The following is a 52,947-nucleotide window of genomic DNA, read 5'->3' as shown; positions in this document are numbered from 1 at the left end:
ACTCGCAAAAACGGCTCATGCCATAGCGACTCAAGCCCTGCTCGGCGATCCCGCGAATTTCCAGCCAGGTGGCATTGATGTTTTCCCACATGTCGGCGGTGATTCGCCCACGCACCGCATGGGCACTGGCCCGCGCCGAACCGAGGCAACTGTAGATGCTCGCCGGGTTCTCCGCGTCCAGGGCAAAGAAATGCAGCAACCGTTCGGCATGCAAGTCACCGTGGCGCTCCAGGTAATCGTCCAGGGTCCCGGTGATCAGCAGCGGCATGGCGAGTTCGTGCAGACCGTCGCCGCGACCATCCTGTGGCATCAGCGACAGCGAATAACTGATGTCGAGCATCCGTGCGAGGTTTTCCGCTCGCTCCAGGTAACGCGACATCCAATACAGATCCGAGGCAGTTCTACTTAACATGGCAAGCTTCCTTCAATCCTCGACCACCCAGGTGTCCTTGGTGCCGCCGCCCTGGGAGGAATTCACCACCAGGGAGCCTTCACGCAGGGCAACACGGGTCAAACCGCCGGGCACAACCCGGGTTTCACGGCCAGACAAAACAAACGGCCGCAGGTCGATGTGGCGTGGAGCAATGCCGTTTTCGACAAAAGTCGGGCAAGTCGACAGCGACAACGTCGGTTGCGCGATATACGCGTGGGGCTTGGCTTTGATCCGTTCGCGGAACGACTCGATTTCCGCCGCCGTCGCCGCCGGCCCCACCAGCATTCCGTAACCGCCGGAGCCCTGGGTTTCCTTGACCACCAGATCCGGAAGATTGGCCAGCACGTGGGAAAGTTCAGAAGGATTGCGGCACTGGAACGTCGGCACGTTCTTCAGGATCGGTTCTTCATCCAGGTAAAAACGGATCATGTCGGTGACAAACGGATACACCGATTTGTCATCCGCGACCCCGGTGCCGATGGCATTCGCCAGCACCACATTGCCGGAGCGATAGGACGACAGCAGCCCCGGCACACCGAGCATCGAATCGGGGTTGAACGCCAGTGGATCGAGGAACGCATCGTCGAGGCGCCGGTAGATCACATCGACAGCTTTCGGCCCGTCGGTGGTGCGCATGAAGACTTTGTCGTCACGCACGAACAGGTCCGCGCCTTCCACCAGTTCGACGCCCATTTCCCGAGCGAGAAAGGCATGCTCGAAAAACGCGCTGTTGAAGCGCCCGGGCGTCAGCACCACCACGCTCGGGTTATCGATCGGGCTGGAGCTTTTCAGGGTGTCGAGCAACAGGTTCGGGTAGTGGTCGATGGGCGCAATGCGTTGTGCGGCGAACAACTCGGGGAACAGTCGCATCATCATCTTGCGGTCTTCGAGCATGTAACTCACGCCGCTCGGTGTGCGCAGGTTGTCTTCGAGCACGTAGTACGTGCCGTCGCCATCGCGCACCAGATCGACACCGGAGATGTGGGAATAAATGTCCCGGTGCAGGTCCAGGCCCTGCATCGCCAACTGGTATTGCTCGTTAGCCAGCACTTGCTCGGCCGGAATGATGCCGGCCTTGATGATGCGCTGCTCGTGGTAGAGGTCGGCGAGGAACATGTTCAACGCCTTGACCCGCTGGATGCAGCCGCGTTCGACGATCCGCCATTCGCTGGCAGGGATGCTGCGCGGAATAGTGTCGAAGGGGATCAGGCGCTCGGTGCCCTGCTCGTCCCCGTAGAGCGTGAAGGTAATCCCGGCACGATGAAATAACAGATCGGCCTCGCGTCGCCGTTGGGCCAGCAGCTCGTCAGGCGTGTCGGCCAGCCAACGGGCAAACTCCCGATAATGCGGGCGGACCTGGCCGCCGGCATCGTACATCTCATCAAAATAGGTGCGGATCATGCCGTACTCCTTGTCACCCGGACATCTAGGCATCGCAAGGCCCGTGCCATCGGCATAAACGCTTTGATATCAATCAGTTGGATAACCGACGCAAATACACCGCACCAATCCTGTGCGGCAAACGCCCCAAGCTGATCGCCCCCGCTTCATTGCGAAGCAATGTTGTTGCCTATTACCAGCATAGTCAGAGTTGATTTCACTGCCCGGGGATCAATGCGGATAATCCGCGCATTCGTTGCAAAACCTCTCGAACTTCCCTTTGGCCGCCTGTTTAGGCGGTTTTTTTTGGTTTTTTGAAATGTTGTGAATCAAAAAGCGAAGATCAAAAGATCGCAGCCTTCGGCAGCGCCTACAGGAGAACGCATTCCAACGTAGGAGATGCCGAAGGCTGCGATCTTTTGATTTTGATCTTCACAAACCCACAAACGAAAACGGCCAACCCGAAGGTCAGCCGTTACTGAGTGTTGTCGCTGTTCATGATGTTATGCGAGTAGCCCTCGTACCTCCTGCTTGACGCCCCATCCTTCGATGATCCCGCCCAGCGGCTCGACCACCGCCTCGAAGTCCTGCTCAAAGTCGCCGATGCCGTCGTAGGTGGCGTACATCACTTTGCTCAATTCCAGATGCCACGCGCCGTCGTCGCGCACGCTGATCTGTGCGTTCATGGATTCACCACGGTAATGCCCTGCCGCCCTGCGTGCCCGTTCCTCGTCCGGGAAAATCGCGTAGAACTCGATGGGATGAAATCGTGAAAAGTCGAAACCGCCTTCTTTCATGCGGCGCAGCACGCTGCTGCTGATGTCTTCTTGATAGGCTGTGCTCATGAAACGTCCCCCTCAAATTGATGGATAGACTTTCCGTATTCCCGGCACCCGCAACCGAATGGTGAAGGCGATGCGACAACCATGTTGTCGGTGGGAAGCAAGCATGTAGCTGACAAGACCAGACCTTAGCGATCCTTTCGCTGATCTCGCTTGCAGAGTAGCCCCAAGTCAGAGCAGCTGCCAAGGTCTGGATGTGAATGAGACAGGTGAGGTTCAGACAGGCGTAATGCCGAGGATTTGAATGCTGTTCTGGGTCTTGAGACTTTTAACGCTGGCATCAGCGGTTCGCCCCTCCAGATCATTGAGATCCAGTTCGGCAGCGACAGGAAGGAGCCGGGCCTTGATGAGTTTGGCGGCGTGCTCGTTGTCCGGGCATTCCTCGCACTCGAAGACTTCATCGACCGTTTCACCGTGATCATCCACGAAAGTGATTTTCCACTTTTGCATCAGTGCCTCCTCGATCAAACCCGCAAATGGGCTTACATCTATCTGGACTTTTGCACTGACTGATCGTTCAAACGGATTGCATCGTTTGACGCGACGCAACCCCCTGTAGGAGCTGCCGCAGGCTGCGATCTTTTGATCTGGATGTTGAAGATCTAAAGATCGCAGCCTGCGGCAGCTCCTACAGGGTATGTGTACGACGCTTTAGTCGTTGCTTGGCTTGTTGATCGCTTGCAGCACGTATTGCGGCATGGCGAACGCGCCGATGTGGATTTCCGGGTTGTAGTAACGGGTGATGATGCCGCTGCCGGCGAAGCGCTGTTGCAAGGTCTCGCGGGACAGCTTGCGATAAGCGGTGTTGGTCGCGCCCCAGGCGAAGGTCATCGCGCCGCCGATGTAGGTCGGCACGGCTGCCTGGTAGAAGTGCCAATCCGGGAACAGGCTGCGCAGGCGTCCGGCGGTGGTCTGCACTTCGCCCAGTTGCATGAACGGCGTGCCGTTCTGGGTCACCAGAATGCCGCCTTCGTTCAGGCAGCGGCGGCAGGCCTGGTAGAAGTTTTCCGAGAACAGCACTTCACCCGGCCCGATCGGGTCGGTGGAGTCGGAAATGATCACGTCGAATTTTTCAGTGGTGGTGGCCACGAAGCGCATGCCGTCGTCGATCACCAGGTTCAGGCGTGGGTCGTCGTAGGCGCCCTTGGAGTGGTTCGGCAGGAACTCTTTGCACATGTCGACCACGGTGCCGTCGATCTCGACCATGGTGATGTGCTCGATGCTGCGGTGCTTGGCCACTTCACGCAGCATGCCGCCGTCGCCACCGCCGATGATCAGTACGCGCTTGGCGGAGCCATGGGCGAGGATCGGCACGTGGGTGAGCATTTCGTGGTAGATGAATTCGTCGGCTTCGGTGGTCTGGATCACACCGTCCAGCGCCATCACCCGGCCCATGCGCGGGTTTTCGAAAATCACCAGGTGCTGGTGCTCGGTGCGCACTTCGTGCAGCAGTTTTTCCATGCGAAAACGCTGGCCGTAGCCTTCGTAGAGGGTTTCCAGGTATTCGCTGGTTTTGGTGGTGGTCATGGGAAGTGCTCCGATGAATGCGGTGGCAACGGACGGTTACCCGCCCATGATGGCCAATCGAATGCCTCGATTGCCCGGGAAAGGCGCGCATTCTACGTCGCGAAACATGACAGGTCGAACCTTCTGACTCACCTGCCTTTGTAGGAGCGAGACTTGCCCGCGAAGGCGGTGTGTCAGTCAACATCGATGCTGAATGAGCTGACGCCTTCGCGGGCAAGCCTCGCTCCTACAGAGGAGCGAGCTTGTCTGTCAGATGCGCACGTTACCCCGTGGCCCGGCGATCGCCCAGATGATCAGGCCCAGTACCGGCAGCAGCAGGATCAGCAGCACCCAGATGATTTTCATCCCGACTTCAGCGCCACTTTTCAGCACGTTGATGATGGCCCAGATGTCCAGGGCAAGAATGATCAGGCCAACCAAACCGTTAAACGTGGAACCCATGGTGTCGCTCCCAAGATAGTGGCATGCAGTCTTAGGATAGCCGGCCCTTGCGAGGGTTCCGTTTTATTGCATCAAACGTGGATCGCCACTTTCAGGGCTTCCAGGGACGGCGCGGCAGCGATTCCGACTTGGGCGCACAGTTCGAGTACCCGTGGCACGTCGTTGCCGTAGACCAGCACCACTTGCAGTTCGTCGTCGAGCAACTGGCTGAAGTTCAGCAGCGTGTAGCCGCCGTGTTCCTTGTTCATGCTGCTCATCTGCACCTGAATGCGGTTCAGTGCGGTCAGGGCTTCGGTCTTGGCCAGTTGCTTGGGCTTGATGTTGAAATCCACCCCCGGGCCGAACGAGGCGACGATCTGCGCGAACAAATCCATGTAGGTATCGGCCTGGAACAGTACGGTCTCCGGCAGGCTGCCGACCACGACCCACTCGCCCAATGCCATCGGGAAAGTGTCGTCGTAGTTGATGTCTGGATTGGCCGCCAGAAAAGCCTCGGGATCGGCGTAAGCCTGGGTCGCTTCGTCAGCGATTTTCAGGATTTCGTCATCGCCCATGCACCCGGAGCTGATTTTGCTGATGAGTTCGACGAGTGCGGTTTTCATGGGGTAGATCCTGTAGCGAGGGAATTTTGAGGGCGCGAAGGATAGCGCAGGTTAGCGCCAAAACGAAAAGATCGCAGCCTTCGGCAGCTCCTACGGGGGTGTACACCATCCAATGTAGAAGCTGCCGAAGGCTGCGATCTTTCAGGTCATTCAGCCAATCAGCTTCTCAAGCTGAGCAGTGGTATCAACGGCGCCCATGGTCTTGGCCGCATCCAGCGCCGAAACGCCGTTGGCGTCCTTGGCTTTCGGGTCGGCGCCTTTGCTGATCAGGTAGTCGACGATTTCCACACGGTTGAACATCGCCGCCATCATCAGCGCCGTACGACCGTCGAACGAAGAACCTTCCACTTGCGCCCCGCCCTCGACCAACGCCGTGACCACTGCCAGGTCACCTTTGAACGCGGCACCGGCAATCGGGCTCTGGCCGTTGTCGTTGCGGATTTCCGGGTCGGCCTTGTGTTCCAGCAGCACTTTCACCGTCTCCACATGGCCGTGGTAGGCGGCGAGCATCAGCAACGTGTCGCCCTTGTGGTTACGCAGATTCGGCGGCAGGCCTTTGGTCAGCAGCGCCGCCATCATGGCCGCATCGCCCTCGCGCGCTTTGTTGAACACCTGTTCGGCGAATTCAGCAGCTTCTTCGGGCGTCATCTGGCGGCTTTGGTCTGACATCGGGGACTCCATCTTCGGTTAATCGCAAAGCCGACAGTTTCCCGAGCGCCCCTGCGCCTGTCACCCCTTTTTTCTCAAGCACGGCCATAGCCAGATTCAATAGCGGTACTTGCCCCCGTGAATATCCGCCAGTACCTGCTCGGTGACTTGCACGTAGGTCTGGGTGCCCGGCAGCCAGGCGTAGATCGGGTCTTCCCCGGTTTTACCCGGGTCGAAGGCTTCATCCTTGAGCCGGGTCTTCTGGTATTTGAAGGTCCCGGTGGTCTCCATTTTCACCTTCACTCGCAGGAATAAAGGCACGGCGTAGGCCGGCATTTGCTGGCGGGCAAAGCTCAGCAGTTCGCTGAAATCCAGGGTCGCCAGGGACTCGGCCGGCGTAATCGCCGCCATCCCCGCTCGGCCGTTGGTGTTGCAGATTTCCACGCCGTAGGCCACCGCCTCGGAAATGTTCGGGTGCTGCAACAGAATGTTCTCGACCTCGGTGGTCGAGACGTTCTCGCCCTTCCAGCGGTAGGTGTCGCCCAAGCGATCGACAAACTGCGCGTGGCCGAAACCGATATTGCGCAGCAGATCACCGGTATTGAAGTAACGGTCACCCTTTTTGAACACGTCATGCAGCACGACTTTCTCGGTCTTCTGCGGATCGGTGTAGCCATCCAGCGGGGCCTTGTCGTCGATTTTCGCCAGCAACAAGCCCTGCTCGCCCTTGGCCACCCGGCTCATCAAACCCTTGGCGTTGCGAATCGGCGCGCCGCTGTCGTGGTCATACGCCACCAACTCCCAGGACATCAGGGAAAAACCGATGGTGTTGTCGAAGTTGAGGATGTTGGTAAAGCCGATATTGCCGTCGCTGGCCGCATACAGCTCGCAAATATGCTGCACCGCAAATCGCGTCTTGAACTCGCCCCACGCGCCGGGGCGCAGGCCGTTGCCGATCATCTTGGTGACGCCGTGCCGGTTGTCGTCGGCACTGGGCGGTTGATCGACCAGGTAGCGACACAATTCGCCGACATACCCGAGGGTGGTTGCCTGGTATTTGCGCACGTCGTTCCAGAACTGACTGGCGCTGAACTTGCGGCGGATGGCAAACCCCGAGGCGCCGCTGATGGCCGAGCCCCAGCACACGCAAAGTCCGGTGGCGTGGTAGAGCGGCAAGGTGCAATAGACGACGTCCTGGGGCTGCATGTTCAGGGCGATCAAGCCGAAACTGGCGGAGCTGCGCATCCAGCGCCCGTGTTTGAACACGCCAGCCTTGGGCAACCCGGTGGTGCCGGAGGTGTAGATATAGAAACAGGTGTCGTCGAAAAACACCTGCTGGCTGCTGGCCGGGTTATCGCTGGAGGCGTCGGCACTGGCCGTCATCAGGTTGACGAAGCCGTCGGGCGCAATGCCCGGATCGCTGCTGGTGTCACGGTCGGCGACGAACCAGGTGCGCGCGGCATCGATGGCAACCCGCTCGCGCACCGCCGAATACACCGGAACCAACTCTTCGCCGACAATGACCGCCACCGGCGCCACCAGGTTCAGGCTATGGGCCAGGGTGTCGCGGGTTTGCGAGGTATTGAGCAACGCGCTGATGGCGCCGACCTTGGCCACCGCCAGTATCGTCACCAGCAGTTCCGGGCGGTTCTCGATGAACACTGCCACCACATCGCCCTTGCCGACCCCTTGATCGATCAGGTGATGGGCGATGCGATTGGCCCATTGATTGACCTGTCGATACGTCAGCGCCACCTCGTTTTGCAGCAACGCCAAGCCTTCGGGATTGCGCAAAGTGGCTTGCTCGAAGCTCCAGCCGAGGCCACACGGTTGGGTCGGGTCCTTGACGTTGGCGACTTTCAGGCCCTTCACCACGCGGGGAATGGCTTTGGCGATGCTAGGCAGTTTGCGGAGCATCATGCCCCAGGTAATCGTGTCGCTCATGGTGGCTCCCGTTCGGTCTTCTTATTGTCGGGTGGCGTTGATTGAGCCCGAAAATACGTCAGCCGTTCCGGCGCTGTACACGCGGTTTTTGCAATGTTTTGTATCCGCAATCGCCACCCGGGCAAACGCGAACCCTGGCCGCGGGATTCGTTCCATCGAATCGTGGGCAACCACGCAAAATGCAGGATGCACGATGGCCATTCATGCAGATTGCACGAAAGCAAAAAATCACTAAATAAATAACTTATTGATTTATAACGATTTTTTAAAAAACAGATGCTGGCACAATCGCTGCAACTACCTCTCCATGCTTGCTAATCAAGTGCTAACGGAGCGGATAGACATGAGCCTGATCCAAGAAAAATTTACCTCGCTGTTCTCCAACTTCGACGTGACCACCCAGGCACGCCCTGACGGCGGCATCCTGCTGACACTGCGCAGCGCCGAAGGCAAAGTCTTTAAACGCTCGATTTCCTATCAGCAATTGCATGCTGGCGATCAGTTGTCATGGGTGATCAGCGCCATTCGCCGCGACCTCGCCGAACAGGCCAGCGAACTGCCACAGATCTCCATGCTGCAAAGTCAGCAACGGTTTGCCTTGCCGACCTATCACTCGGCGTAAATCGTTAAAGGCGTTAAACAAACAGGCCGTGGGAGCTTTCGCTTCACGGCCTGAGTTGTTTCTGGAGTCACACAATTCCCTGTAGGAGCGAAGCTTGCTCGCGAAGGCGTCGGATCAGCCAACATCAATATCGCCTGACACGCCGCCTTCGCGAGCAAGCTTTGCTCCTACGGGTTATGTGTTGACGGTTAGAAAGTGGTGGGATCGATTCGCGCAAAGCTGTCGACGGTTACGTGCCCCGCCAATTCGCCACCCTCTCTGGCCAGCCCGCAGGTCGCCATTCCAGCGGTGCGTGAGGCGTCCAGTTCTTCGACGATGTCGGACAGGAACAGAATCTGCGCCGCTTCCAGCCCAATCCCCTGGGTGATGCGCGCGTAGGATTGCGCTTCGCGCTTCGGCCCTGAAGTGGTGTCGAAATAACCGCTGAACAGCGGCGACAAATCCCCCGCGTCCGAGCAGCCGAAAATCAGCTTTTGTGCCTGGATCGAGCCCGAGGAATACACAAACAGTTGATAACCGTCCTGATGCCAGCGCTTGAGCGCTTCAACGGCGTCCGTGTAAACGTGGCCCTTCAACTGCCCGGCCTGATAACCCTGCTCCCAGACCATGCCCTGCAACGCCTTGAGCGGCGTGGCCTTGCGGTCTTCGGCGATCCAGCTCAACAGGATGGCGATAACGCACTCAACGTCCGCATCAGGTTCATTGCTGTCCCGGCGTACGGCATCCAGTTGCTCGGCAACATCCCCCCGCGCGGCGTGCTGGCGCACAAAGTCCGGCAGGTGTTTGGCGGCATAAGGGAACAACACGTCGAACACAAAACTCACCGCGCTGGTGGTGCCTTCGATGTCGGTGAGAATCGCTTTGATCGGCATTAACTCAGTCCTCAAGACGCGGGAAGCGGCTGGCAATGTCTTCGCCGGTGAACTTGGCGACCCAGCCGTCCGGGTTATTGAACAGACGGATCGCCACGAAATGCGGATGCTCGCCCATGTCGAACCAGTGCGGCGTACCGGCCGGCACGGAGATCAGGTCGTTTTTCTCGCAGAGCACGGCGTAGACGTAATCGTCGATGTGCAGGGTAAACAGCCCACGGCCGGCAACGAAAAATCGTACTTCGTCTTCGCCATGCCGATGTTCATCGAGGAACTTGGCCCGCAGTTCGGCCTTTTGCGGGTGATCGCTGTTCAGGCTGATCACATCGACGGTGATGTAACCGCGCTCGGTCATCAGCTTGTCGATTTGTTCCTGATAGGCCGCGATCACTTCTTCCTGGCTGGCGCCGGGCTGGATTTTCGCGGCGGCTTGCCAACGGTCGAAACGCACGCCCTGCTCGGCCAGAGTCGAAGCGATGTCTTCGAAGTTAGTCAAAACCTTGTTCGGTATTTCAGGGCTGGAGATGTGATAAACGGACAGGCTGCTCATGGGGCAATTCCTCGGTATCGGCCCTGCCGTCCGGTTCTTGCAGACCGGTCGGGCACGGCATTTCATCAGGTAAATGGGCTACTTCTGGTGAAGTCAGCCTTGGCGGTTCACGACGCTGCGGGTCTTCAACTCGCACTCGAACAAAAACTCAAAGGCCTCGATCTGCCGCAGCGCGTCGCTCATGCGCGCGCCCCACGTATAGAGGCCGTGGCCACGAATCAGGTAGCCGACGCAATCGGGATGGGCGTCGAGCCAAGGCTGCACCTTGGCGGCCAGGCGCGCAATGTCCTGATCGTTGTCGAAAATCGGCACTCGCACTCGGGACTCGTGGGTCGAGACGCCACTGAAGGCCTTTTGCAATTCGTAGTCTTCGAACTCGATGAAGTCTTGGGGCGTCAGACGCGACAGCACCGTGGCGTTCACCGAATGGGTGTGCAGTACCGCGCCGATCTCGGGGCGCCAGCTATAGAGCTGGGTATGCAGCAAGGTTTCGGCGGACGGCTTTTTGTCCGCTTCCAGGCTGTTGCCCGACAGGTCAGTGGCCAGCACATCGTCATGGCCCAACTGACCTTTGTGCTTGCCGGACACGGTCAGCAGTGCGGTGGTCGGCGACAGGCGTGTCGAATAATTGCTGCTGGTGGCCGGCGACCAGCCGCGACCATACAGAAAACGCCCGGCGTCGATGATTTCCTGGGCGAGGTGTTCTCGGGTAAGGCTCATGGCCGGTCCTCTTGCATACGTGTGGCAATGATAACGGCAGCCGCGAAGGCTGCGAGGCTGGCAATACTAAAGGTCAATGTGGCACCAAGGGCATTCCAGCTGTAGCCGGAATACAACGCGCCGAGTGCGCCGCCGGTGCCGGCCAGTGCCGCGTATAACGCCTGGCCCTGCCCCTGCTGACGCGCACCGAAACTACGTTGCACGAACTGGATGGCAGCCGCGTGAAAGCTCCCGAAGGTTGCCGCGTGCAACACTTGGGCGAACAGCAATACCCACAAGAATTCAGCGAAGGACCCTAGCAGCAACCAGCGCAGGGCCGCCAGCAGGAAACTCGCCATCAGCACCCGGCGCACCGAAAAGCGCGCCAGAATCTTGCTCATGCCCAGGAACATCAGGACTTCGGCGACCACGCCCACCGCCCAGAGCATGCCGATCACGCCACGGCTGTAACCGAGTCGTTCGAGGTGCAGGGTCAGAAAGGTGTAATACGGGCCGTGGCTCATCTGCATCAGCGCCACGCAAGCATAGAACGCCAACACACCGGGGCTGCGCAGTTGCTTGAGGAAGCCCTCCCCCGTCACTCGTTCACTCTGGACCGGTTGCGCGTTGGGCACCCACAAACTGCTGACGACGATCCCGGCCATGATCAGCGCCAGCGCCACCGGGTACACATCCAGGCTCAGCCATTCGAACACCCGGCCGAGCGCGACCACGGTGATGATGAAACCGATGGAGCCCCACAAACGGATCTGACTGTAGCGGGAGGTCTGGCCTTTCAAGTGCGCCAGGGTGATGACTTCGAACTGCGGCAACACCGCATGCCAGAAGAACGCGTGCAGTGCCATGACCATCGCCAGCCAGGCGTAGGTTTTGCTGACGAAAATCAGCGAGAACGTCAGCAGCGTGCAAACCGCCCCGAAGCGCACGATGGCCAGGCGTCGGCCGGTGTAGTCGCCGAGCCAGCCCCAGATATTCGGCGCCACGCAGCGCATCAGCATCGGGATCGCCACCAGTTCGCCAATGCGCGCGCTGGAAAAGCCCAAGTGATCGAAGTACAGCGCCAGGAATGGCGCTGTCGATCCGAGCAAGGCGAAATAGAACAGGTAGAAACTGGAAAGCCGCCAGTACGGGAGCACCGCCAAGGTCCTCAGACCCCGGCGACCGAGAGGTCAGCCATTAAAGCTGACCCAACACCGGCGTGCTCACCCGCACATCGGCGTTCTGCCCACGGTGACGCAGCAAGTGATCCATCAGCACGATGGCCATCATCGCTTCGGCAATCGGCGTGGCGCGGATGCCGACGCACGGATCGTGACGGCCCTTGGTGATCACATCCACCGGGTTGCCGTGCACGTCGATGGAGCGGCCCGGCGTGGTGATGCTCGACGTTGGTTTGAGCGCGAGGTGCGCAACGATCGGCTGACCCGAGGAGATCCCGCCGAGAATGCCGCCGGCGTTGTTGCTGAGGAAACCTTCCGGGGTCATTTCATCGCGGTGCTCGGTGCCACGCTGGGCGACGCTGGCGAAACCGGCGCCGATTTCAACGCCTTTGACCGCGTTGATGCTCATCAGCGCGTGGGCCAGTTCGGCGTCGAGACGGTCGAAGATCGGCTCGCCGAGGCCCGGCATCACGCCTTCGGCGACCACGGTGATCTTGGCGCCGACGGAATCCTGGTCGCGGCGCAACTGGTCCATATAGGCTTCCAGTTCCGGCACTTTGTCCGGGTCAGGGCTGAAGAACGCGTTGTCTTCCACCGAATCCCAGGTCTTGAACGGGATTTCAATCGGGCCGAGCTGGCTCATGTAGCCACGAATGACGATGCCCTGAGTCGCCAGGTACTTCTTGGCAATTGCGCCAGCCGCCACACGCATCGCGGTTTCCCGCGCCGAACTGCGACCGCCGCCGCGATAATCGCGCTCGCCGTATTTGTGGTGGTAGGTGTAATCGGCGTGGGCCGGGCGGAACAGATCCTTGATCGCCGAGTAGTCCTTGGACTTCTGGTCGGTGTTGCGGATCAGCAGGCCAATGGCGCAACCGGTGGTGCGGCCTTCGAACACGCCACTGAGGATTTCGACTTCGTCGGCTTCCTGGCGCTGGGTGGTGTGGCGGCTGGTGCCGGGTTTGCGGCGGTCAAGGTCACGCTGCAGATCCTCCAGGGAAATCTCCAGACCCGGCGGGCAGCCGTCGACAATGGCGACCAACGCCGGACCATGGCTTTCGCCAGCGGTGGTGACAGTGAACAGCTTGCCGTAGGTATTGCCGGACATGCGGGACGCTCCGTGAAATCGAACCTGAATACGTAATGCGCGCCAGTATACGCAGGCTACCCAAGTAGTTCATCCTCGAACCTTATGGGTGCCCGCGAGTCCAACCGGCATCTTGTTCATGATGGCGTGATGATGCTGCGAGTTTTAGCCTTGAGTCTTACCCTCTTTACCGGCTTCGTTCAGGCCACTGTCCTACAACGACCGATCACTTTGGATACCGGCACCGGAGAGCTTTTCGGCTCACTGCTGCTGCCTAAATCCGACACGCCGGTGCCGGTTGTCCTGATTATTTCAGGCTCCGGTCCTACGGATCGCGACGGAAACAACCCCGACGGCGGACGCAACGACAGCCTGAAACGGCTGGCCTGGGTACTGGCCAAACACAACATCGCCAGCGTGCGCTACGACAAGCGCGGCGTGGCGGCGAGCCTGGCCGCGACGCCGGACGAGCGCAATCTGTCGGTGGAAGCCTATGTGGCCGACGCCGAGGCCTGGGGCCGCCAGCTCAAGACCGATCCGCGCTTTGGCCCACTGATTTTGCTCGGGCACAGCGAAGGCGCGTTGATCGCGACGCTGGCGGCCCCGAGTGTCGATGCGGCGGCGGTGATTTCCATGTCCGGCAGCGCCCGGCCGGTGGATGAGGTCCTGCGCCAGCAACTGAGCAATCGCCTGCCACCGCCGCTGATGCTGCGAAGCAATGAATTGCTCGACAGCCTCAAGGCCGGCCATGTCGACGACAACGTGCCACCGCAGTTGCAGGTCATTTTCCGTCCGAGCGTGCAGCCGTACCTGATTTCGCTGTTTCGCCAGGACCCGGCCGCCGCCTTCGCCAAGTTGAAGATGCCGGCCTTGATCATCCAGGGCAGTCACGACATTCAAGTCGGCGTCGGCGATGCCAAGGCACTGAAAGCCGCCAAACCGGACGCCACCCTGGCGGTGATCGAAGGCATGAACCACGTGATGCGCATCGTACCCACCGACGTGAAACGGCAATTGGCGTCCTACAAGGACCCGAATTTGCCGTTGGCCGCCGAACTCGGCACGCGAATCATCGAATTTATTGACGGACTTCGCACCCGTTGAATGCCATTACCCTCCAGTCCTGAAAAAAACGGCCGATAAGCCTTTGTCGCCAGCGCTATGACTGGCGACAAGTAGCGCTTGGACAGGATCTCGCCGTTATGACTGATACCCAGACTTCACCCGACACCGCCGCTGAAAAAGACACACCGCCAGTGGTCGAGCTGCCGTGGGCGGACGTCCACGTCGAGCACCACAAGATGCTCCGCCTCGCGCCCTTGCAAACCGATCGCAACACCGGTGGGCGGCCGTTGCGTTTTGTCGAGTTCGGTTACGCCGAGCGCAACGACAAACAGCACAGCCTGATGCGCATGACCATTTCGCTGCCTGGCCAGCGGGTGCGCAAGGAACAGAATCATCTGGACGTTTGGGTCGATCACGACACCAGACGCGTGCATTTCGGCCCGGCCAGCGGTTTGCAGATCGAACCGATGAACCGTGGCATCGGGCGTTATCTGGCCGCGCAAGGTATCAACTGGGCGAAAAAGCGCTGGCCCGCTTATACCGTCGACGGCAGCGACCTGAACAACAAGGATGCGCTGAACGAAGACACACGCCTGCGTCGCGATCACTTTTTGCGGGTCCACGGTTTTGATGTGGTGTACGCCGATGCCCAGCATTTGAAGGGCAGCGTTAAAGAGGTGCAGGTCGGCGACTTGCTGGGCGACTGGAATACCGAAAAGCTGCAGCAAGTGGAAATACTGGAAGCCGCGCAGATGCTTCAGCAGGCTGAGCAAAACCTGGCTGAGCAGGAAGTGAAGCTGAAGAAACACGAAGAAAAAGTCAGCAAGTACAAGCGTGAAGACGCCGGGTTGCGTTTTACGATTACGTGCCTGGTGGCGTTTGCGGTGTTTCAGGCGGGGTTGTTGATCTGGATTGCGACGCACCGGTAGATTAAAAGATCGCAGCCTTCGGCAGCTCCTACACAGGTGTACACACAACCCTGTAGGAGCTGCCGAAGGCTGCGATCTTTTGCTTTTAACGCTTAAACGCGGGAAGCGAACACCGCTTGATGATCGCGGCATTGCTCAGCCGTCAACATGAACACCCCATGCCCACCGCGCTCGAAATCGAGCCAGGCAAAGTCCACTTCCGGGTACAGCGCTTCGACGTGCACCTGGCTGTTGCCCACTTCCACAATCAGCAAGCCCTTCTCGGTCAGATGATCCGCCGCTTCGGCGAGCATCCGGCGCACCAGGTTCAAACCGTCGTCGCCGCAAGCCAGGCCCAGCTCCGGTTCGTGCTGATACTCGTCCGGCATGTCGGCGAAATCTTCCGCGTCGACGTAGGGCGGATTCGACACGATCAGATCGAAACGCTGCCCCGGCAAGCCATCAAAGCCATCGCCCTGAACGGTGTAGACCCGCTCATCGACGCCATGACGTTCGATGTTCTGGTTAGCCACTTCCAGCGCTTCGTAGGACAGATCGGCCAACACCACTTCGGCGTTCTGGAACTCGTAGGCACAGGCGATACCGATGCAACCGGAACCGGTGCACAGGTCGAGAATGCGCGCCGGGTCGTTAGCCAGCCACGGTGCAAAGCGTTTTTCGATCAGCTCGCCAATCGGCGAACGCGGGATCAGCACACGCTCATCGACGATGAACGACATGCCACAGAACCACGCCTCGCCCAACAGATACGCAGTGGGAACGCGCTCGTCGATGCGTCGCTTGAGCAAGCGTTGCAGATTGACCAGCTCATCGTCTTCCAGATTGCAGTCCAGATAGCTGTCGGCAATTTCCCACGGCAAGTGCAGCGCCCCCAACACCAGTTGACGGGCTTCGTCCCAGGCGTTGTCGGTGCCATGGCCGAAAAACAGATCCTCCCCATGGAAGCGGCTGACGGCCCAACGAATGTGGTCGCGCAGGGTACGAAGGCGGGAAGTGATCACGGCGGCAAACTCCAAAAAAAACGACTGGCGATTCTAACAGCCAAACGCGTCACGACGACGCAGGAAAAACACCGGATCAGATGTAGGACTTATCCATTTTTCCGCCGGGCTATTGAACAAAACGCGCATCTTGACAAGGCTGCAAGCCAGCAACGACGGTGCCTGCGATGGTAGCGATTCACAGAACCGCTCAGCCAGAGGACAATGTCGCAAAAGCCCCACTCCAAGGAGCCCCAGAATGTCCGTTCCACAAACGATGTTTCAACTCAGCGGTCGCGGTTACCCGGCGGCCAAACTGAGCCAGGCGACCCTCATCATCATCGATGCTCAAAAAGAATACCTCAGTGGCCCGTTGGCCCTGAGCGGCATGGATACTGCCGTCGCAAACATCAAGCAACTGGTGGCCGCTGCACGTGCAGCCGGTCGGCCGATCGTGCATGTGCGTCACCTCGGCACCGTCGGCGGGCTGTTCGATCCGCAGGGCGAGCGCGGTGAATTCATCCCGGGCCTGGAGCCACAGACGGACGAAACCATCATCGGCAAATTGCTGCCGAGCGCATTCCACGGCACCGAATTGTACGATCGACTGCAAAACCTCGGCTCACTGGACCTGATCGTCTGCGGTTTCATGAGCCATTCCAGCGTCAGCACCACCGTGCGCGCGGCAAAGAACCTGGGCTTTCGCTGCACCTTGGTCGAAGACGCCTGCGCCACCCGCGACCTGCCTTACAAGGGCGGAGTCCTGAGCGCCGAGCACGTTCAGCAGACCGAAATGGCGATCATGGCAGATAACTTCGCCACCCTCGCCCTGACCCACGATCTGATCTGATCGACTTTAGATGAGCGGTTCATGCCGCCGCTCATCCGCAAAAGCCTCTCGTTTGCTGCAATTGCCTTAGCCTCAGGAACATCCCGGTCAACTCCCGGTCGAAGGGCCGATACCCATTGAGGAAGGTCGGAATGAAGTTATCCGATGGTTTTGACGCACGCCGCCTGCGGCCCAAGGGCCAACGCAACTGGCGTTTTAGATTCGGCGCAGCGATTGCCGCGCTGCTGGCGATGGGCGGTGTGTTGCTCGCCATGGCCGGTATCGCCAGCCTGCTCGGCCACGCGCCGGCAATGGGCGAGTTGAATACCAACAAGGTCGGCGCCGCCGCAATCCTGGCGATTGGCCTGGTCGTCCTGTACATCGGCGTATGGCTGTGGCGTCGTTGCCGGCGCCGCTCGCGTCAGTCGCAAGCGCTGAACATGTCGCCGCATCTGATGAAAAAACACGACTGAATACCGGGCCTGGCGTTTTGCCGGGCCCAATTGTTATGGATAGCGTCCCGACTTGGGTAAACTGGCGGCCTTCGCGGAGGCTGACATGCAAGACGACGATTTTTCCCTGTTCAAAAGTGCGACCCAAGGCATCAAGCCGATCAAGCACGATCGCGCCGAAACCGGCAAACCCAAAAGCGACCGCGCGCAAATCGCCAAGCTGCGTCAAGCCGCCACCGTGCGCACCGATGCCACCACCGTTGACGGATTGTCCGATCAGTTTGTGATCGATGTCGGCCCGGAAGACGAGTTGATGTGGGCCCGCGACGGCGTGCAGGAAAGCCAGATCAGCAAACTCAAGATTGGCCAGATTCCGTTCGAAGGCAGCCTCGACCTGCACGGTATGAGCGTGGAAAAAGCCCGGGAAACCCTTTGGGCGTTTCTCGCCGAAGCCACCAAGTTCGAAATCCGCTGCGTGCGCGTCACCCACGGCAAAGCCGTGCGCCTGGACGGCAAGCGACCGATGATCAAAAGCCACGTCAACACCTGGCTGCGCCAGCATTCCCAGGTACTCGGCTTCACTTCGTGCCAACCGAAACACGGCGGCGCCGGCGCGGTGTATGTGATGCTCAAACGCACCATGATGGAAGGCCGCGACGAGTAAAGCTGTCGCGCCACGCTTGCAGCGCCGTGTCCGCCACCGTACCCTTGCCCTTTGCGAAAAATCCCACAGGTAGTTTCATGTCCCTGGAACAGAATTACACCGCGATTCTAAAGGGGTAAGGCAAAGTACTCAGGGCCAATGAAACCGGGCACTTCCTTACTTTGGAATACCCGGTTTACACCCTCATTACACGGTCATTGGTACAAAAATTGGTACAAGCTCCATTCCCTTCTTAGGCGTCCTGCCTACCGTTCGTCACTTCAAAACCCTACAGCTCGTCGCCTCAATCTCGCCCGATCACGTCGTCTCGATTACTGTATATCCAAACAGTATCTATAAGGCGCACCCTGTGGACCCCCTCGACATCGAAGACACAAGCGACTGGCTTGGAAGTCCGACCGAACTGGAAACCATCACCCATTACAAATTGATGCTGGAAAACGAAGTCCAGGAACTGACCCTGCAACTGCGTAAAGCACGGGAGGACATCTTCGGCTTGGTGCAGATGCATGGCGAAGCCTCCGTCGAGCGTGATGCTCTACGCGCTGAACTCGCAAAGGCACAAACAGAACTCTCGGCAGCACACCGTAGAGCCACTGAGATAGAAACGAAAAGCAACTGGGAGTTGATGGCTTGCAACAAGCAGATCAGCGAGCTGGTACTGAAAATTCGCAAGCTAAAGGGCGAGGATGTTCCGGCATGGCAAATCCGTGGCTAAGCTTCAATTTCAGCCGGAGAAAAATTGCATATGTGCGGACGACTCTCCCAGTACAGCGGTATCCATGACTTCGTGGCGGCGCTCAGCATGCCCAACGCCTTGGTGAATAATGCCGGCGACCAGCCCTTCGCGCGCTACAACGCCGCGCCCTCAACTCAGCTTGCCCTCTTCCACCAAGAGGAGAATGTGCTGCACGCCGACATGGTGCGCTGGGGCTGGCGTCCACACTGGGCCAAAGATAGGGCGGCGCCGATCAACGCCCGGGTCGAGAAAGTCGCTCACGGCCCGTTCTTCCGCGCAATCTGGCCGCACCGGGCAATCATCGCGATCGACAACTGGTTCGAATGGGTGGATGAAGGCGGACCGAAGAAGCAGCCCTACCTGATTCGTCGGAAAGACCAGGCACCGATCCTGTGCGCCGCCATCGGCCAGTACCCTAATACCGAGCACGAACCCAGCGAGCACGACGGCTTCGTGATCATCACCGCCGACAGCGCTGGCGGGATGGTGGACATCCACGACCGGCGCCCGGTGACGCTGTCGCCGGAACTGGCCCGGGAATGGCTGGACCCGGCCACGCCGAAAGAGCGCGCCGAGCAGATGGTGATGCTGCAGGGGGAACCGACCGAGGCGTTTGAATGGTTCCAAGTGGACCGCGCCATTGGCAGCGTGCGCAATCAGGGGTCAGAACTGATCGAGCCTATCAACGATTCAACTCTTTGACATATGCCTGGCACGCGGCCAGCGCGATCAGTCCTTGGTCGCCGTCGTCGGTGATGGCGATAATTCGTTGAGCATGCGCTGGGTCAAGTCGGGCGCGCGCTCCTCCATGAGCCACGCCGCCGGTTGCGGCACCGGTTGGCACTGAACAGCCACCGGCTGAATCCGCTGCGTCGATGAGGACTGACAGCCGCAAATCAGAAGTGGCAAGACGATCGCGCAGGCGAGCCTGATTGGTTTGAGCATCGGTCAGTTCCTTGTGGTGGGTTTGGTCGCTGCCCGAAAGACGCTGCTCCAGCGCCAGGCGTTTGTCCTGATCGGCGCGCACCTGGGCGGCGGCCGCGTTGCTGATGGCGTTCAGGTCGTCCTGATGGAGGCCGGTCTGTTCGGCGAGCTGCTTGCCATAGCGCCAGTCCTGTACCTTCCAAGTGCCGCCGGCGGTGATCAGCAGCAGCACCAACATCCCGGCCAGCGCCACCTTCAGCCCAACCGGGCTCACGGCACATCCTTGAAGAAGACGTGCCCGCCGATAATCACCGTCTGCTTGGCCTTCGCCGTCCAGGCCGGGGCCTTCTTCATGGCGGTAGCGTAATAGTGGGTGGCGCCGCCGGTTGGATCAGGCACCTTGCCGTCGATCACCTGGTCACCAGCGATGCGCACCTGAGCCAGTTCGCGGAACGGGATCGACTTTGCGCCGGACAGGTACGGGTAATTTGGGTCGTTCGAGTTCCAGCAACTGAACTGGTACTTGGCCTGGCACACGCCGGTGTAGCCCTCGCCCCACCATGACTTGTCCTTGCCGTCGTTCACACGATTGCGAATGGTCCAGGCCACGGCAATCTGCCCGGCCAGGCTTTCGCCACGGGCCTCACCCCACAGCGTGCGGGCGAGGATGTCGCGGTCTTTATCGGTTGCAGTCATCACTTTTCTCCAGGCAAGAAAAAGCCCGCTCAGTGGCGGGCTGTTATTCGGTTTCGGTGAGCGGCGATGGTAGCGGCTCTACGGCGGGCATTTCCAAACGCACGTCGATCCAGCTATTGAGCGGCACATCCAGCGGAGCCCCGCGACCGTGAATCATTTCCCCATCTTCCGACAGGGTCCAGCGCTGTTTGAACAAGCGGATGATCACTACGCCGTCGGCACCCTGCTCGCTTTCAGTGATACCGAGCGTACCGCCGCCGTCTGGCGAGCAAGGGTCCTGAGTTCGCCAGCCTTCCAAGGCGAGGCCCAGGCTGCCGGTTACGCGATACGCGCCAACGCCAAGGCGCTCAACGCTCACACCGCGTGCTTCATTGTTCGCAACACCCCAGGCGCCAGCAGATTCGAACGTCTGCTCGTTCAAGTCCCGGCGCTGGCTATCGACGACGTTAGCAATGCGCAGGATCGGCGATGCAGCAGACAGTACGCCGCCAGAGCCGCGAGTGGTGTTGCCGGTGTGGTACAGCTCAATCCAAGGCGTTACGGCCCCGTCATAGATCGACTGAAATTTCACAGTGCCGGAGTTCCCGGCAAGCCCATAAGGCCAAGCGATTGTCAGCCTGTTGGAACCGTCCGAGTGTCGCAAGATCTGCTTGTACCAATACCCGGTACCGCCGGTTGGCATACCCGCAGAGCCTGGCGGGTAAAGGTTTGGATCAATCCCGTGTACAGCATTCGTCAGCCAGCTTTGAGCAACGCTCGTTTTCGTCCGACCCGAAGCATAGGCGTCAGCCACGTTCCCGAGTTCATAGCCGATGGCCGCTGTCGCTGCTGTGCCCAGGCCCAAACCAGCGCGCGCGGCAAGTTGGGTATTACCACCGGTACCACCCTTCGCTACTGGCACAATGTTCTCGACGGAAACCGAGCCGAGACCGGCCAGGGTGGCACCCCACTGATCGACGAGCTGTCGCAGCCGATCAGCGGACTCTTTGACGTAGCCCTGAAGCGGCGCCAGCGCATAACTGCCCGCAGCGTTGGTTGCGCCCTGGTAGTTCGGGGAGATCGACACGGCCGTGTTGCTGGCAATGTTCGTTACCTCGTACCAATCCCCGTCGGGGCCACGAAAGGCGTCACCGACACGGCTGTTTGCGATGAAAGCCGTGCCCGTTCCTATAACGGCATTGGAGTTTTGAGTAACAGAAACCGTCCCGGCTTTATACCAAGGCATAGAAACTTCCTTTGAAGAGTTAAATTAAACCGCGAGTTTTGCAAATACCACAGACAAGAAAAAGGCGAAGGGATTAGTGAACCCGTCAGTTACTGCATATAGAACACCGGAATTGAAGTCCCAGAGTGTTTTTATCGATCGGCCCGCAGGCGAGCCTGTAACCATATTCATCCCAAATGTATTTATTAGCAGGTATTCGTTTTCGGGAAAGTTGAAAGATACGGTGTAAAAATTACGAGTACTTGTAGTTGGGGTAGTTTCAGATCGAACATATGTCCAATTCTGAAAAGAACGAGTGAACAGCGCTGTTGGTGTACCTGAATCAAAGAGCAGCTTTGATCCCCCGTCCCACAATCGCATTCCGTACGATGCAACAGGCTGGGCACCGAAGGTTGCTGCAAAGTAGCGCCCGTTTGGCTGGTTGGTGTTTACGTCGTACGCCCGGACGTAGAAGCCGGTCCAGTTGCCGGCCGATCCAGTCAGTTGCATGGCCGTGAGCCCTGCCACGCCACCGGTATCTGGCCGGCAAAACACCAGCGGTGGTTCTTGGCTGGTAATTATCCGAGGAAAGTAAGTGCTTGATCCAAGTCCAGACTCCTGTGTTGGGGCATAACGTCCGCTACAAATTACGTTTAGCCTGGCAAACTCTGAATCAATCACCACCTGATTGCTGTTGTTGATAAAACTTAGGCCGTAAGTCATTAGGCAAACCTGATTACCATCAGTCGCATGGTCCCGCTAGTTGAAAGACTTGCCGCAAACGTGCGCGTGTAGTTGTAGACGCGCGCGATGCCGGACACCATTTCGGTTTCGAATTGTCGAGCACTATTTTCATCGTAAGGACCGATGGGAATTACGATCGCGACGGAGTTGGATGCATCGCAGCCCACAACAGCGAAGTCCTGATTGGCCTTGGTATTGTTGGCAAAGGTGACCAGAGTCGACAACACCACGCGCATGGTGAAAGAGTTCTCATCAACCTGAAGCGTGCCATCGCCACCCCAGATCCGCATTCCATGGCTCATTCCGTCAGATCCCCCAGTTGCACACGTTTAACACCGCCGGCGTCAAACACTCGGACGGAGCGGTTGGTGATGACGAGCCTCCCGCCGCCAGCGACGACACCATTGATTTCAAGCGTGCCATCCTTGTTCAGAATCCATCCTTGCTGACCGGCAACGTAGTTCGTCGAGCTGATGTAGCTACCAATCTTCGCGTTGGTGATCGTGCCGTCCTGGATGAACCCCGACCTGATGAACACATCGCCGCCGGTCACGGCAAACGGTGAGGACAGTTTGCCGTCGATGCCGTTGACCACCGCGAACGTATCCGCGCTAACAAGGAATGTGCTTTGCAGCCCGCCCGGCCCGTTTTCGATGCCCAGGCCGATGCCAGCCGCGACATATTGGCCGTTGGCGTTCACCTGCATCTTCACCGCCCACATCGTCGACAGCTTGCCGTCGGTATCGGCCTGGGCGCGTGTGGTCACCTGAATCGACGCGCGCGCCTCCCAAGACTCCAAGGCATTGGCTAGATCCCCTTCGTCAGTTCCGTCACGCACATTGCCGGCGACCGCCTCCAGCGTGGTGGTTTGCGACGCCAGCGACTTGTTGGTATCGGCCAGAGACTCCGTGACAGTCAGGACAGCCGCCGAGTTGTCATCGACTTCGCTTTGCAACTGATCGATGCGCTCCGCCTTAGCCATCTGATCGGTGGCCACCACCTGTTCGAGCGTGGTAAGTCCGGAGGTGTTCTCACCAACCTGTGCCTCCATGACGGTCAAGCGCGATACGGCGGCCTCGCTCTCTGTCGCACGCGTGCGAACCTCTTGCGCGAAAGACGCGGTGCTGCTCCACCCCTTAAGCGCATCGGCCAACTCGCCTTCCCCGTCATCCGCCCGCCAGTTGGCTTGCAGTGATTGAAGGGTCGAGGCCTGAGCAATCACCTTGCCGTCCACGGTTTCAATCGAGGTTTTGTTCTGCTGGATCTGCAGCGCCATCGCCTGAGTGGTTTCGGCAATGGTGCCCATGTCGAACCAGTAGGTCGGGTTGGGTGGCGTGGTGTTGACCGGTACCGGGCCAACGGCTTGATACAGGTGCTGGCCCTGCCGAACGATCTCACCATTTGCATAGGCCTTGCCCGGGTCATAAGCCAGAGAATCCGTTATCTGATCAATCAGGCTCTCAAGATCCTGTTTGGCCTGCTCAAGGCGATCGTTTACAGATCCAGGGCCGCTGCCGGAAATCTTGTCGATCTCATCCTGCAACTCCTGTCCCAGCTCCGACTCACCGATCTGGCCGGCAATCAGGTCAAGAATCGGCCCGGCCTCCGAACTGGCTTGTCCAAGCACTCCGTTGACCACAGGGTAGAACGGCCCGACATTGCCGGTCCGGTCCACCAGCCGCGCCCAGAAAAAGAAACTGGCACCGGCCTGCAGGCTCTGCATGCGGTAGTCGCCCTGCGGATAAGCCAGGTCGGCCAGCTTGGTCGCCGCTGGCAGGCTGTTCGCCGGCCCATACCAGATCTCGGTACGCTGGGTGTCTTCGGCGCCAGCGGGGAAACCCCACTTTATGCTGATCCCGAACAGTTCGCTTGTGGTGGTCAGGAAAGACACTGCCGGCGGCAGGCCTTCTTTGCCCTTTAGGTTGGTCAGAATCGAGTTTCGCCAGATCGACGAGATATCGAAAGCGCTGACGGCGCGCACACGGGCAACATAGGCGCCTGCGTAAATACCCGTGACGTCGACACCGGTGGAACCCGTGCGCGGCATCTTGATCCAGTTGCCGCTGTCTTTGCGCCACTCCACGTCATAGCCGACGGCGCCTGGCACCGCCGGCCAGGTGATCGTCATCGTCGCGACGGCAATGCCCTGGGACACAACCGAGCTCGATGTGACGGTAACGCTGGCCGGGGCCGGAACCACGGTGATCGGGATAACACTGATCGGGCGCTCTTCTAGGCGCGCGCCGGTGTCGATGTGAGCGAATTTGCTTGGGTCGTACTGGACGGCCGAGATCTCAAATACACCAGGCTCTGGCCGGGACACGCTGGTCACGCGGTACAGAGGCACAGCCAGGTCGTCGGCATCGAGCGCCCAAACGAGTTCAGGTTCTGGCGCAGCCGAATACGCGACTGTCACAGTCACCACGCGGCCCGCGACCGATTGAACGGTACGACCTTCGCACTTGCCGTTCGACAGGTTCAGGATCAGCCGGTCACCGGCCTTGGCCTGGGTGTCACGGTCGAGCGTGATAGCACGGCCATTCACCGCAGCAATGCGGCCACCAATGGGCCGGCCCGCCAGCAGCTCATCAGCGATGGGGATGACGTAGCCGGGCATCGGAATGCGGCCATCGAGGCCGACGCGGAAGCTGACGGCACGGTCTTTGGAGTTGGTGAGCAAAGCCCATTTGCCGCGGCGCTGCGCTTCGGACTCCCGGGTGCAGCCGATCGCACTGATCTCCAGCGGGTTGTCGCCGTAGCGCCGCTGCAGCTTGGCGTCGGTCACGGCGGTGACGTCGGTGTCGTAGTTGTTCGCCGGATTGTCGTAGCTGATCAGGGCGCGGCTGTATCGGGTGCGCTCCGATGCGCTCGAGTAGGTGAACTTGCCGTCGATCACGTTCGCCCGGGTGTAGGCGAAATCGAAATCGGTGGCGCGGGGCATGTCGGACAGCGTGAAGACCTGGCCCTGGGCCCAGTAAGTCATGCCGCGATAGATCGCCGAGATATCGCGCAGCAGCGACCAGGCGTCAGCCTTGCTTTGCAGGTTCAGGCTGCAAATGAAGCGCGGCTCCATACCACCCTTCCCGTCCGGCACCGGCTGATCGCAGTACTGGGCGATCCTGTACAGCTCCCACTTATCGACCATCCAGGGCTTGATACGGCGGCCCAGGCCAAAACGGTCGGCAGTCGTGATGTCGTAGGTCATCCAGGTCGGGTTATCGGTCCACGCCTGCTTGAAAGTGCCATCCCAAATCCCGGTGTACGAACGCAAAACAGGATCGTAGTTGCTCGGCACCGACATAATTTTCAGCTCGGTATCGACCGTCACCGCAGGAATGCTTCGAAACTGCTCAGCGGAAAACTCAATGTAGAGCAGTGCGGTGTTCGGGTACCGCAGCTTTGCGTCGATGACTTCGGTGAAGCCGGCGATCTGCATCGTGTCAGCGATTTTGTTGTTGTTCTGATTGGGCGTGATTCGGGTGACCCGCATCAGCCAGCCAGTGGTCGCGGCTGGCAGATCAATGCGACGGGTGCGCTCGTAAGTACTGGTGGTCTTGCCGTCAACAGCCTCGCTCAGCACTTGCTGATACGCGCCACCGTCCGTGGCCAGTTCGACCTTGTATTCAATCCGGTAACCGTTCACGTTGCCGCTGGCGTCGACCGACTGAAGAGCTGGCCAAGCAAAACGCAGGCGCACCGCCGACAGTTCTATGTTGCTGATCGCCCGCACCCAAGGCGTGCCGCTGCGCAGCTCGATGCCCAAGGTGGTTTCGTTTTCTACCGACGGAATGCCCTGGATGTAGCCTTGCTCAACAGAGCCGTTGCGATACTCCCACTTCACGTTCGGGAAGTTCATATTGCCCTGAGGATCTTGCAGCGGCGTGTTGTCGAGATAGATGTCCTGTGCCGTCGGGTTGCCGGCGAACTCGCCCTCTCCCATCGCAATGAGGATCTTGGCCACGGCCACCGAGCGCAGGCTGTCTGGTGCTTCGGTTGGAGTCTTTGGTTTGTCCGATCCGCCCTTGGCGCCGTAAATATCGAGCTGCTGTGCTGCGCCCATGCTTTTCTCCAGGCAATAAAAAACCGCCTCTTGGGCGGCTGTGGTGTTCATCGTCTTGGCTACATCTGGTCCTCGGCGTAAATCGCGGCGCTGATAATTGCCCCGCCTACACGCCGCTTGCCGTAACAGAGCGGGACCGGGTTGCCGGATGCCGTGGTGTTCTTGGCGCTGCCGAAGGCGTAGCCGGGGGTGTTTTCTGGGGCGGCGCTGGTTTTGAGGCCGCCGGCCTGGGGGCTGAGTAATTGGATGACGCCGCCGGCGACGAGCCCAATACCTGCGCCAACCAAAGGCGCGCCAAAAGGTGTGGCGGAGGCAAAAACACCTACAACGATCAGGATCGCGCCAACGATGGTCTGGAGAATTCCGCCTCGCTTGCTGCCGACTATGACCGGTGCGATACGGATATCACCACTGCCGCTGTAGCCGAGCTCTCCCTCACCGATGTTCTTTCCTTTGCGAAAAACCGCAAATTCGAGCCCCCTAGATTTGGCATTTGAAATAAATCGCTCGAAACCGGGTATCTGGACGCAGAGCGCTTTTATCGCTTCGGCCGGAGACTTAACGGAAAGCCTGAACGACTTTCCAAACTGTCGAAGCTGGCCATGCAAACGGATTATGGTCATGGGCTGGTAGTTGATGGCTGACGTGCACATTGATTTTTTCCAGGCAATAAAAAACCGCCCGGAGGCGGCTATTTGAATTTTAAAATCAGTTGTAATCGACGTAGGGGCCTATGTAGAACCCGGCCATATCGCCGCTGATTCTGTAAAGGCTTTCCTTGCCTGACTGGACATTCGCAGAGATAGTCCGAATTGCAGCACCTGCACATAGGCCAGATCCGGCCAGGCCTGCGCCTAGGTTTGGCGATCCGGGCGGAAGGTAAAATGTTGCACGCTGTCCTGTGCCGATTTTTGCAGCTTTGCGGCCATCCACGTATACGACGATATCGCAACCCGATCCGACAGCGCCGGAGTCTCGAACTACCGTAATCTTCCCGCTTTCACCTGATGGCTTGGATTGAAAGGCGTAAGCCTCATCTGCCGGTACCGGCTTTGCGTCTCGCACCGATATCGCTGTTGAGGCGCACCCCGCCAACAGCATCACCGCCACAGCCCCTATCAAAATACGCATGTTGTTCCCTCGTCTTATTTGGCCGAAGCAGCTTTATTTGAAGCTCGACGGAATGGTTGGCACCTCGACGACCTTCCCGTCGACCATTCTGAAGGAAATCACGCGGCTTGCACCGGTCATCCCATTTGCATGACTCCAAATCCACATCTGGCCATCGGCTCGGGAAGCCACTGAATAAGGCGGCCCCATGATTTGGGTAACCTGATCCTCAGTCATACCGACCTTCACCTTCCTGGCTTCATCGTACGAAAAATCTGTTCCTACGCAGCCTGAAAGAACAAACGCCAGAGCGGCAGCGGCTGCAAAACTGGTAATCCGCATGATTCTTCCTCGTCCTGAAAGCGAGCGACTATAGCAGCCGTGTTATTCGCCAAGCAGCTTCAACGCTGATCGATCTCAATCTTCTGGGTTGGATCAGAGCTGTATTTCTGACGCTTCAACTGCGGATCACCCTTCGCCAGGCAGAAGAAATATATTTCCGCCTCACCACATCCGCCGTGTAAAGCACACTCGCTCGCCTGCATGTGGTCGAGGAGTATTTCCCTACCCAGGGATTCACAAAATACATTTGCCTCTTTCAAGGCCTGCCCTTTTGCAGAAGCAGGGCCACCGAAAGGAACTCGCGTTGAAATCGTGTAGGTGTCCGGGCCGACCTTTATTGGGCCGCTATCGGTGCAGCCAGAAAGCAGCGCCAAGGCCAACGCCGCTACAAAAAATCTCATGCAGGTCACTCCTGTGTAAATGCGGACAATGTAGGACCAAGGCGAGATGCAAAAAAGCAAGCGACTGGTTGAGCAAAGAAGAATCAGGGGCAGTTATCGACTATCAGTCGACTTTGTAATGACCATCTTCTGATCAGGATTGCTACAGCTGATAAGAATGCTTCCGTCCGCCGTGTAGATCTTGGTGATGGTCAGAACGGATGTGTTGACAATTTGCGCTATATCGCCTGAAGGAACATTTAGTTCGGCGATGGTGTTGGCCTGAACTGCCTGACACTTCTCGAAGCTCATGCTCACGGAAGTGGACTCCGCCGCTGCGAAAGCCTGCGACGAGCTCAGTAGAACCAATGCTGCAAAACAAACACCCTTGATCATTTCGACACTTCCTTATGGTTTTTCAGCAAATCTATCATCAATCGTCCCTGTACGAATCCCCAGTAACGCCAAGCCACCCTCCGTAGTAGCCTCCTGCCTCCACGCAACGGATTTCCCAGTCCTTTGCCTGCAAGCCCAAGGACTGGGGATGCGCCAATATCGGCGCGGATAGGACCTGGAGGTCAATGTGAGTGAACAGTTCGGCAACCTCGCCGGCCCTAGCGATGCAATGAAATGCGAAATTGGTCAGATCGTGATAAACCATGCCTTATGCGATCAAGGGTTGTATGGTCTTTTCGCAGCAATTTCCGGATTGGAAGAAGCCCAATCTCAGTTAATTACTCGATCTTTGAAGCTCAAAGCGAACGCACTGCTTGATTTGCTCGTTGCGTTCCGGAGATCGAACGAGTCAGCAATTTATCCCGCAACCCTTTCGCGCATAGATGAATGCGTTGCCGACTACCGGAAGCTCTCCAATGCGCGAAATGTTGTTGCTCACTGGCATTGGGGCCTATCACCAGAAGGTGAGAATACTGCTGAAGTTGTTAACTTCTTGAGTATGAACCACGGCAACGTTGCCGGCAGACAGGTGTTTACCCTTCCAGAGCTACAATCTATTTCGTTGGGGCTACTCCGCATCAACACTTTAATGATGGTGATTGCAGTCTTGTCTTCCTCCGATATTCCTACTTTTGTGAAGGAAAAGGGGCTTCAGCAATTTGACGATATCCATGCCCAAGTGAAGGAGGCTCTTTGTGGGGTTCCAGATCTACCGGACGAAGCACTGACATAATCCTATAGATATCGTCCAGCAAGAAGGTTGTAATGTTTTGGTCGTACAGGCTGTAAACGTACTCCATCGCTGCATCTTTCATTGCCTCGGTGACTATTACCTGATGTAACTGCTCTACAGGTCGCCCAGCGAATCGTGAAAGATTCGTTAGGCTCTGCACCTCCAGCCAATCTGATAGATCACTCATAACAGTTCCCACGCATGCCGCTTCATGTGGTTGGTTGTGCATCTTTGTGCCTGAGGATCAGGCGTGTTCGGTCAAGCCAAGGCCCGCCGAAAACGATGACCTCGCTCGGGCGTCCGTACAGGTGGTGCAGCAGGAATGGCCCGGGGCCGAAGGTGTTCGAGTCTTCGCCGGTCAGCGCAGGATCAACGCCGAGGTAAATCCCTGCATGGTTCGGGTGAGCCGTACGCCCGACGGCCATGACGACCATGTCGCCGCGTTGCGGTCGATCCACCCTCACGAACCCGGCCGCCTCGTAGTTCGACTCGTACAGGCTTTCGCCGTCTGCGTTCTCCCACCAGCCATCGACTCGCTTGAAGGCTTCGAACTCCAGCCCCCACTCGCGCTTGTACCAATCAGCACAGACCTGCCAGCAATCCCAAGCGCCGTGCACGAATGGCCGGTTGAGTAGCGGCGTGCTGCCGGTCGGGGTGATGCTGCGCAGATCGCCTTCCGGCCAACTCAGGATGTGCCAGGGCAAGGCCGTGGCTTCGCACATGGCCAGGTCATGCGGGGACGGCCGACTGGTCGCATCCGGGTGGGTGTGGAAGATGCCGATCACCTCGCCCATGGCGTCGAGCCCGGCCTGGGCCTGCTCGGCGAATTGCCGAATGCTCTCGGCAAAGCTGCCGTTGAGGCCTGAGTATTTGCTCACGTCACTTCCTCAACTGAATCGTCCAGGTGGCGCCCACCGGGTCCTGGCTGACGTTTAGGGCGCGCTTCCCGCCAATGATGTCGCCGATTTTCGGTTCGGCAATCATCTCCGTCGGCACTCCCTCAACCATGACGAGCAACTCGTTCTGCAGGATCAGCAGTTTTTCGTCGGTCGTCTGGATCAACGACCCGTCGATTTCCCTGGCTAGATAGCTGCCGAACACCCCCCGGCCACCGTAGGTGGTGGTCACCTCCGGCGCCGTGCCAGTGCCGGGGTCGTATTCACCTTTCACCTTCCGGATGCCGACCACTGGCTTCACGGCATCCGCCAGCCCATCGGGATCGTCGAACGCTTCAGCCATCTCAGCCTGAATCTCATCGCGCATGCCCATGATCAGATCCTCTTGAGCATCATCACGCCGGAGCGCTTGGTCCACGGCACCAGCAGAGCCAAGGCAAAATTCTCGCCGGCGGACAGATCCGTTGACCCAGCGGCGTAAGTCTTGCTCGTCGAGGTGCCAGACTGAGCGGACACCGTCTTGCTGAGCACTTCTTTCTGGGTGGCCTTGTACAAATTGCCCCCCGCAGCCTCTTTGGCGACCTGGGCGCCGGCTGTTTTGATCTCGGTCGGAACCGGATCAGGAACAACCCGTTGAATCTTGGCGGTGAGCCAGGCGTTGGCCATGGCCACAGCAAGGACCGGATCACCGGTGCCGGCCCAGCCAGGACCCAGCGAGGCATCAACATCGGCAACAGTGATGAAGTCGGTCATGTGCAGTCCTTATTCCGCTGGCACCAGGGCCTGCAGGTCTTCTTTCTTGGCGGTTGCGTCGAAGGCGATGCCCTTGGCAGTCAGCCACTCTTTCAGTTCGGGAACCTTCATTTTGAGCGGATCAGTTTCCAGTTCGTCCTCATCGTTGCCACCGGAAACCTTGATACCGGCTGCTTGGTACGCATCGAAGATGTCCGGGGCATCGCCCTCTATGACCACCTCGGTAGCGGTGCCGATCACACCGAAGAACTCGCTGAGCAGCCGGTAGCACACGCCGCGCTCATTGCCCGGTTTGTCCGTGTAGATCACTTTCATGAGTCACCTCGAAAGCGGCAGGCGCCGACTCCGGCGCCTGGGCTATTGGGAAGCCGTATTACGGCGTGGTCACACCGCTGATCACCGCGTCGAAGAAAGCTGTCTTCGGCGCGTCGGCGGCGACCTTCTGCTCGATCATCAGGTTTTCATTGGAAAGCTCGGTGTTGTCGGCTTCCAGGGCGACAACCTTCTTCACATTGTCGGTGAGCAAAGCCAGCAAGGTGCGCGGGTCGCTGAGGGCGGCGGCGTAATCAAAGGCTGGCTTGGCGTCGAGCTCGTTCAGTCGAATCACTACCTTGCGGCGCACGGCCTTTGACTCCCGCATCAGCACGCACATGCACTGATCCTTGGTCATCCGGATGCCTTCGGACTCGGTATTGTTGGCGTTCTTCACTACGAAAGTTTCGTAGTACTCCCCTTCCAGCTCATCCTTGCAGCGAGCAGCGAAATCATTGCGCCGGACTTCTCCCTCACCGAACGAGGACCGCGCCGAGTTGACCAGGTCCAGAAGCTCAAAGCTGCTCATGGTTTCATTCCGCGACACGTTTTGCGTTTGCAGAAAACGTGTCGCGACATTGTTCGGGGTATTGACGGGGATTGATTGTGTATTCATTATTGCCTCGCTGATGTAGCAATGAGCCGGGCCGTGAACCCGGCTTTTTTGTGCCTGCGATTCAGGCGTTATAGGTGTCCGGCGCATCCGTGGTAGCTTTTTGCTTCCACACGAAAAGGCCTCGGAGGCCGGACATGTCTTTAATTGATACCCAGAACTTCAAGATCACCTGCGGTGAGTGCAGCCACCAATTCCCTCAATCGGTTGGTGACCTGAAGCTCAATGACCGATTGACCATCTGCCCCGAATGCGGGAATCGCCACCAACTCGACAAAGCCGGGTTTGAGGCTGCCGTCGCTGAGGGTGAAAAGCAGATCGAGGACCTTCAGTCGAAGGTGAGGAGCGTCGGCGAGAACCTGTTCAAGGGTGGCAAATAGGCCCTCAAGCTCGGAAAGACCGGGCTGAGCATTTATTTGAAGTGTCAGTTCGGCTTTCATCAGGCGGCCTTCACTGACTGCTTGAATACTTCAAGGCTGACGATCACTTCCTCGGCCTCTTTGAGCAGGACCGACTTCTCGCGAGAACAGACGCGGCCATCAGCCTGGGCATCGAACGCAAGACGGGTCACGTCGGCCAGATCGGCGTGCAGGCGAAGCAGCGCGGTATTCAAGTTGATGCCGTCCGGCTTTTCTTTGGGGACAAGGTCGAAACCGAAGGACTCGGCCCAGGCTTTCAGCGGACGGAAGTCCTGGGTGAACTTCATGATCCGGTGCAGCTCTTCCACGTTCATGCGATGGGTGTCGTAATCAGGGTTGGCCTTTTGCGAGAGCAGGGTCCGAGACTTGAAGTCGGCGCCCTCAGCAATCTTCCTGGTGCCGTGGTCGTCGACCACTTCGTAAATAGCCTTCATCAACTCCTGCATGTCACACCTCTGAAATTGTTACGTGGCCCGTTGCCACCTGATCCGCGATCATTCGCTCATCAACTGATCAGGGACGAATCCATGACCTACTTTTCTTCTTGGCCCCTAATGAGGTGCCAGCCCCGCTTACCCCAATCGTTGTTGCGGTGGCCCCTAATAAGGGGCCGGGGTGTTACCTCGAAGGAAAAATTGAAAACACGTTTCCTGTCCGAGCTTCTTGCGCGTAGTGATCGGCGAGGCGTCTTCGCGGGGTTGTTTTATCCGCCGCAATGCGAGCAGCGCTGCGACGCTCGACCGCCAGCTCTGTCATTTGCAAAATCCGGTCAGCGAGTTGATCCATGTCGATACCAACCTCATCAGCCCAGCGCTCAAGCTCGTCCTTCTCGTCCTGCGTGTACCGCCCTACTTCAGGTGTTGCGGACATTGGTGCCTCCTCCATGGCCTGATCAGGCGCTGAGCTTCTTGTCGTTAATCTGGGGATTGGCGTCCTGCTCTCGCTTGGCTTGCAGGGCTGACCGGATAAGTTCGCGCACTAGCGCACCAGGTTGAATTTTCAGCTCGCGGGCCAGTTCGCCCAGGGCTGGAAAGCCGTCCAGTTCGGACGACTCGCCGTCATCTACCAATGGGAAGTACCCGTAATCCTCCTTGAACCGCAGAGCGGCTAAGGTGAGGTCGCGAACCAAGGCGCCCGGCTGAATCTCACGAGCCAACGCTTCCACTTGGAGAGCGGCGTAAGCGTCGTCATTGAGGCGAGACTTCAGCTGGTGAGTGTTGCGATGCGTCTTGTTTCCGTAGGCCATGGGTTCACTTCCGCTTTCGGGGTAGAGGTGCTTGGTTTAGGCGGCGGATTTGGTGGGTTCTGAACTTCGCAGGTACGCCCAATCGATGTCCGGACGCATCTCTTCGCATGTCACGGATCGAGAGGATTCGCGCTCAATGCAGATCGCGAGGGCTGCCCCGGGACGGCGATAGCCGTAAGCAACTTGCTTGAGTTGGCCGACAGTCGTCCCGCAGCTACCCGCAAAAATCTCCAGGGCGTTTTTGTCGAATGGCTTGATGTAGTCGTGAAGATTCATGGGTGCGCCTCCGTATTGCCTCTCAGATTAGCGTTTGCTAATGCGCGAAGCAATAGCAATACGTAATTTACTGAATGCTAACTGACAGCGATGATTCATCCATGGATACCAACGAATTGCGCTTGAGGGCGCTCCGCCAATTAATAGGCGACAGTCAGCTAAAGGACTTTGCGAACCAGCACGACTTGGACGCGTCCTACATCTCTCAAATTCTCAACGGCCATAGGTCTTTCGGAGAGAGAGCTGCTGCAAATATGGAAAAAAAGATTGGGCTACCTAAAGACTATCTAGCTAGGCCTGCAGTTGGGTCCGATTCAGATACCCCTGTATCTGGAGTAAGCGCCGCCGCAGGTACTTCCTATGTAGCTCCAGCTCTAGCCAAAACGATTGCGATCGCGATTACCGAAGGACGGTTGAACGCGGCTGATATTGAGATGGTTAGAAAGCTTGTCGCGCATCTGGTCAAGAAGAACGAAGCTCAGACAATAACTTCCGTTCCAGAAAAATTAGGCGGCCTGACGGATGCTGTTTTTGCCGGATCGCAAGACGGAGAAAATGTTGATGACATGCTCAGGATGCTTCAGCACGGCCTGAAGAAATCGCAGCCTACGGATAGCGCTAAGAAAGATGAACCAACCAAAAAGAAACGCTCTAACTGACCCAACGCTGGGCGTCTATGTAAATGGTGATGCCATTGAAGACAAAGAGCTCAGAGGGCAGCATCCCCTTTTCTATGGGCTTGTCCGTTTTCCTGGCGGGCACCAGTATCACGCCTACGTAAAACTGCTCCCTCCAAAGCAAATGTATGCAGAGGTGCTGAGTGCGCTGCTCGGGCGACACCTGGGCCTTCCTATTCCATACACTTCGGTGGTGGTAGCTCGCGGCTCACAAGTCGGAGTAACTACGCCGAGAGTCATATGTCTAGCTAGCGTCGATACGGGCGCCAAGCCGATTGCAAGGATTGTCAGGCCGGACGAAGTCAGTCACGTATTGAACACTTGGTCGAGCAAGCGAGTTTCCGTTGTCTTTGATGAACTGATAGCCAATGCTGATCGGAACCTCAGAAATGTTCTGCTGGGGGCCGATGGAAAGCTTTGGCTTATTGATCATGAGGAAGCCTTAGGGGATTCGCTGACGGCGCCTCATCGAACCATCTGCAACCACTTGCTGAATCGACTAATCCAAGATGTCAGCGAATTTGAAAAGCGCAGAAGCGCTCAGCTGATCAATGACGAAGCGCTGCCCCTGAACGACTGTGACTTCGGTGCTCATGCGGAGATTGCACTGCCGGGGCCTTGTCAGGTTTCTGTCGAGCATGTCCGGGATGTGGTGGCGTTTTTGCAAGCCCGAGTACATCATATCCCGAACCTGATCGGTGGAGGAATGCACCTAAGGCAAGGCACACTTGGACTAGCCCAATGATCGAGCAAGAGACAGATTTCACCGGATTCCCTGACCTGCCCTCCTACCACGCTAACTGGGCTGCCGTGTATATGGAGCCCATTGTCCAATCAGGGGAGAGGCTCACTATCGGAGTTGTTGCCACAGACGGCAACGACCTGGCTGGCCAGTTGGCGATTTCCGATAAAGCCATGGAGTGCCTCTACGGCGAGGCCGCTCCAGGCATGAGGGCAATGATGGAGCTTGCCCTCCAAAGAGCTCTTGAGTTCGCCGGGTCTGGGTTCAGCGGGATTTTTTCAAGCGGGATCCACGGTGTCTCAATTAGCAAGCGACGGGAGGCAATCGGAGAGGATTTGGATGACATAATCCTGCAGGGTATTAGCCTTACATCGAGCCTATGTGATCTCCATGCTGATGGTGTAGCTGGCAATGGCTACGACCGAACAAGCTATTGGCAGCGCATGAGAGTCGCGATGTCTCGGGTCAATCCCGGCCTGACGAGGAATTTCGGACAACATGTTCCGGTAACTATCAAAGGCTCCGAGATTTCTCTTCCTTGTGATTACTTTTCTTCGGCGTTAGCTGTGAACATATGCGGGATGCTGCCAGGTGCTAGGCAAAGTAATCTGTTTGATATCGCTAGTTCGCGTATTACCCGTCTAGAGCAGTTGAAGAGACACGACTCTCTGATCGGTCATGACCAAAAAGCATCCCTTCTCCTCGTTACCCCTTCGGAATTACAGATAGCTAATCTGAAGGCGTCCAGTCGAAAATCTTTCAACGAGAAGATTCTCCTGCTCCAGGATATGGTTGAGGAGCTCAAGTTCAACCTCATACAGGTCCGCAGCCCTACAGAGGGGGCCAAGTCTCTAGATAATTTAGAGAAATCAGCAGCATAGGTTAAATCAGACAGAAATCAGCCCGCCATTGAGCGGGCTTTTTTTCGTCCACAGAAAAATAAATTAGCATTTGCTATTGCCAATTATTTTAGCAGTTGCTAATTTGCATCCATCGCAACCGGCACCCAATCAGGGGCCAGCTGCGAAGGGTTGAGAAACCCGCCGCTCTTTAGCTCCACCGCATCACCTTGCCGGATCCCACCGGACCAGATTCAAAGGCAGCGATGAACCGGCCTCAACGGTTCAGAGGGTTGGCAACTGACCCGGGCGTGCAGCGTAAAACGCCAAGAACAGTTATCCAGCGGGAGAACAAGCCGAAAGGCCCGCGGCTGGAAGAACAATTTGGGATAGGCCAGTGACCGACGCCAGTAGCGGGTCACGGCGGAAAGCATCACTGAAGCCCGTTCAATGAGCGGGCTTTGGGATGACAACCGGAGATGCGGAATGAACCCTTTAAACGATTTGCCTGTGCAGTTATTGGCCTGCCTGCTTTTGGGGGTGGCTTGCTTCATCTTGATGCTGATTGTCGTGGGAGTGGGCAAGGCCTGGCGACATGCATGGGCCTGGGTCGATGATTCAGAACCCGGCCGGAACCCAGTTTTGGAAACGCTCGCCAAACTGAGGGGCTGGACGCAGTACGACCCCAACTGTGGAAGTAGCAAGTGCCTTTGGTGGACAGACAGGAAGGGCGAAACGAAGACAGATGCCGTTCTTTTTTTCTTCCCGCTAATCGTTGGTGCACCGCTGGCCATCTATCTCAGCATCAAGCTCTACCCGCTTCTCGTTGCGGCATTGACCTTGCTGGCTGTGGCGTTTGTTGCGCGTTTCGCTCGCCGCCATAAGAAGCTGTTCGACAAGCACCTTAAAGACCCCAAAGCGCACAAATGACGGAAAGTTTCACTGATGCACCTGGTGACGGGTGCATTGGGAAAACAACCGGAGAGACAGAAATGCCAGCACCTAAACGCCCTACTGCCGCACAACTGCAACGTCAGGTCGACAACTGGAACGCCAAACACCCGGTCGGCACCGTGGTCAGCTTCGAAGAAATCGTCGGTTGCGGCGAAACGTACCGCGCGGCGACGAGAGATGAAGCCTCATTGTTCGGCGGCCACACCGCTGTGATCTTCCTGGAAGGCAAGAGCGGCTTCGTTGATCTCGACCACTGCAAAGCTGTTGCGTGACGAAAGCATCGCCTCTGTCCATTCGCTGAGTGGGCAGACGGATGCAGATGAAAGCGGACGTGGCCTCGGACCAGTGGGAGCTGAGGCATTCAACAAATAGACGTAGCGGCCTTATTCGGCCACCTGCATTCCGAGCGCCTGGTATTCCCCAGCACCAGGCCGCATCGGAGAGTGATCGAAGCGTGCCCAAGCGGGCTGCAGCGCTAGGATCGCAAAGCCCCGGGAATCTCCTGAGCCGGTATAAGCGAGACGGCCAATACTATAAACGCGGCGGGAACCAAGCAGGGGTAGCGCCCTGGTGTTTCGATCACTCTCCGATGTAGAAGCGGCGTGGAAAGGGAGGCTGGATGCTCAGTCGCGCAGACACGCTACAAGCGGCATGACTCGATGGGGATCGCTCCTTGGGGATTGGAACCAAGGTGGGTAGTTGGACACCGACTTACGGGTGGAAACAGGCCCCTGCACGCGGCATACAGCAGCCTTTACCGAGAGATCGGGTGATACCGCGCACGGCTGCGGGCATTACACAGAGTGTGAACGTTCCAGAGCCGGGGTAGCGTCCGGCCTTCTGCATCAACGCGGGGTGGCTTGCGCGCAATCAAGCCAGCAACAAGCACCACGGCGGTGAAGCCCGCGCCGGAGACGTAACCGGCACCCCCTTCCCCGACATCACCCGCATGCACTCCCCTCCGCGCCCAACGGCAACCAGCGGAACGGATGAGTGCAGCTGAGTTTTGTTGGATCAATCAGCGAAGGAGAAAGCCATGAATTTCCAGCCACCAGATCCGGAGCGTTTCGGGTCTTGCTTGAAGTGCAACAGCCTGATCGAAGAGTCGGAGCAGACCGGTGGCGTTTGCGTTGAGTGCCAGGCCGTGGATGCCAAAGAGCCGGCTTTCCCTGTCGGCGCAAACGAATACGGCGGGCACGGCACCTGTTTCGGGGTCACGGTTCGCGACTACTTCGCGGCCAAAGCCATGCATGGCATCTGCGCTCACGCCGATACGTGGGGCTTGAGCACCAACGCGAAGATTGCGGCTGCTTCTTACGAGCTGGCCGACGCCATGCTCGCCGCCCGTTCCGCCTAACCCCAAACACTGGAGGTCGCCATGAGCGATTGGATCAAGTGCAGCGACAGTCTGAGCGAAGTTGAAACCCTGGCGACTCTTGTGCTTGGGGGGATATTCGATAATCGAGAGCTCGGCGATATCGATGTGGTCTATGAGATGCCGGCGTGTGAAGCGCTACAGCGCAAACTCGTGACAAGTATTGACGACGCTCATGTTGAGCTTGTGAGCCGCCTCGATTATGACGCCGCACTACAGCATCGGGATGCGGCCTTGACCGCTGAAATCGTCGCAATGGTTGAGAGTGCTTTGCGCCGGTCTTTCTCACTTGGGCAGATTTACTGGCAGCAGGCTGACTCTGACTCAACCTGCCAACAAAACAAGTCCGATCAGACCATGGAAGTTCAGGCGCAACACATTCTGAACGTTATCAAGTCGATCAACGATCTGACCCGGCCCACCGAATAACGCCACCCTGGAGGCATTCATGGCCCGCACTTACGAATATTGGACAGTCAAGGATGGAGAGGACATCTCCATCAATCTGACCGTCGAATATTACTCCGCTCGAAAAGGAAACTTCAGCTCCCAAGCCGCTGATCCCGATGAGTACTTCGGACATTGCGAAATCAATTGGGAGTCGAAGGACGACACCAGCTTCATGACTGAATCAGAAATCGCCTCGATGGAGGAATGGCTTGTGAATGAGCATTCCGAGTACCTGGCTGATCAAGACTACTACGACTGACCCGCCACTCTGGAGGCACCATGAACGCAGCATTGAAGATATGCCAGGAGCGTTACGACGCTCAGTTGCCTCCAGAGGTCAGCGAGAGCGACGAAGTGACGGAATGGCTTGAGCATTCGGCGGAACGCCTGGTGTGCGGCGTAGACATCAAGTGGAAGCGCCGCCACGGCCATCCCCTTCGCCCCACACCATCACCTGAACGGTGCCTGATATGGACCAAGCAATCGAAGAAGCCGCAAAACGGCAAAGTGGACTGGAGGCGGCGAAAGCTGCCTTCTTTGCATCTGGCGGTCAGGCTCAGTTGATCCCGACCGGTATTGGCAAAGACAGCCCGGGCGTCGAGCAGGTGGCGAAGCCGGCGTATGGATACCGGACCATTGAGACAGCGAAGAGCAAGCGCGGCCGCGTTATCGGCGATGAGGAAAGACGAGAGTTGGCCGGCCGGCTGATGGAGTGCAAAGCCGCCGGCATGACGCGCTACAAGGCCAGCAAGCATATCGGCATCAGTGAAACGCTTTGCCGAAAGCTTATTGCCGAGCATTCGCTCGACTTCCCGGCGTCCCAATGAGACGAATCAACCACCAGGTGCGCCAGCGCCGACGACAAACATGGCTGGACTTGCCGGTCAGTGGAATTGAAGGGGTAGCCTATGGCCAAGAGCAACGCGGAACGGTCAGCGAAAGCCGCGGCGAAGAAGAAGACTCGCGGCGAGGAAGAAATCAGACTGCACTGCATGGCTGGAACACGCCAAGCACTTGCTGATCTGATGGCCTGGGGAGGTATCGAGGAACAGGGTGAGGCCATCACGCTGATGATTCACCACCTGCATGCGATGGGGCCTCAAAATTCGATCCCGATGCTTGCCCCGCCGCGACACAGTTACGAGATAACCGAAAACGTGTCGGCAAAACTGACGCTCGCCTATAACCGCGAAGCCCTTCGCATCTGCAACGACGAATAACCACCAACCCACTGTCGCATCCGGTCACGGAGGGCGGCGCCTGACTGGAAACAATGAGGTATCACATGAAGCCTTCACCAATCAAGGTCACCAACCTGACCATCAATTTCTACGGCAACAAGCAAGTTTCAGGCTTGCCTCGGTTGGCCAGCATGCTGCCCGTTGCTGCTACCGCCACACCGGCCATCGGCGATTACTGGCCAGGCCAAGGCGGCATCAACGGCGGGTTCGTTCCGGCACGCGGCGATGTGCCAGAACACTACCTGATCCTCGCCAAGGACGATGTCGGTGAAAACGAGTGGGGTGGACGCGGAAAGGAATCTGCCGGTACCAGCAAGTGGGACGGCAAGGCGAACACGGATGCACTGATTGCCGCCGGCGACCACCCCGCAGCCGAAGCCGCCCGAGCGTATACCGCTGATGGGCACACGGACTTCGATCTACCAGCACCCACCCAGCTCTATCAGATCTGGGCTTATGACCTGATCACCAAGGGTGTCTACTGGTCGAGTTCGCAGCGCTCCGCCTACAGCGCATTCTTCATGTACTTCGATGATGGCAGTCAGGACTTCTACGGCAAGAGCGGCGAGCTCCTCGTCCGCCCCGTCCGCAGATTCGACTGTTGGTCCCTACCCGTTCAGCGAGCTTGTTCAGGCCTACTACGACTGCCGCCGCACGAAGCGCAACAGCGCCAGCGCGCTGGCTTTCGAAATGGATTTGGAACTCAATCTGATGGCGCTACACGACGACCTGATTGCCGGCACTTACCGGCCAGGCCGATCGATATGCTTCGTGGTCACCCGGCCAAAAGCCCGCGAGGTATGGGCTGCCGCCTTCCGGGACCGCGTCGCCCACCACCTGCTGTACAACCGTGTGGCCCCGCGCTTCTACGCCAGCTTCATCACGGACAGTTGCGCATGCATTCCCGGCCGCGGCACGCTGTACGCTGCCACCCGGCTTGAGGCGAAGATACGAAGCGCCAGCCAGAACTGGTCGACGCCGGTCTTCTACCTGAAATGCGACTTGGCCAACTTCTTCGTCGCGATCGACAAAGAGGTCCTGCGCCGGCAGTTGGCCGCCAAGATCACCGAACACTGGTGGCTGGCACTCGCCGAACAGATCCTGATGCACGATCCTCGCGAAGACTACGAGGTGCGCAGCCCGGCCCATCTGTTCAATCGGGTGCCGCAGCACAAGCGGCTGACCGCGCAACCTGCTCGCCTCGGCCTGCCCATCGGCAACCTGTCATCGCAGTTTTTCGCCAACGTCTACCTCGACGCGCTGGACCAGTTCGCCAAGCACACGCTCGGCGCCAGGCATTACGTCCGCTACGTCGATGACTTCGTTTTCCTGCATGAATCGCCGCAACAGCTCAACGCGTGGCTGGCACAGGTCGAAGAGTTCCTGCCCAGCCTTGGCGCCAAGCTGAACCCAACGAAAACCATCCTGCAACCGGTAGACCGCGGCGTCGACTTCGTTGGCCACGTCATCAAGCCCTGGCGGCGGACAACAAGAAAGCGTTCGCTGGCTCAGGCACTGAAACGCACCGCCGCAGCACCGGCCGAAGACCTTCGGGAAACGGCCAACAGCTACTTCGGCCTGCTGAGTCAGGCCAGCCACAGCGCAAAAGACCGCGAGAAGCTGGCCAATGTCGTGCTGAAGCGCGGCCATGCAGTCAACGGCGCGCTGACAAAGACCTACCCGAAGAAATAAACCCACTTCACTGAATCACGCCAGCCGGCGAGGATCCCCTATGCCTACTCACAACATCGTCAGCATGAGCGGCGGTAAAGACAGCACGGCTACGCTGCTGGTCGCCCTCGAGCTGGAGGTGCCGAACCTCAGCGCAGTAGTTGCTGACACCGGGCATGAGCATCCAGAGACATATGACTACCTCCATTACCTGGCCGAAGCCACTGGCGTTCCCATCCGCTGGGTGAAGGCAGACTTCTCCAGGCAGATCGCCGGGAAGCGCAAATTCATAGAGACCAAGTGGCGCGAGAAAGGTGTGGCGGAATCCGTGGTGCTTGGTGCGCTGGAAGTTCTACACCCTACCGGCAACCCATTCCTGGACTTATGCCTGTGGAAAGGCCGATTCCCCAGCACCAAAGCGCGCTTCTGCACCGATGAGCTCAAGCGCAACCCCATCATTGAGCAGGTATACCTGCCACTCATGGACGGCGAGAACATGCTGCTGTCCTGGCAAGGTGTTCGAGCCGATGAGTCGCCGGCTCGCAAGTACTTGCCAGAGTGCGACGAGGTTGGAGGCGGCCTGTTCAACTACCGCCCGATCCTGAAATGGACAGTTGATTCAGTTTTCGAGGCTCATCGCGCGGCCGGCATCAAGCCAAACCCGCTCTACTTGCAAGGCTGCAATCGTGTGGGGTGCATGCCCTGCATCATGTGTGCGAAAGACGAGCTCAGGCAAATCGCCGCCAGGTGGCCAGAGGAAGTTGACCGCGTGCGCGAGTGGGAACGACTGGTGAGCATTGCCAGCAAACGTGGAGCGGCCACGTTCTTCGCCACCGTGACCGACCCCACCGTAAGATCGGATGACAAGGTGAGCGCCGTAACGCACGGCATTGACCGGATCGTCGATTGGAGCAACACCGCGCGCGGAGGCCGCCAGTTCGACATGGTCGACCTGATCGTTCGCACCGACAGCCAGAACAGTTGCTCTTCAGCCTACGGGCTCTGCGAATAACTCCCTGACACTCACCGACCGGGCATGACCCGGCATAGGACGCCCCATGCCCACAGAAAAACGAAACACCAAGAAAACGAAGGCCCAGCAGTTCGTCGAGGGAATGATCCGAAACCGCGGCATTGAGTTCGCCATGCTGGGGATGATGGTCGAGGTGGAAGGGGATCTCGGAACGATCATAGACATGAACGGTTCAGCCAATCTCGACGTCCAGTTCGCCAACCAGCTGAAGTACGGGAAGCACACGCACAACTGCCATCCAACCTGGAACGTGAAGTACTTCGATGCAGCCGGTACCGTCATTGCCCACTTTGACGAGTGCAAGTGCGTGTTCCGGCCAGTTACGGAGGCAGCATGATCAATCTCTTCTGGCGCCTGGCCGCCAAGCTGCTTGCCCGCCCGGCCATTGCCGCCTGGCTCATCGCCCGCGCCAAGCGCACGCCTTACCTGCACATCATGTCCGCCGACGGCGCCGAGATGTACATGGGCCGCTGGTGGCTGTTCAACCCTTACAGCCGGGAGACGCACAAGCCGGCGCTCTGGTGGTGCCCGTGGTCGTTCCGCATCCACCACATCATGCGGCCGGACGAAGACCGGGATCTGCATGACCACCCGTGGAACGCTCGGACGGTAATCCTGCGAGGCTGGTACCGAGAGCAGCGCCTGCTCGCCGCCGATGATCCAGTTCTTCAGACTCTTCTGATGAGGGCAGCCGAGCAAGGGCACTCTCTCGGCGAGGCGTTCCAGGCAAGCGAGCACATCGACCGCCTACCAGGTGACACCGCCCGACTGATGCACGGCGAGTACCACCGCATCGACGAGGTATCGCCCGGCGGTGTCATCACCCTGTTCATCACCAGCAAGTGGCGTGGTGACTGGGGCTTTCTGGTCGACGGCGTCAAGGTCCCTTGGCGCACCTACACGGGTACTGACAATTGAAGGGAGTTGGGTTTATGAACGAAGCACAGAAGACCCCGGCCGCGAGGTGGCGGCAAGACGGCCAAGCCGATCCGCACGGCGACCACTACAACTGCCAGCGGGCGGCGTTGACTCTCGGTGAGCTGACCGATGACGAACTGGCCAACGGCGTGTTCCTGCATGGGAACGAGCCTCTGAATATCAACGCGCTGCTCCGCAAGACACCCGGCTATCACTCGGCGGTTGTCTGGCTCACCGCCGGCAAGGATCGGATCCGCTGGTTGTCCAGGGCGCTTGAGGAATCGGCAGCCCGGGAGCAAGCCCTGCAGCTACTCCTGAACGCAGCGGATCAGCGGATTGATGACTTCGCCGGCGGAGATTGTGAGTGGAGCCAAGATGACGACAGCGGAATCTGGAACAACGCCTGCGGCTCGACCTGGTCATTCCACGATGACGGCCCAGCTGAGAACGGCATGAACTTCTGTCACTGCTGCGGTAAGAGTTTGGTGGTTGAGGTAGCTGAACCGGAACAGGATGCCGACTGGCATATGAACCCCTGCAAGCAAGGTCATCGCGATGTCGGCGCGGCCGGCGGTGTAGCGGCCTGCAACCAATGCGACGAGAAGATCGAAGCGACAACTACGCAAGAAGCTTTCGAGCGCTGGAACGCAACTCACCCGGTCAGCGAGCTGTCAGCAGAATCCTAATAGGAGTACATCTGTACTCCTCCCGCAAAAACCTTACTCCCTCCCCCTTCAAAGTCAGCCGCTATAGCGGCAAGGACGAAGTCATGTCTGCACAAAAGCCAATCATCATGTACGACGCTCCGGAAGCGGCGAGCATCAAAACGTTTACTGGCTGGGTTTCCTCTGGCGGTCGTTTTTTCGGTGACGATGAGAACCTTGCCCGCTACTGCGGCGCAACTCATCGCCGCTGCGAAGTAAATCCTGAGCACCCAATCTATGAGGTGAACAGTTCTTGCAATGAGTGCCACCACGCCCGACGCCAAGCAAAATTCGCGGCGATGCCGGTCAAGGAATGGGCCGGCGAACCGCTGGTTATCTTCGATGGCGACCAATACTTCTTCGATGAAGACAGCCTGCGCGACTACCTGATCGACAGCGATATCGAGCTGGCTGACGTGCAACTCTGCATCTGTGAGCCGAACTATCCCCGTGAAATCGACCCGGAAGACCATTTCTGCGATGACCTGCCGGAAGACGGCGAAATCCGCGATGACCAGTTGCTTGCGGCATTCGAACTGCTGAACGAGATGATCCGCAAGTCTGAACCCCTGTCGTGGTCGGAAGGGGAATTCGCAGCACGGCTCCCGCAATCGTTCATCGACGAAGTCGCCGCCGGGCGAGCGGCAGTGTGCGAGGTGACGCCATGATCCTGAAAGCCCTCGCCTTCTGCGCCATCTTCTTCTGGCTTCCACTGTCCTTTGCGTTCAAGTGGGTGACGGCATGAAATTGGTCCTCAGAACGTCGAAATGCACAGTCACCAGCGATGGCTACATGAAGAACTACCACTTCGCCGAGCACCCGTTGACGGTCGAGGTTGAAAAAGTGTTCTTCGACGGCGTCGCTTATCGCGCAGTGCCAACAGCCGCGGCCCTGGTAGAAATGCGAGCCAAAGGTGTTTACATGGGCATGAAGGACAATATGACGGTCTTCACCTTTCGGAAAAAGGACAACAAGCGCGGCATCGTCCCCGTTCTACCGGCGAACGTTCCGTGGTATCCGCCGCAGGAGATAACGCCATGATCGCCCTCGCCTGGTTCGCCTACGTGTACTGCTACAAGGGGCCGCGGTGATGGGCCGAATGGTCAAGATCCTCACCGAGGAACTGGCCGGGCCGGCGCTGATCTGGGCAATAGACAGCATCGAGGGCGACCGCCAGCCAGTGGCCGGCCAACTGCAACTGTTCGCCGATATCGACGCAGACCACCTGATCGAGAAGTACGGCGTCTGGGTCGAGCGCGGGTACAGCTATCCATGGCTGGCTGACGCCACGCGCGATCCCTGCAATCGCCAACCCGGTGATACCCGCGAGGTCGCAGTGTGCCGGGCGGTCGTATTCGCCCTGACCGGCACAACCGTCAGCGTCCCCGCCGAACTCATCCAGTTGTAAACCCCTAATTGACAACTCACAGCCTGCCGGTGAACGGCGGGCGAGGAATCCTATGTACGCAATAAAGCTTTTCAAGCGACTCATCGGCGGCTTGGTCTGGATCATCGTGACTGGTCTTCTGTTCTGGCTCGCCGCGCCCTGGCTTCTCCGCGAGGGATCGGAAATCGCGCTGATCACCCTCACGATCTGCGTGGCCATCTGGATCATCGCCACCGGTTGCATCGTCATTCACGTCATTCAGAAAGCGCGGCCGGCGTAGTTCGGCGGGAGAATCATCATGGCAGCAGCAGAACAGTTACCGGTTGAGTACCTGTCCGACAAGGTCGCCGAGAAGAACTTCGCGGAGATGGTCGGAACCACCCGGCGGGCGCTCCAGGGCAAGCGCCAGCGCAACATCATCCCCAAAGGGGTATGGAACGAATTCGATGGACAGATTTATTACAGCATCAGGAGATATGAGGCATGGCTAGAAAGCCTTTGGGATTGCCCGCCGGAGTTGAATTCGCAGGTCAATCAGTCCGCATTCGCTTCACTTGGAAGTTCCGGCGCTGCGAGACCCTCGCCTATCCCCAAACGCCAAAAGGCATTAAAGCAGCAGCCGATCTACGTTCTACGGTAATCAGCCTAATCAAGCACGGTGTGATGGACGAACAGCGTTACGCCGAACTTTTCCCGGGCTCGACTTACTACACCTACTCTGCAACACCACTGTTTGGCGGCTACGCGCAGACCTGGCTGGACAGCCGGGAAGTCGTCGGTGGAACCCGGAAAAACTACCGCATATCCCTCACCCTTTATTGGATGCCGCACCTGGCACTGCTCCCCATTGATCAAATCAGTTCGGCAATGATCCGAAAAATCGTCGGCGAGACGAAGTGGAAGTCGTCGACCGTAAAACGGTCGGCGATCCAGCGGCTGCACACCATGTTTGAAAGCGCGGTGAATGATGAGCTGATAACCCGGAATCCGGTCGGCTCCATCGAGCTGCCGGCGAAGGCAAAGAAACCAGTGGACCCGTTTACAGTGGTGGAAGCGGATTTGATCATAGGGCACCTATATAAGGCGCTGACCGGTTCGATGCGGGTGTACGCGGCCTACTTTGAGTTCGCGTTTTACACCGGCATGCGGCCAGGTGAGATAGCGGCGTTGCGCTGGGATGAGGTGGATACAGAGGGTCGAGTCGCCAACGTGTGCAGAATCGTGGCGGACTACAAGATCGAGGAGCGCACGAAAACCCGCGAGGCACGGCGAGTCATGCTGAACAGCAGGGCATTGAATGCCATTGAGGCGGCCAAGGGTGTGGCCGAGTTGAGGGCGAAGCAGAGCCGGCGCCAGCACATGCAATCGCCGTACGTGTTCCCGCCGACGAAGAACTTTGAGTTCATTCAGCAGGCCAGCGTGACCGATAAACACTTCAAGGCGGCGCTGGTCACACTGAACATCAGGGCCAGACGGCAATACAACTGCCGTCACACTTACGCTACCATGTGCTTAATGGCAGGCATGAACCTCGGGTTCATTGCGAATCAGCTCGGCCACAGCGTGCAAATGTTGTTGTCGACATACGCCCGATGGATCAACTCCAGTGAAGACTGGAGCGAAGTCGGGAAGCTGGAGCAAAGCCTGATTGGTACAAAATTGGTACAGACAGAAACCGTACCCCTCTAGAACCCATACGGAATAAAGCTCTGTGACATTGGAACAGAATTACACCGCGATTCTCGGCCAATTGGGCGAGGACGTGTCCCGCGAGGGCCTGCTCGACACGCCAAAGCGTGCCGCCAAAGCCATGCAGTATCTCTGCCGCGGTTATGAACAGACGCTGGAAGAAGTCACCAACGGTGCCTTGTTCAGCTCCGACAACAGCGAAATGGTGCTGGTCAAGGACATCGAGCTCTACTCGTTGTGCGAACACCACCTGCTGCCGTTTATCGGCAAGGCCCACGTCGCCTACATCCCGAGCGGCAAGGTATTGGGGCTGTCGAAAGTCGCGCGGATCGTCGATATGTACGCCCGCCGCCTGCAGATCCAGGAAAACCTCAGCCGCCAGATCGCCGATGCGGTCCAGCAAGTCACCGGCGCCCTGGGCGTTGCGGTGGTGATCGAGGCCAAGCACATGTGCATGATGATGCGCGGTGTCGAGAAGCAGAATTCGTCGATGATCACGTCGGTGATGCTCGGTGAGTTCCGCGAAAACGCGGCCACGCGCAGCGAGTTTCTCAGCCTGATCAAGTAACTCGCGACACGAAGAAAACCGGCATTCATCGCCGGTTTTTTTTCGACTGTGAAAAATCAGGTAAGCTGCGCGCCTTCTTTGCCCTTGTGAGGCTTATACCGTGTTCGTTAAAGCGCTTCGTGTCGGCCTTGGCCAACTGATCATCTTCATCGATTTCATCACCCGCCCGGGCAAGAAGCAGCGCCCCGCCGCCGCTCAAGCCCAAGTGGAAGCAGATGCCAAGGACCTGACCCTGTATCAGTTCCACGCCTGCCCGTTCTGCGTGAAAACCCGCCGTACCCTGCGCCGCTTGAACGTGCCGGTAGCGCTGCGCGATGCGAAGAACAATGAACTGGATCGCAAGACGTTGCTGGAGCAAGGCGGCAAGATCAAGGTGCCGTGCCTGCGGATTGAAGAGAACGGCCAGACCACCTGGATGTATGAGTCCAAGGTGATCATTGATTATCTGGACAAGCGGTTTGCGGCGGCTTGATGATTTTGTGGTGTGATTGATGGCCTCTTCGCGGGCAAGCCTCGCTCCTACAGGATTGCGGATCATTTGTAGGAGCGAGGCTTGCCCGCGAAGGCGCCAGCTCAACCACCACAAAATCCAGACAAAAATAAACCGGCCCTCGAGCCGGTTTATTTATTTCTACCCTCCCCTCAAGCCGCTTGCGCCACCAAAGCCTGCCTCACCACCGCCGCCAACCGCTTCAACCCTTCATCCAGCCGCGCCGGATCAATGTGGCTGAAGTTCAGCCGCAAATGCCCAGGATGATTGTCCGGCTCCGGGAAGAACGGCTCGCCCGGCATAAACGCCACATCCGCCGCCAACGCAGCCTTAAGCAAGGTTCGGGTGTCCAGCGGTTGCTTGAGCGTCAACCAGAAAAACAACCCACCTTGCGGTACGTTCCAGTCCGCCAGATCAGAAAAATGCGTTTCCAACGCTGACTGGAACGCATCACGCCGCCCCCGGTAGAAATCCCGCAGTTCGCTCAGGTGATGCTGAAACTTCTCGGTGCCGATCCATTGCAACGCTTGCCACTGCCCAACCCGATTGGTGTGCAAATCTGCCGACTGCTTGAGCTTCAACAAGTGCGGAAACAGGTCCGGACTGGCGATCAGGTAACCGACCCGCAACCCTGGCAACAAGGTTTTGGACACGGTCCCGGTGTAGATCCAACTGGCGGTTTTCAAGCGACTGACGATGGGTGTGGCACTGCCGCCGTCGAACGTCAGTTCACGGTACGGCTCGTCTTCGATCAGCGTGACGCCAAACTCGTCCAGCAACGCCGCCACCGCATCGCGTTTGGTTTCGCTGTAGCGCACGGCAGACGGGTTCTGGAAGGTCGGGATCAAGTAAATGAACGCGGGTTTGTGCTGTTCCAGTCGAGCACGCAACTGCACCAGGTTCGGACCATCAGCCTCCTGCGGCACGGTGATGCAGTCGGCGCCGAACAGTTGAAAAATCTGCAATGCCGCCAGATACGTCGGCGCTTCGAGCAGGATCTCGGTGCCTTTATCGATGTAGAGCTTGGCTGCCAGATCGAGGGTTTGCTGGGAACCGCTGACCACCAACACCTGACTCGCCTCACACGGCACCCCCAAGGCCCGCGCCTCGGCCGCCAGGGCTTCACGCAGCGCTGGCTCGCCTTCACTCATGCCGTATTGGCCCATGGACAGCGGCATGTCAGCCCACTCGACTTTCGGCAGCATGGCTTCGGCCGGCAAGCCACCGGCGAACGACATCACTTCGGGGCGCTGGGCGGCGGCGAGGATTTCACGGATCAGAGAACTTTTAAGGCGCGAGACACGTTCGGAAAATGCCATGGAGGTCACCGGTAGCGAGGCCTGAGGAAAATGAGTCAAACTGGTTGACCTAAATTACGACAGCTTGAGTGGATACGTCAACATGCTTGACCTTAAAAACCCTGCGACCCAGCAACAAGCGATGGAAGCGTTTTTCTTCGGCTACCAGGCTTTCACCGCCAAGGCTGATGAAATGCTCGAACGACGTGGTTTGAGTCGGGTGCACCAACGCATCGTGTTCTTCATCGCCCGCTATCCGAATTTGAGCGTGAAGGAATTGCTGGCGTTGCTCGGCGTGACCAAGCAGGCGCTGAACATCCCGCTGCGTCAGTTGTTGGAAATGCATCTGGTGAACAGCGTCGCCTCCGAGACCGACAAGCGTAAACGGCTGCTGGAATTGACCGACGATGGCGCGCGGTTCGAACAGTCGCTGCGGCGTGAGCAGGTGAAATTGTTGGAGCGGGTGTTTGCCGAGGCTGGGGAAGCGGCGGTGGATGGGTGGTTGGCGGTGAATCTGGCACTTGGGGAGAATCAGCAGAAGGTGTGAGCGCTCAAGTCCGCCTTCGCGGGCAAGCCTCGCTCCTACAGGTCATGCGTTTATCTGTAGGAGCGAGGCTTGCTCGCGAAGGCGTCCCTCCAGCCGATATATCCCTATCGCCAGACTTTTCGTCGACAAAATCAAAAACATTATTTGCTTTATTTGTATACAAAAGCATAATCCACTTCGTGCGAGTTCCTGACCAAGCGGTCAACAAATTCGCAAGTGCCTCAAAGGGCCGCTGCCACCCTCATGGGTCCGGCCCTGGAAATAAAAATAAAACTCTTGAGGAGTACTCGCTGTGGAAAGCCGCAAATCCGAAGCCCCGACGCTGGACCTCTCGCCGCCATTACGTAATGGCTGGCTGGAACGCCTCTTCAAACTCAGCTTGCATGGCACCACGGTGAAGACCGAGCTGATTGCCGGTCTGACAACGTTTATCACGATGGCCTACATCATCTTCGTCAACCCGAACATCATGGCTGACGCCGGCATCGATCATGGCGCCGCGTTCGTCGCCACCTGTATCGCCGCCGCGCTGGGTTGCCTGTTGATGGGCCTCTACGCCAACTGGCCGGTCGGTCTGGCGCCGGGCATGGGCCTGAACGCTTTCTTCACCTACACCGTGGTCGGCACCATGGGCTACAACTGGGAAACCGCCCTCGGCGCAGTGTTTGTTTCCGGTGTGCTGTTCATGATCCTGACGTTTTCCAAGATCCGCGAATGGCTGCTCAACAGCATTCCGGTGAGCCTGCGCTACGCCATGGGTGCCGGGGTCGGGCTGTTTCTGGGGATCATCGGCCTGAAAACCGCCGGCATCATCGTCGCCAGCCCCGCGACCCTGATCAAGCTCGGCTCCCTGCGCGATCCTGGCCCGTTGCTGGCGGCCATTTGCTTCCTGATGATCGCGGTGCTCAGCTACCACAAAGTCTTCGGCGCGATCCTCATCAGCATCATCACCGTGACCCTCGCCGGTTGGGGCCTGGGCCTGGTGCATTACGGCGGCATCATGTCGGCCCCGCCGAGCCTGGCACCGACCTGGATGGCCATGAACATCGCCGGCGTGTTCAACGTCAGCATGATCAGCGTGGTGTTGGCGTTCCTCTTCGTGCACATGTTCGACACCGCTGGCACCTTGATGGGCGTCGCCCAACGAGCCGGTCTGGTGAACGCTGATGGCCGGATCGAAAACCTCTCCCGTGCCATGAAAGCCGACAGCGCCTCCAGCGTATTCGGGGCGATGGTCGGTGTGCCGCCGGTCACAAGCTACGTGGAAAGTGCCGCAGGTGTCGCCGCTGGTGGTCGGACTGGTCTTACCGCAGTGACCGTAGGTGTGCTATTTATTGCCGCGATGTTTTTCGCACCGCTGGCTGGCATGATTCCGGCTTACGCCACCGCCGGTGCGCTGATTTACGTAGCGATGCTGATGATGAGCGGTATGGCTCACATCGAATGGGATGAAGCGACCGATAGCATCCCGGCGATCGTTACCGCGATCATGATGCCGCTGACCTTTTCGGTCGCCGATGGCATCGCGCTGGGCTTCATCACTTACGTGGTGCTGAAGGCCGGCACCGACAAGTACAAGGAAATTTCCATCAGTCTGTGGGTGCTCTGCGCGATCTTCATCGCCAAGTTCATTTTCTTGTAAGCAGTCATAGCTTCAAACAGCCTCACCCCGTCGGGTGGGGCTTTTGCACATTAGGAGGAAAGTGATGAGTCTGGAAACCTGGCTGCTGTTCAGCGGCGCTGCGCTGGTGGTGATCCTGATCCCGGGGCCGTTGTCTTTGCTGATGATCAGCAACAGTTTGAACTATGGGTTGCGCCGTTCTTACCCGGCGTTTCTCGGCGGGGTGATTGCCTCGATCTGTTTGCTCAGTGCGTCTGCGCTGGGTCTGGGCGCCCTGCTGCTGGCCTCAGAACAGCTATTTAGTGCGCTGAAAATCGTCGGTGCGCTCTACCTGTTCTACCTCGCCTGGCAGAGCTGGCAGCAATCCCGCCAGCCATCGGTGGGTGCCGAAGTGCCCCAGGCTGCGCCAGTTCCACGCTTTCGCGCACTGTTCGGGCGCGCGTTTGTGCTGGGCGCGAGCAATCCCAAGGACATTCTGTTCTTCGCCGCTTTCCTGCCGCAGTTCTTGAGCGCTGACCGGCCGTTTTTGCCGCAGTTGCTGGTGATGATTGCGACCTGGACCGTGCTGGACCTGCTGTGCAAGCTGGCGTATGGGCTGGGTGCCCATGGAGCGGCGCGGTATCTGCGTACGGGCAAGGGGCAGAGCTGGTTTAACCGGATCAGTGCCGGGTTGTTTGGTGGGGCGGGGGCGGCGTCGTTGTTGAGCCGTTAAGGGCAGGAGATCGCAGCCTCGTTGCACTCGACAGCTCCTACATTTGGAATGCGATTCCGTGTAGGAGCTGTCGAGTGCAACGAGGCTGCGATCTTTCGATGTTTCTGCCGACAAAAAAAAGCCCGCAGTGTGAGCGGGCAAAAGACCAAAGAAGCTTTATGCGCAGATTCTTGGGGGAGTCTAGCTTCCTCTGTAGGTCGAATAGCTGTACGGCGAAATCAGCAGTGGCACGTGGTAGTGATCCTGTTCGGCAGAGATGCCAAACCGCAGCACCACCACATCCAGGAACGCGGGTTCCGGCAGCTGAACGCCACGGGCGCGGTAGTAATCGCCCGCATGGAACTGAACCTGATAGACCCCGGAACGGTAGTCATCGCCTTG

73 protein-coding genes (2 of these 73 cut by a window edge) are annotated in these 52,947 nt (G+C 58.3%); 35 read left to right on the top strand and 38 right to left on the bottom strand.

Translation table 11 applies throughout. From position 1 onward, the window contains the following. From V5E99_RS06910 to V5E99_RS06870, 9 genes are all read right to left on the bottom strand, one after another. A protein-coding gene (locus tag V5E99_RS06910) for an alpha-E domain-containing protein (RefSeq protein WP_499801766.1) crosses the window boundary here: on the bottom strand, positions 1-412 show its start. Its footprint begins 539 nt before the window's first position; 412 of the gene's 951 nt are visible here — the first part of the coding sequence; it begins with the start codon at positions 410-412; the stop codon falls past the left edge of the window. Between the two features lie 12 nt (positions 413-424). After that, positions 425-1,834 (bottom strand): circularly permuted type 2 ATP-grasp protein, encoded by a 1,410-nt coding sequence (locus V5E99_RS06905; RefSeq protein WP_499801765.1) that lies wholly within the window; start codon positions 1,832-1,834, stop codon positions 425-427. A gap of 482 nt (positions 1,835-2,316) precedes the next feature. Next, positions 2,317-2,658, bottom strand: a complete 342-nt coding sequence (locus tag V5E99_RS06900) for a ribonuclease E inhibitor RraB (protein ID WP_499801764.1) — start codon at positions 2,656-2,658, stop codon at positions 2,317-2,319. A gap of 213 nt (positions 2,659-2,871) precedes the next feature. Beyond that, the gene (locus V5E99_RS06895) at positions 2,872-3,105 is read right to left on the bottom strand and encodes a hypothetical protein (RefSeq protein WP_499801763.1); all 234 of its coding nucleotides are present in this window, start codon (positions 3,103-3,105) and stop codon (positions 2,872-2,874) included. 201 nt (positions 3,106-3,306) lie between these two features. Further along, positions 3,307-4,182 carry a polyamine aminopropyltransferase gene (speE, locus tag V5E99_RS06890; protein WP_499801762.1) on the bottom strand — a complete coding sequence of 292 codons (876 nt, stop codon included), beginning with the start codon at positions 4,180-4,182 and terminating at the stop codon, positions 3,307-3,309. A gap of 249 nt (positions 4,183-4,431) precedes the next feature. Beyond that, positions 4,432-4,623, bottom strand: coding sequence for a PLDc N-terminal domain-containing protein (locus V5E99_RS06885; protein ID WP_499801761.1), 192 nt, complete (start codon positions 4,621-4,623; stop codon positions 4,432-4,434). 71 nt (positions 4,624-4,694) lie between these two features. Continuing rightward, entirely contained in the window at positions 4,695-5,225 is a 531-nt protein-coding gene (locus V5E99_RS06880) for a hypothetical protein (protein ID WP_499801760.1), read from the bottom strand. 150 nt (positions 5,226-5,375) lie between these two features. Further along, positions 5,376-5,894 carry an ankyrin repeat domain-containing protein gene (locus tag V5E99_RS06875; protein ID WP_499801759.1) on the bottom strand — a complete coding sequence of 173 codons (519 nt, stop codon included), beginning with the start codon at positions 5,892-5,894 and terminating at the stop codon, positions 5,376-5,378. Positions 5,895-5,990: 96 nt separating this feature from the next. Beyond that, on the bottom strand, positions 5,991-7,817 hold the full coding sequence (locus V5E99_RS06870) for a long-chain-acyl-CoA synthetase (RefSeq protein ID WP_499801758.1): 1,827 nt from the start codon (positions 7,815-7,817) through the stop codon (positions 5,991-5,993). A 343-nt stretch (positions 7,818-8,160) separates the two neighbouring features. Here V5E99_RS06870 and V5E99_RS06865 point away from each other — a divergent pair, with 343 nt between their 5' ends. After that, on the top strand, positions 8,161-8,439 hold the full coding sequence (locus V5E99_RS06865) for a DUF3509 domain-containing protein (RefSeq protein ID WP_499801757.1): 279 nt from the start codon (positions 8,161-8,163) through the stop codon (positions 8,437-8,439). A gap of 188 nt (positions 8,440-8,627) precedes the next feature. Here the strand turns inward: V5E99_RS06865 and mtnC are convergent, their stop codons facing one another. The 5 genes from mtnC to aroC all read right to left on the bottom strand — a co-directional run bounded on the left by mtnC (position 8,628) and on the right by aroC (position 12,849). Then, positions 8,628-9,311 (bottom strand): acireductone synthase, encoded by a 684-nt coding sequence (gene mtnC / locus V5E99_RS06860; protein ID WP_499801756.1) that lies wholly within the window; start codon positions 9,309-9,311, stop codon positions 8,628-8,630. Between the two features lie 4 nt (positions 9,312-9,315). Next, the gene (locus V5E99_RS06855) at positions 9,316-9,861 is read right to left on the bottom strand and encodes a 1,2-dihydroxy-3-keto-5-methylthiopentene dioxygenase (protein ID WP_499801755.1); all 546 of its coding nucleotides are present in this window, start codon (positions 9,859-9,861) and stop codon (positions 9,316-9,318) included. Between the two features lie 93 nt (positions 9,862-9,954). Next, positions 9,955-10,581 carry a methylthioribulose 1-phosphate dehydratase gene (locus V5E99_RS06850; RefSeq protein WP_499801754.1) on the bottom strand — a complete coding sequence of 209 codons (627 nt, stop codon included), beginning with the start codon at positions 10,579-10,581 and terminating at the stop codon, positions 9,955-9,957. Next, the gene (locus V5E99_RS06845; RefSeq protein WP_499801753.1) at positions 10,578-11,717 is read right to left on the bottom strand and encodes an MFS transporter; all 1,140 of its coding nucleotides are present in this window, start codon (positions 11,715-11,717) and stop codon (positions 10,578-10,580) included. Before V5E99_RS06845 ends, V5E99_RS06850 begins: the two co-directional genes overlap by 4 nt. A 40-nt stretch (positions 11,718-11,757) precedes the next feature. Then, a complete protein-coding gene (aroC, locus tag V5E99_RS06840) occupies positions 11,758-12,849 on the bottom strand; it encodes a chorismate synthase (protein WP_109628758.1) in 1,092 nt (363 codons plus the stop codon). A 150-nt stretch (positions 12,850-12,999) separates the two neighbouring features. Between aroC and V5E99_RS06835 the strand changes: the two genes are divergently transcribed. Continuing rightward, complete coding sequence (locus V5E99_RS06835; RefSeq protein WP_499801752.1) at positions 13,000-13,932, top strand: alpha/beta hydrolase; 933 nt, start codon at positions 13,000-13,002, stop codon at positions 13,930-13,932. Between the two features lie 98 nt (positions 13,933-14,030). Beyond that, complete coding sequence (locus V5E99_RS06830; RefSeq protein WP_499801751.1) at positions 14,031-14,822, top strand: hypothetical protein; 792 nt, start codon at positions 14,031-14,033, stop codon at positions 14,820-14,822. Positions 14,823-14,914: 92 nt separating this feature from the next. On the opposite strand, the gene prmB is transcribed toward V5E99_RS06830, so the two are convergent. Beyond that, positions 14,915-15,823, bottom strand: a complete 909-nt coding sequence (gene prmB / locus V5E99_RS06825; protein ID WP_499801750.1) for a 50S ribosomal protein L3 N(5)-glutamine methyltransferase — start codon at positions 15,821-15,823, stop codon at positions 14,915-14,917. A 238-nt stretch (positions 15,824-16,061) separates the two neighbouring features. On the opposite strand from prmB, the gene V5E99_RS06820 reads away from it, so the two are divergent. From V5E99_RS06820 to V5E99_RS06800, 5 genes are all read left to right on the top strand, one after another. Beyond that, entirely contained in the window at positions 16,062-16,652 is a 591-nt protein-coding gene (locus tag V5E99_RS06820) for a cysteine hydrolase family protein (protein WP_499801749.1), read from the top strand. A 131-nt stretch (positions 16,653-16,783) separates the two neighbouring features. After that, the gene (locus tag V5E99_RS06815; RefSeq protein WP_499801748.1) at positions 16,784-17,104 is read left to right on the top strand and encodes a hypothetical protein; all 321 of its coding nucleotides are present in this window, start codon (positions 16,784-16,786) and stop codon (positions 17,102-17,104) included. Positions 17,105-17,189: 85 nt separating this feature from the next. Further along, positions 17,190-17,747 carry a Smr/MutS family protein gene (locus tag V5E99_RS06810; RefSeq protein WP_499801747.1) on the top strand — a complete coding sequence of 186 codons (558 nt, stop codon included), beginning with the start codon at positions 17,190-17,192 and terminating at the stop codon, positions 17,745-17,747. A 349-nt stretch (positions 17,748-18,096) separates the two neighbouring features. Then, positions 18,097-18,465, top strand: a complete 369-nt coding sequence (locus V5E99_RS06805; protein WP_499801746.1) for a hypothetical protein — start codon at positions 18,097-18,099, stop codon at positions 18,463-18,465. Between the two features lie 30 nt (positions 18,466-18,495). Next, positions 18,496-19,188 carry an SOS response-associated peptidase family protein gene (locus tag V5E99_RS06800; protein ID WP_499801745.1) on the top strand — a complete coding sequence of 231 codons (693 nt, stop codon included), beginning with the start codon at positions 18,496-18,498 and terminating at the stop codon, positions 19,186-19,188. Here V5E99_RS06800 and V5E99_RS06795 read toward each other — a convergent pair. From V5E99_RS06795 to V5E99_RS06745, 11 genes are all read right to left on the bottom strand, one after another. Then, positions 19,169-19,684 carry a lysis system spanin subunit gene (locus V5E99_RS06795; RefSeq protein WP_499801744.1) on the bottom strand — a complete coding sequence of 172 codons (516 nt, stop codon included), beginning with the start codon at positions 19,682-19,684 and terminating at the stop codon, positions 19,169-19,171. The genes V5E99_RS06800 and V5E99_RS06795 overlap by 20 nt on opposite strands. Further along, positions 19,681-20,106: a cell wall hydrolase gene (locus V5E99_RS06790; RefSeq protein WP_499801743.1), complete on the bottom strand. Its 426-nt coding sequence runs from the start codon at positions 20,104-20,106 to the stop codon at positions 19,681-19,683. The genes V5E99_RS06795 and V5E99_RS06790 overlap by 4 nt, the downstream gene beginning before the upstream one ends. Before the next feature lie 43 nt (positions 20,107-20,149). Continuing rightward, positions 20,150-21,331 (bottom strand): phage tail fiber protein, encoded by a 1,182-nt coding sequence (locus V5E99_RS06785; RefSeq protein WP_499801742.1) that lies wholly within the window; start codon positions 21,329-21,331, stop codon positions 20,150-20,152. Positions 21,332-21,355: 24 nt separating this feature from the next. After that, positions 21,356-22,033 (bottom strand): hypothetical protein, encoded by a 678-nt coding sequence (locus V5E99_RS06780; RefSeq protein ID WP_499801741.1) that lies wholly within the window; start codon positions 22,031-22,033, stop codon positions 21,356-21,358. Then, entirely contained in the window at positions 22,033-22,356 is a 324-nt protein-coding gene (locus V5E99_RS06775; protein ID WP_499801740.1) for a hypothetical protein, read from the bottom strand. Before V5E99_RS06775 ends, V5E99_RS06780 begins: the two co-directional genes overlap by 1 nt. Further along, positions 22,353-26,165 (bottom strand): TipJ family phage tail tip protein, encoded by a 3,813-nt coding sequence (locus V5E99_RS06770; RefSeq protein ID WP_499801739.1) that lies wholly within the window; start codon positions 26,163-26,165, stop codon positions 22,353-22,355. The genes V5E99_RS06775 and V5E99_RS06770 overlap by 4 nt, the downstream gene beginning before the upstream one ends. Before the next feature lie 8 nt (positions 26,166-26,173). Then, a complete protein-coding gene (locus V5E99_RS06765) occupies positions 26,174-26,767 on the bottom strand; it encodes a tail assembly protein (RefSeq protein ID WP_499801738.1) in 594 nt (197 codons plus the stop codon). Between the two features lie 55 nt (positions 26,768-26,822). After that, entirely contained in the window at positions 26,823-27,245 is a 423-nt protein-coding gene (locus V5E99_RS06760; protein WP_499801737.1) for a hypothetical protein, read from the bottom strand. A gap of 33 nt (positions 27,246-27,278) precedes the next feature. Then, on the bottom strand, positions 27,279-27,566 hold the full coding sequence (gene bamE, locus V5E99_RS06755; protein WP_499801736.1) for an outer membrane protein assembly factor BamE domain-containing protein: 288 nt from the start codon (positions 27,564-27,566) through the stop codon (positions 27,279-27,281). A 59-nt stretch (positions 27,567-27,625) separates the two neighbouring features. After that, positions 27,626-27,967, bottom strand: a complete 342-nt coding sequence (locus V5E99_RS06750; RefSeq protein ID WP_499801735.1) for a hypothetical protein — start codon at positions 27,965-27,967, stop codon at positions 27,626-27,628. Between the two features lie 93 nt (positions 27,968-28,060). Continuing rightward, on the bottom strand, positions 28,061-28,342 hold the full coding sequence (locus V5E99_RS06745) for a hypothetical protein (RefSeq protein WP_499801734.1): 282 nt from the start codon (positions 28,340-28,342) through the stop codon (positions 28,061-28,063). A 187-nt stretch (positions 28,343-28,529) separates the two neighbouring features. Here V5E99_RS06745 and V5E99_RS06740 point away from each other — a divergent pair, with 187 nt between their 5' ends. Further along, positions 28,530-29,135: a hypothetical protein gene (locus V5E99_RS06740; RefSeq protein WP_499801733.1), complete on the top strand. Its 606-nt coding sequence runs from the start codon at positions 28,530-28,532 to the stop codon at positions 29,133-29,135. Between the two features lie 209 nt (positions 29,136-29,344). On the opposite strand, the gene V5E99_RS06735 is transcribed toward V5E99_RS06740, so the two are convergent. The 10 genes from V5E99_RS06735 to V5E99_RS06690 form a co-directional block, all read right to left on the bottom strand. Beyond that, the gene (locus V5E99_RS06735) at positions 29,345-30,013 is read right to left on the bottom strand and encodes a Mov34/MPN/PAD-1 family protein (protein ID WP_499801732.1); all 669 of its coding nucleotides are present in this window, start codon (positions 30,011-30,013) and stop codon (positions 29,345-29,347) included. 1 nt (position 30,014) lies between these two features. Further along, positions 30,015-30,404 carry a hypothetical protein gene (locus tag V5E99_RS06730; RefSeq protein ID WP_499801731.1) on the bottom strand — a complete coding sequence of 130 codons (390 nt, stop codon included), beginning with the start codon at positions 30,402-30,404 and terminating at the stop codon, positions 30,015-30,017. Between the two features lie 2 nt (positions 30,405-30,406). Continuing rightward, entirely contained in the window at positions 30,407-30,784 is a 378-nt protein-coding gene (locus V5E99_RS06725; RefSeq protein ID WP_499801730.1) for a hypothetical protein, read from the bottom strand. Positions 30,785-30,793: 9 nt separating this feature from the next. Then, positions 30,794-31,099: a HeH/LEM domain-containing protein gene (locus V5E99_RS06720; protein ID WP_499801729.1), complete on the bottom strand. Its 306-nt coding sequence runs from the start codon at positions 31,097-31,099 to the stop codon at positions 30,794-30,796. Positions 31,100-31,157: 58 nt separating this feature from the next. Next, the gene (locus V5E99_RS06715; RefSeq protein ID WP_499801728.1) at positions 31,158-31,625 is read right to left on the bottom strand and encodes a hypothetical protein; all 468 of its coding nucleotides are present in this window, start codon (positions 31,623-31,625) and stop codon (positions 31,158-31,160) included. Positions 31,626-31,852: 227 nt separating this feature from the next. After that, positions 31,853-32,149, bottom strand: coding sequence for a hypothetical protein (locus V5E99_RS06710; RefSeq protein ID WP_499801727.1), 297 nt, complete (start codon positions 32,147-32,149; stop codon positions 31,853-31,855). Next, a complete protein-coding gene (locus V5E99_RS06705) occupies positions 32,149-32,562 on the bottom strand; it encodes a phage regulatory CII family protein (RefSeq protein WP_499801726.1) in 414 nt (137 codons plus the stop codon). The genes V5E99_RS06710 and V5E99_RS06705 overlap by 1 nt, the downstream gene beginning before the upstream one ends. Before the next feature lie 184 nt (positions 32,563-32,746). Then, the gene (locus tag V5E99_RS06700) at positions 32,747-32,998 is read right to left on the bottom strand and encodes a hypothetical protein (protein WP_499801725.1); all 252 of its coding nucleotides are present in this window, start codon (positions 32,996-32,998) and stop codon (positions 32,747-32,749) included. 22 nt (positions 32,999-33,020) lie between these two features. Beyond that, complete coding sequence (locus V5E99_RS06695) at positions 33,021-33,374, bottom strand: hypothetical protein (protein ID WP_499801724.1); 354 nt, start codon at positions 33,372-33,374, stop codon at positions 33,021-33,023. Between the two features lie 36 nt (positions 33,375-33,410). Further along, on the bottom strand, positions 33,411-33,650 hold the full coding sequence (locus V5E99_RS06690; RefSeq protein WP_499801723.1) for a transcriptional regulator: 240 nt from the start codon (positions 33,648-33,650) through the stop codon (positions 33,411-33,413). 101 nt (positions 33,651-33,751) lie between these two features. Here V5E99_RS06690 and V5E99_RS06685 point away from each other — a divergent pair, with 101 nt between their 5' ends. From V5E99_RS06685 to V5E99_RS06575, 23 genes are all read left to right on the top strand, one after another. Then, positions 33,752-34,309: a helix-turn-helix domain-containing protein gene (locus V5E99_RS06685; protein WP_499801722.1), complete on the top strand. Its 558-nt coding sequence runs from the start codon at positions 33,752-33,754 to the stop codon at positions 34,307-34,309. Continuing rightward, the gene (locus tag V5E99_RS06680) at positions 34,278-35,072 is read left to right on the top strand and encodes a HipA family kinase (protein ID WP_499801721.1); all 795 of its coding nucleotides are present in this window, start codon (positions 34,278-34,280) and stop codon (positions 35,070-35,072) included. The genes V5E99_RS06685 and V5E99_RS06680 overlap by 32 nt, the downstream gene beginning before the upstream one ends. Beyond that, positions 35,069-35,950, top strand: a complete 882-nt coding sequence (locus V5E99_RS06675; protein WP_499801720.1) for a hypothetical protein — start codon at positions 35,069-35,071, stop codon at positions 35,948-35,950. Before V5E99_RS06680 ends, V5E99_RS06675 begins: the two co-directional genes overlap by 4 nt. A gap of 444 nt (positions 35,951-36,394) precedes the next feature. Beyond that, positions 36,395-36,838 (top strand): hypothetical protein, encoded by a 444-nt coding sequence (locus V5E99_RS06670; protein WP_499801719.1) that lies wholly within the window; start codon positions 36,395-36,397, stop codon positions 36,836-36,838. A 62-nt stretch (positions 36,839-36,900) separates the two neighbouring features. Beyond that, the gene (locus V5E99_RS06665) at positions 36,901-37,134 is read left to right on the top strand and encodes a hypothetical protein (RefSeq protein ID WP_499801718.1); all 234 of its coding nucleotides are present in this window, start codon (positions 36,901-36,903) and stop codon (positions 37,132-37,134) included. Positions 37,135-37,898: 764 nt separating this feature from the next. Continuing rightward, positions 37,899-38,219 (top strand): hypothetical protein, encoded by a 321-nt coding sequence (locus tag V5E99_RS06660; protein ID WP_499801717.1) that lies wholly within the window; start codon positions 37,899-37,901, stop codon positions 38,217-38,219. Positions 38,220-38,240: 21 nt separating this feature from the next. Continuing rightward, complete coding sequence (locus V5E99_RS06655; RefSeq protein ID WP_499801716.1) at positions 38,241-38,666, top strand: hypothetical protein; 426 nt, start codon at positions 38,241-38,243, stop codon at positions 38,664-38,666. Positions 38,667-38,685: 19 nt separating this feature from the next. Further along, positions 38,686-38,946, top strand: a complete 261-nt coding sequence (locus V5E99_RS06650; protein ID WP_499801715.1) for a hypothetical protein — start codon at positions 38,686-38,688, stop codon at positions 38,944-38,946. A gap of 211 nt (positions 38,947-39,157) precedes the next feature. Beyond that, positions 39,158-39,514, top strand: a complete 357-nt coding sequence (locus V5E99_RS06645) for a hypothetical protein (protein WP_499801714.1) — start codon at positions 39,158-39,160, stop codon at positions 39,512-39,514. An 81-nt stretch (positions 39,515-39,595) separates the two neighbouring features. After that, complete coding sequence (locus V5E99_RS06640; protein WP_499801713.1) at positions 39,596-39,907, top strand: hypothetical protein; 312 nt, start codon at positions 39,596-39,598, stop codon at positions 39,905-39,907. A 711-nt stretch (positions 39,908-40,618) separates the two neighbouring features. Next, positions 40,619-41,620 carry an RNA-directed DNA polymerase gene (locus V5E99_RS06635; RefSeq protein WP_499801712.1) on the top strand — a complete coding sequence of 334 codons (1,002 nt, stop codon included), beginning with the start codon at positions 40,619-40,621 and terminating at the stop codon, positions 41,618-41,620. A 40-nt stretch (positions 41,621-41,660) separates the two neighbouring features. Further along, on the top strand, positions 41,661-42,611 hold the full coding sequence (locus tag V5E99_RS06630; RefSeq protein ID WP_499801711.1) for a phosphoadenosine phosphosulfate reductase domain-containing protein: 951 nt from the start codon (positions 41,661-41,663) through the stop codon (positions 42,609-42,611). 46 nt (positions 42,612-42,657) lie between these two features. Then, positions 42,658-42,969, top strand: coding sequence for a hypothetical protein (locus tag V5E99_RS06625; RefSeq protein WP_499801710.1), 312 nt, complete (start codon positions 42,658-42,660; stop codon positions 42,967-42,969). Further along, positions 42,966-43,550, top strand: coding sequence for a hypothetical protein (locus V5E99_RS06620; protein ID WP_499801709.1), 585 nt, complete (start codon positions 42,966-42,968; stop codon positions 43,548-43,550). Before V5E99_RS06625 ends, V5E99_RS06620 begins: the two co-directional genes overlap by 4 nt. A gap of 14 nt (positions 43,551-43,564) precedes the next feature. Then, positions 43,565-44,236: a hypothetical protein gene (locus tag V5E99_RS06615; RefSeq protein WP_499801708.1), complete on the top strand. Its 672-nt coding sequence runs from the start codon at positions 43,565-43,567 to the stop codon at positions 44,234-44,236. Positions 44,237-44,319: 83 nt separating this feature from the next. After that, complete coding sequence (locus tag V5E99_RS06610; RefSeq protein WP_499801707.1) at positions 44,320-44,922, top strand: hypothetical protein; 603 nt, start codon at positions 44,320-44,322, stop codon at positions 44,920-44,922. A 124-nt stretch (positions 44,923-45,046) separates the two neighbouring features. Next, a complete protein-coding gene (locus tag V5E99_RS06605) occupies positions 45,047-45,295 on the top strand; it encodes a hypothetical protein (protein WP_499801706.1) in 249 nt (82 codons plus the stop codon). A gap of 49 nt (positions 45,296-45,344) precedes the next feature. Beyond that, on the top strand, positions 45,345-45,662 hold the full coding sequence (locus V5E99_RS06600) for a hypothetical protein (protein WP_499801705.1): 318 nt from the start codon (positions 45,345-45,347) through the stop codon (positions 45,660-45,662). Positions 45,663-45,714: 52 nt separating this feature from the next. Then, positions 45,715-45,921: a hypothetical protein gene (locus tag V5E99_RS06595; protein WP_499801704.1), complete on the top strand. Its 207-nt coding sequence runs from the start codon at positions 45,715-45,717 to the stop codon at positions 45,919-45,921. A gap of 18 nt (positions 45,922-45,939) precedes the next feature. Continuing rightward, positions 45,940-46,281 carry a hypothetical protein gene (locus tag V5E99_RS06590; RefSeq protein WP_499801787.1) on the top strand — a complete coding sequence of 114 codons (342 nt, stop codon included), beginning with the start codon at positions 45,940-45,942 and terminating at the stop codon, positions 46,279-46,281. Then, positions 46,185-47,330: a tyrosine-type recombinase/integrase gene (locus tag V5E99_RS06585; RefSeq protein WP_499801786.1), complete on the top strand. Its 1,146-nt coding sequence runs from the start codon at positions 46,185-46,187 to the stop codon at positions 47,328-47,330. The genes V5E99_RS06590 and V5E99_RS06585 overlap by 97 nt, the downstream gene beginning before the upstream one ends. A 22-nt stretch (positions 47,331-47,352) precedes the next feature. Beyond that, a complete protein-coding gene (gene folE, locus V5E99_RS06580; protein WP_010456659.1) occupies positions 47,353-47,898 on the top strand; it encodes a GTP cyclohydrolase I FolE in 546 nt (181 codons plus the stop codon). Between the two features lie 100 nt (positions 47,899-47,998). Next, complete coding sequence (locus tag V5E99_RS06575) at positions 47,999-48,370, top strand: glutathione S-transferase N-terminal domain-containing protein (protein ID WP_499801703.1); 372 nt, start codon at positions 47,999-48,001, stop codon at positions 48,368-48,370. Positions 48,371-48,540: 170 nt separating this feature from the next. On the opposite strand, the gene V5E99_RS06570 is transcribed toward V5E99_RS06575, so the two are convergent. Further along, the gene (locus V5E99_RS06570) at positions 48,541-49,707 is read right to left on the bottom strand and encodes an aminotransferase-like domain-containing protein (protein ID WP_499801702.1); all 1,167 of its coding nucleotides are present in this window, start codon (positions 49,705-49,707) and stop codon (positions 48,541-48,543) included. 82 nt (positions 49,708-49,789) lie between these two features. Between V5E99_RS06570 and V5E99_RS06565 the strand changes: the two genes are divergently transcribed. From V5E99_RS06565 to V5E99_RS06555, 3 genes are all read left to right on the top strand, one after another. Then, positions 49,790-50,233 (top strand): MarR family winged helix-turn-helix transcriptional regulator, encoded by a 444-nt coding sequence (locus tag V5E99_RS06565; RefSeq protein WP_499801701.1) that lies wholly within the window; start codon positions 49,790-49,792, stop codon positions 50,231-50,233. 355 nt (positions 50,234-50,588) lie between these two features. Beyond that, entirely contained in the window at positions 50,589-51,875 is a 1,287-nt protein-coding gene (locus V5E99_RS06560; protein WP_499801785.1) for an NCS2 family permease, read from the top strand. Between the two features lie 64 nt (positions 51,876-51,939). After that, positions 51,940-52,566: a LysE family translocator gene (locus tag V5E99_RS06555; RefSeq protein WP_499801700.1), complete on the top strand. Its 627-nt coding sequence runs from the start codon at positions 51,940-51,942 to the stop codon at positions 52,564-52,566. 180 nt (positions 52,567-52,746) lie between these two features. Here V5E99_RS06555 and uraH read toward each other — a convergent pair whose 3' ends face one another. Then, positions 52,747-52,947 carry the 3' portion of a hydroxyisourate hydrolase gene (uraH, locus tag V5E99_RS06550; protein ID WP_010456673.1) on the bottom strand. Its footprint extends 153 nt past the window's final position, so only the last 201 of its 354 coding nucleotides appear in the window; the start codon falls outside the window, past its right edge; the stop codon is at positions 52,747-52,749.

This window comes from Janthinobacterium sp. LPB2021202312-11-4, from assembly GCF_037049705.1.
Lineage (GTDB): Bacteria > Pseudomonadota > Gammaproteobacteria > Pseudomonadales > Pseudomonadaceae > Aquipseudomonas.
This window is presented reverse-complemented; position numbering and strand designations above follow the sequence as displayed.

What these genes read in the sequence shown, in the direction of transcription:
- V5E99_RS06905 (WP_499801765.1), bottom strand. Translation starts at nt 1,834, where the DNA reads ATGATCCGCACCTATTTTGATGAGATGTACGATGCCGGCGGCCAGGTC.
- V5E99_RS06900 (WP_499801764.1), bottom strand. Translation starts at nt 2,658, where the DNA reads ATGAGCACAGCCTATCAAGAAGACATCAGCAGCAGCGTGCTGCGCCGC.
- V5E99_RS06895 (WP_499801763.1), bottom strand. Translation starts at nt 3,105, where the DNA reads ATGCAAAAGTGGAAAATCACTTTCGTGGATGATCACGGTGAAACGGTC.
- speE (WP_499801762.1), bottom strand. Translation starts at nt 4,182, where the DNA reads ATGACCACCACCAAAACCAGCGAATACCTGGAAACCCTCTACGAAGGC.
- V5E99_RS06885 (WP_499801761.1), bottom strand. Translation starts at nt 4,623, where the DNA reads ATGGGTTCCACGTTTAACGGTTTGGTTGGCCTGATCATTCTTGCCCTG.
- V5E99_RS06880 (WP_499801760.1), bottom strand. Translation starts at nt 5,225, where the DNA reads ATGAAAACCGCACTCGTCGAACTCATCAGCAAAATCAGCTCCGGGTGC.
- V5E99_RS06875 (WP_499801759.1), bottom strand. Translation starts at nt 5,894, where the DNA reads ATGTCAGACCAAAGCCGCCAGATGACGCCCGAAGAAGCTGCTGAATTC.
- V5E99_RS06870 (WP_499801758.1), bottom strand. Translation starts at nt 7,817, where the DNA reads ATGAGCGACACGATTACCTGGGGCATGATGCTCCGCAAACTGCCTAGC.
- V5E99_RS06865 (WP_499801757.1), top strand. Translation starts at nt 8,161, where the DNA reads ATGAGCCTGATCCAAGAAAAATTTACCTCGCTGTTCTCCAACTTCGAC.
- mtnC (WP_499801756.1), bottom strand. Translation starts at nt 9,311, where the DNA reads ATGCCGATCAAAGCGATTCTCACCGACATCGAAGGCACCACCAGCGCG.
- V5E99_RS06855 (WP_499801755.1), bottom strand. Translation starts at nt 9,861, where the DNA reads ATGAGCAGCCTGTCCGTTTATCACATCTCCAGCCCTGAAATACCGAAC.
- V5E99_RS06850 (WP_499801754.1), bottom strand. Translation starts at nt 10,581, where the DNA reads ATGAGCCTTACCCGAGAACACCTCGCCCAGGAAATCATCGACGCCGGG.
- aroC (WP_109628758.1), bottom strand. Translation starts at nt 12,849, where the DNA reads ATGTCCGGCAATACCTACGGCAAGCTGTTCACTGTCACCACCGCTGGC.
- V5E99_RS06830 (WP_499801751.1), top strand. Translation starts at nt 14,031, where the DNA reads ATGACTGATACCCAGACTTCACCCGACACCGCCGCTGAAAAAGACACA.
- V5E99_RS06820 (WP_499801749.1), top strand. Translation starts at nt 16,062, where the DNA reads ATGTCCGTTCCACAAACGATGTTTCAACTCAGCGGTCGCGGTTACCCG.
- V5E99_RS06815 (WP_499801748.1), top strand. Translation starts at nt 16,784, where the DNA reads ATGAAGTTATCCGATGGTTTTGACGCACGCCGCCTGCGGCCCAAGGGC.
- V5E99_RS06810 (WP_499801747.1), top strand. Translation starts at nt 17,190, where the DNA reads ATGCAAGACGACGATTTTTCCCTGTTCAAAAGTGCGACCCAAGGCATC.
- V5E99_RS06800 (WP_499801745.1), top strand. Translation starts at nt 18,496, where the DNA reads ATGTGCGGACGACTCTCCCAGTACAGCGGTATCCATGACTTCGTGGCG.
- V5E99_RS06790 (WP_499801743.1), bottom strand. Translation starts at nt 20,106, where the DNA reads ATGACTGCAACCGATAAAGACCGCGACATCCTCGCCCGCACGCTGTGG.
- V5E99_RS06785 (WP_499801742.1), bottom strand. Translation starts at nt 21,331, where the DNA reads ATGCCTTGGTATAAAGCCGGGACGGTTTCTGTTACTCAAAACTCCAAT.
- V5E99_RS06780 (WP_499801741.1), bottom strand. Translation starts at nt 22,033, where the DNA reads ATGACTTACGGCCTAAGTTTTATCAACAACAGCAATCAGGTGGTGATT.
- V5E99_RS06775 (WP_499801740.1), bottom strand. Translation starts at nt 22,356, where the DNA reads ATGAGCCATGGAATGCGGATCTGGGGTGGCGATGGCACGCTTCAGGTT.
- V5E99_RS06770 (WP_499801739.1), bottom strand. Translation starts at nt 26,165, where the DNA reads ATGAACACCACAGCCGCCCAAGAGGCGGTTTTTTATTGCCTGGAGAAA.
- V5E99_RS06765 (WP_499801738.1), bottom strand. Translation starts at nt 26,767, where the DNA reads ATGTGCACGTCAGCCATCAACTACCAGCCCATGACCATAATCCGTTTG.
- V5E99_RS06760 (WP_499801737.1), bottom strand. Translation starts at nt 27,245, where the DNA reads ATGCGTATTTTGATAGGGGCTGTGGCGGTGATGCTGTTGGCGGGGTGC.
- bamE (WP_499801736.1), bottom strand. Translation starts at nt 27,566, where the DNA reads ATGCGGATTACCAGTTTTGCAGCCGCTGCCGCTCTGGCGTTTGTTCTT.
- V5E99_RS06750 (WP_499801735.1), bottom strand. Translation starts at nt 27,967, where the DNA reads ATGAGATTTTTTGTAGCGGCGTTGGCCTTGGCGCTGCTTTCTGGCTGC.
- V5E99_RS06745 (WP_499801734.1), bottom strand. Translation starts at nt 28,342, where the DNA reads ATGATCAAGGGTGTTTGTTTTGCAGCATTGGTTCTACTGAGCTCGTCG.
- V5E99_RS06730 (WP_499801731.1), bottom strand. Translation starts at nt 30,404, where the DNA reads ATGGGCATGCGCGATGAGATTCAGGCTGAGATGGCTGAAGCGTTCGAC.
- V5E99_RS06725 (WP_499801730.1), bottom strand. Translation starts at nt 30,784, where the DNA reads ATGACCGACTTCATCACTGTTGCCGATGTTGATGCCTCGCTGGGTCCT.
- V5E99_RS06720 (WP_499801729.1), bottom strand. Translation starts at nt 31,099, where the DNA reads ATGAAAGTGATCTACACGGACAAACCGGGCAATGAGCGCGGCGTGTGC.
- V5E99_RS06715 (WP_499801728.1), bottom strand. Translation starts at nt 31,625, where the DNA reads ATGAGCAGCTTTGAGCTTCTGGACCTGGTCAACTCGGCGCGGTCCTCG.
- V5E99_RS06710 (WP_499801727.1), bottom strand. Translation starts at nt 32,149, where the DNA reads ATGAAAGCCGAACTGACACTTCAAATAAATGCTCAGCCCGGTCTTTCC.
- V5E99_RS06705 (WP_499801726.1), bottom strand. Translation starts at nt 32,562, where the DNA reads ATGAAGGCTATTTACGAAGTGGTCGACGACCACGGCACCAGGAAGATT.
- V5E99_RS06700 (WP_499801725.1), bottom strand. Translation starts at nt 32,998, where the DNA reads ATGTCCGCAACACCTGAAGTAGGGCGGTACACGCAGGACGAGAAGGAC.
- V5E99_RS06695 (WP_499801724.1), bottom strand. Translation starts at nt 33,374, where the DNA reads ATGGCCTACGGAAACAAGACGCATCGCAACACTCACCAGCTGAAGTCT.
- V5E99_RS06690 (WP_499801723.1), bottom strand. Translation starts at nt 33,650, where the DNA reads ATGAATCTTCACGACTACATCAAGCCATTCGACAAAAACGCCCTGGAG.
- V5E99_RS06685 (WP_499801722.1), top strand. Translation starts at nt 33,752, where the DNA reads ATGGATACCAACGAATTGCGCTTGAGGGCGCTCCGCCAATTAATAGGC.
- V5E99_RS06680 (WP_499801721.1), top strand. Translation starts at nt 34,278, where the DNA reads ATGAACCAACCAAAAAGAAACGCTCTAACTGACCCAACGCTGGGCGTC.
- V5E99_RS06675 (WP_499801720.1), top strand. Translation starts at nt 35,069, where the DNA reads ATGATCGAGCAAGAGACAGATTTCACCGGATTCCCTGACCTGCCCTCC.
- V5E99_RS06670 (WP_499801719.1), top strand. Translation starts at nt 36,395, where the DNA reads ATGAACCCTTTAAACGATTTGCCTGTGCAGTTATTGGCCTGCCTGCTT.
- V5E99_RS06665 (WP_499801718.1), top strand. Translation starts at nt 36,901, where the DNA reads ATGCCAGCACCTAAACGCCCTACTGCCGCACAACTGCAACGTCAGGTC.
- V5E99_RS06660 (WP_499801717.1), top strand. Translation starts at nt 37,899, where the DNA reads ATGAATTTCCAGCCACCAGATCCGGAGCGTTTCGGGTCTTGCTTGAAG.
- V5E99_RS06655 (WP_499801716.1), top strand. Translation starts at nt 38,241, where the DNA reads ATGAGCGATTGGATCAAGTGCAGCGACAGTCTGAGCGAAGTTGAAACC.
- V5E99_RS06650 (WP_499801715.1), top strand. Translation starts at nt 38,686, where the DNA reads ATGGCCCGCACTTACGAATATTGGACAGTCAAGGATGGAGAGGACATC.
- V5E99_RS06645 (WP_499801714.1), top strand. Translation starts at nt 39,158, where the DNA reads ATGGACCAAGCAATCGAAGAAGCCGCAAAACGGCAAAGTGGACTGGAG.
- V5E99_RS06640 (WP_499801713.1), top strand. Translation starts at nt 39,596, where the DNA reads ATGGCCAAGAGCAACGCGGAACGGTCAGCGAAAGCCGCGGCGAAGAAG.
- V5E99_RS06635 (WP_499801712.1), top strand. Translation starts at nt 40,619, where the DNA reads ATGGATTTGGAACTCAATCTGATGGCGCTACACGACGACCTGATTGCC.
- V5E99_RS06630 (WP_499801711.1), top strand. Translation starts at nt 41,661, where the DNA reads ATGCCTACTCACAACATCGTCAGCATGAGCGGCGGTAAAGACAGCACG.
- V5E99_RS06625 (WP_499801710.1), top strand. Translation starts at nt 42,658, where the DNA reads ATGCCCACAGAAAAACGAAACACCAAGAAAACGAAGGCCCAGCAGTTC.
- V5E99_RS06620 (WP_499801709.1), top strand. Translation starts at nt 42,966, where the DNA reads ATGATCAATCTCTTCTGGCGCCTGGCCGCCAAGCTGCTTGCCCGCCCG.
- V5E99_RS06615 (WP_499801708.1), top strand. Translation starts at nt 43,565, where the DNA reads ATGAACGAAGCACAGAAGACCCCGGCCGCGAGGTGGCGGCAAGACGGC.
- V5E99_RS06610 (WP_499801707.1), top strand. Translation starts at nt 44,320, where the DNA reads ATGTCTGCACAAAAGCCAATCATCATGTACGACGCTCCGGAAGCGGCG.
- V5E99_RS06605 (WP_499801706.1), top strand. Translation starts at nt 45,047, where the DNA reads ATGAAGAACTACCACTTCGCCGAGCACCCGTTGACGGTCGAGGTTGAA.
- V5E99_RS06600 (WP_499801705.1), top strand. Translation starts at nt 45,345, where the DNA reads ATGGGCCGAATGGTCAAGATCCTCACCGAGGAACTGGCCGGGCCGGCG.
- V5E99_RS06595 (WP_499801704.1), top strand. Translation starts at nt 45,715, where the DNA reads ATGTACGCAATAAAGCTTTTCAAGCGACTCATCGGCGGCTTGGTCTGG.
- V5E99_RS06590 (WP_499801787.1), top strand. Translation starts at nt 45,940, where the DNA reads ATGGCAGCAGCAGAACAGTTACCGGTTGAGTACCTGTCCGACAAGGTC.
- V5E99_RS06570 (WP_499801702.1), bottom strand. Translation starts at nt 49,707, where the DNA reads ATGGCATTTTCCGAACGTGTCTCGCGCCTTAAAAGTTCTCTGATCCGT.
- V5E99_RS06565 (WP_499801701.1), top strand. Translation starts at nt 49,790, where the DNA reads ATGCTTGACCTTAAAAACCCTGCGACCCAGCAACAAGCGATGGAAGCG.
- V5E99_RS06555 (WP_499801700.1), top strand. Translation starts at nt 51,940, where the DNA reads ATGAGTCTGGAAACCTGGCTGCTGTTCAGCGGCGCTGCGCTGGTGGTG.